This is a genomic window from Chromobacterium sp. CCUG 30098, from assembly GCF_059916605.1.
Window position 1 is genome coordinate 57,672 of the sequence record NZ_JAUCGS010000010.1, and the last position, 56,059, is coordinate 113,730.

Annotated in this window: 54 protein-coding genes (2 of these 54 only partly in view); 20 read left to right on the top strand and 34 right to left on the bottom strand. The window is 67.5% G+C overall.

The genetic code is table 11. The annotated features are described in order from the left end of the window. The 8 genes from QUG03_RS19575 to QUG03_RS19610 form a co-directional block, all read left to right on the top strand. Window positions 1–115, top strand: the end of a protein-coding gene (locus tag QUG03_RS19575) for a CPBP family intramembrane glutamic endopeptidase (protein WP_146176772.1). It extends 722 nt beyond the left edge of the window; only the last 115 of its 837 coding nucleotides appear in the window; its start codon lies off the left edge, out of view; it ends in the stop codon at window positions 113–115. A gap of 102 nt (window positions 116–217) precedes the next feature. Continuing rightward, a complete protein-coding gene (purE, locus tag QUG03_RS19580; protein ID WP_107801470.1) occupies window positions 218–706 on the top strand; it encodes a 5-(carboxyamino)imidazole ribonucleotide mutase in 489 nt (162 codons plus the stop codon). Further along, entirely contained in the window at window positions 706–1,836 is a 1,131-nt protein-coding gene (locus QUG03_RS19585; protein ID WP_500820729.1) for a 5-(carboxyamino)imidazole ribonucleotide synthase, read from the top strand. Before purE ends, QUG03_RS19585 begins: the two co-directional genes overlap by 1 nt. A 39-nt stretch (window positions 1,837–1,875) precedes the next feature. After that, complete coding sequence (gene fos / locus QUG03_RS19590) at window positions 1,876–2,295, top strand: fosfomycin resistance glutathione transferase (protein WP_500820730.1); 420 nt, start codon at window positions 1,876–1,878, stop codon at window positions 2,293–2,295. After that, window positions 2,292–2,978 (top strand): DNA alkylation repair protein, encoded by a 687-nt coding sequence (locus QUG03_RS19595; protein ID WP_500820731.1) that lies wholly within the window; start codon window positions 2,292–2,294, stop codon window positions 2,976–2,978. Before fos ends, QUG03_RS19595 begins: the two co-directional genes overlap by 4 nt. Next, window positions 2,975–3,853, top strand: coding sequence for a phosphoribosylaminoimidazolesuccinocarboxamide synthase (locus QUG03_RS19600; protein ID WP_235085181.1), 879 nt, complete (start codon window positions 2,975–2,977; stop codon window positions 3,851–3,853). The genes QUG03_RS19595 and QUG03_RS19600 overlap by 4 nt, the downstream gene beginning before the upstream one ends. 232 nt (window positions 3,854–4,085) lie before the next feature. After that, window positions 4,086–4,631, top strand: coding sequence for a cysteine hydrolase family protein (locus tag QUG03_RS19605; protein ID WP_500820732.1), 546 nt, complete (start codon window positions 4,086–4,088; stop codon window positions 4,629–4,631). Window positions 4,632–4,640: 9 nt separating this feature from the next. Continuing rightward, entirely contained in the window at window positions 4,641–5,222 is a 582-nt protein-coding gene (locus QUG03_RS19610; protein ID WP_107801464.1) for a GNAT family N-acetyltransferase, read from the top strand. A gap of 306 nt (window positions 5,223–5,528) precedes the next feature. Here QUG03_RS19610 and QUG03_RS19615 read toward each other — a convergent pair whose 3' ends face one another. After that, a complete protein-coding gene (locus tag QUG03_RS19615; protein WP_227106267.1) occupies window positions 5,529–5,900 on the bottom strand; it encodes a hypothetical protein in 372 nt (123 codons plus the stop codon). A 432-nt stretch (window positions 5,901–6,332) separates the two neighbouring features. On the opposite strand from QUG03_RS19615, the gene QUG03_RS19620 reads away from it, so the two are divergent. From QUG03_RS19620 to QUG03_RS19630, 3 genes are all read left to right on the top strand, one after another. Further along, window positions 6,333–7,259 carry an alpha/beta hydrolase gene (locus QUG03_RS19620; protein ID WP_488906462.1) on the top strand — a complete coding sequence of 309 codons (927 nt, stop codon included), beginning with the start codon at window positions 6,333–6,335 and terminating at the stop codon, window positions 7,257–7,259. Between the two features lie 83 nt (window positions 7,260–7,342). Continuing rightward, a complete protein-coding gene (locus tag QUG03_RS19625; RefSeq protein WP_107801461.1) occupies window positions 7,343–8,164 on the top strand; it encodes a class I SAM-dependent methyltransferase in 822 nt (273 codons plus the stop codon). 308 nt (window positions 8,165–8,472) lie between these two features. Next, window positions 8,473–8,907, top strand: coding sequence for a lysozyme (locus QUG03_RS19630; protein WP_500820733.1), 435 nt, complete (start codon window positions 8,473–8,475; stop codon window positions 8,905–8,907). A gap of 89 nt (window positions 8,908–8,996) precedes the next feature. Here QUG03_RS19630 and QUG03_RS19635 read toward each other — a convergent pair whose 3' ends face one another. The 14 genes from QUG03_RS19635 to QUG03_RS19700 all read right to left on the bottom strand — a co-directional run bounded on the left by QUG03_RS19635 (window position 8,997) and on the right by QUG03_RS19700 (window position 25,076). Beyond that, a complete protein-coding gene (locus tag QUG03_RS19635; protein WP_200123092.1) occupies window positions 8,997–9,434 on the bottom strand; it encodes a DUF2846 domain-containing protein in 438 nt (145 codons plus the stop codon). Between the two features lie 119 nt (window positions 9,435–9,553). Beyond that, the gene (locus QUG03_RS19640; protein WP_500820734.1) at window positions 9,554–10,651 is read right to left on the bottom strand and encodes an AAA family ATPase; all 1,098 of its coding nucleotides are present in this window, start codon (window positions 10,649–10,651) and stop codon (window positions 9,554–9,556) included. Between the two features lie 49 nt (window positions 10,652–10,700). Continuing rightward, entirely contained in the window at window positions 10,701–11,528 is an 828-nt protein-coding gene (locus QUG03_RS19645) for a S1/P1 nuclease (RefSeq protein WP_227106258.1), read from the bottom strand. A gap of 190 nt (window positions 11,529–11,718) precedes the next feature. Beyond that, entirely contained in the window at window positions 11,719–12,549 is an 831-nt protein-coding gene (tauD, locus tag QUG03_RS19650; RefSeq protein WP_500820735.1) for a taurine dioxygenase, read from the bottom strand. 55 nt (window positions 12,550–12,604) lie between these two features. Next, a complete protein-coding gene (gene tauC, locus QUG03_RS19655) occupies window positions 12,605–13,477 on the bottom strand; it encodes a taurine ABC transporter permease TauC (RefSeq protein WP_227106254.1) in 873 nt (290 codons plus the stop codon). Continuing rightward, window positions 13,464–14,258 (bottom strand): taurine ABC transporter ATP-binding protein, encoded by a 795-nt coding sequence (locus QUG03_RS19660; protein WP_500820736.1) that lies wholly within the window; start codon window positions 14,256–14,258, stop codon window positions 13,464–13,466. Before QUG03_RS19660 ends, tauC begins: the two co-directional genes overlap by 14 nt. A 16-nt stretch (window positions 14,259–14,274) precedes the next feature. Then, window positions 14,275–15,285, bottom strand: coding sequence for a taurine ABC transporter substrate-binding protein (gene tauA, locus QUG03_RS19665; protein WP_500820737.1), 1,011 nt, complete (start codon window positions 15,283–15,285; stop codon window positions 14,275–14,277). Window positions 15,286–15,678: 393 nt separating this feature from the next. Continuing rightward, window positions 15,679–18,288 carry a glycoside hydrolase family 15 protein gene (locus tag QUG03_RS19670; RefSeq protein WP_500820738.1) on the bottom strand — a complete coding sequence of 870 codons (2,610 nt, stop codon included), beginning with the start codon at window positions 18,286–18,288 and terminating at the stop codon, window positions 15,679–15,681. 197 nt (window positions 18,289–18,485) lie between these two features. Next, complete coding sequence (locus QUG03_RS19675) at window positions 18,486–19,736, bottom strand: alanine racemase (protein WP_500820739.1); 1,251 nt, start codon at window positions 19,734–19,736, stop codon at window positions 18,486–18,488. A 175-nt stretch (window positions 19,737–19,911) separates the two neighbouring features. Further along, window positions 19,912–21,354, bottom strand: coding sequence for a sodium:solute symporter family protein (locus QUG03_RS19680; protein WP_500820740.1), 1,443 nt, complete (start codon window positions 21,352–21,354; stop codon window positions 19,912–19,914). 48 nt (window positions 21,355–21,402) lie between these two features. Beyond that, window positions 21,403–21,795, bottom strand: coding sequence for a RidA family protein (locus QUG03_RS19685; protein WP_486636306.1), 393 nt, complete (start codon window positions 21,793–21,795; stop codon window positions 21,403–21,405). Window positions 21,796–21,960: 165 nt separating this feature from the next. Beyond that, a complete protein-coding gene (locus QUG03_RS19690) occupies window positions 21,961–23,406 on the bottom strand; it encodes an N-acyl-D-amino-acid deacylase family protein (protein ID WP_500820741.1) in 1,446 nt (481 codons plus the stop codon). 9 nt (window positions 23,407–23,415) lie between these two features. Then, window positions 23,416–24,030: a 2-dehydro-3-deoxy-6-phosphogalactonate aldolase gene (locus tag QUG03_RS19695; RefSeq protein ID WP_107801448.1), complete on the bottom strand. Its 615-nt coding sequence runs from the start codon at window positions 24,028–24,030 to the stop codon at window positions 23,416–23,418. Window positions 24,031–24,083: 53 nt separating this feature from the next. After that, window positions 24,084–25,076 carry a 2-dehydro-3-deoxygalactonokinase gene (locus QUG03_RS19700; protein ID WP_253315361.1) on the bottom strand — a complete coding sequence of 331 codons (993 nt, stop codon included), beginning with the start codon at window positions 25,074–25,076 and terminating at the stop codon, window positions 24,084–24,086. A 16-nt stretch (window positions 25,077–25,092) separates the two neighbouring features. On the opposite strand from QUG03_RS19700, the gene gcvA reads away from it, so the two are divergent. The 4 genes from gcvA to QUG03_RS19720 all read left to right on the top strand — a co-directional run bounded on the left by gcvA (window position 25,093) and on the right by QUG03_RS19720 (window position 31,195). Next, the gene (gcvA, locus tag QUG03_RS19705) at window positions 25,093–26,109 is read left to right on the top strand and encodes a transcriptional regulator GcvA (RefSeq protein ID WP_500820742.1); all 1,017 of its coding nucleotides are present in this window, start codon (window positions 25,093–25,095) and stop codon (window positions 26,107–26,109) included. A gap of 187 nt (window positions 26,110–26,296) precedes the next feature. Further along, window positions 26,297–27,901 carry an FAD-binding oxidoreductase gene (locus QUG03_RS19710; RefSeq protein ID WP_500820743.1) on the top strand — a complete coding sequence of 535 codons (1,605 nt, stop codon included), beginning with the start codon at window positions 26,297–26,299 and terminating at the stop codon, window positions 27,899–27,901. Window positions 27,902–28,092: 191 nt separating this feature from the next. Further along, a complete protein-coding gene (locus QUG03_RS19715) occupies window positions 28,093–30,048 on the top strand; it encodes a hypothetical protein (RefSeq protein ID WP_488906472.1) in 1,956 nt (651 codons plus the stop codon). Window positions 30,049–30,097: 49 nt separating this feature from the next. Further along, window positions 30,098–31,195 (top strand): ferritin-like domain-containing protein, encoded by a 1,098-nt coding sequence (locus QUG03_RS19720; RefSeq protein ID WP_227106244.1) that lies wholly within the window; start codon window positions 30,098–30,100, stop codon window positions 31,193–31,195. Between the two features lie 120 nt (window positions 31,196–31,315). Here QUG03_RS19720 and QUG03_RS19725 read toward each other — a convergent pair whose 3' ends face one another. Together QUG03_RS19725 and QUG03_RS19730 are read right to left on the bottom strand one after the other, a co-directional pair. Continuing rightward, a complete protein-coding gene (locus tag QUG03_RS19725) occupies window positions 31,316–32,623 on the bottom strand; it encodes an ATP-binding protein (RefSeq protein WP_500820744.1) in 1,308 nt (435 codons plus the stop codon). Further along, window positions 32,620–33,285, bottom strand: a complete 666-nt coding sequence (locus tag QUG03_RS19730) for a response regulator (protein ID WP_500820745.1) — start codon at window positions 33,283–33,285, stop codon at window positions 32,620–32,622. Before QUG03_RS19730 ends, QUG03_RS19725 begins: the two co-directional genes overlap by 4 nt. Window positions 33,286–33,394: 109 nt before the next feature. On the opposite strand from QUG03_RS19730, the gene dsbD reads away from it, so the two are divergent. The 3 genes from dsbD (at window position 33,395) to dsbG (ending at window position 36,821) form a co-directional block, all read left to right on the top strand. Next, window positions 33,395–35,164 (top strand): protein-disulfide reductase DsbD, encoded by a 1,770-nt coding sequence (gene dsbD, locus QUG03_RS19735; protein ID WP_500820746.1) that lies wholly within the window; start codon window positions 33,395–33,397, stop codon window positions 35,162–35,164. 83 nt (window positions 35,165–35,247) lie between these two features. Beyond that, window positions 35,248–36,069 (top strand): TlpA family protein disulfide reductase, encoded by an 822-nt coding sequence (locus tag QUG03_RS19740; RefSeq protein ID WP_500820748.1) that lies wholly within the window; start codon window positions 35,248–35,250, stop codon window positions 36,067–36,069. Between the two features lie 2 nt (window positions 36,070–36,071). Continuing rightward, window positions 36,072–36,821 (top strand): thiol:disulfide interchange protein DsbG, encoded by a 750-nt coding sequence (gene dsbG, locus QUG03_RS19745; RefSeq protein ID WP_500820749.1) that lies wholly within the window; start codon window positions 36,072–36,074, stop codon window positions 36,819–36,821. Between the two features lie 7 nt (window positions 36,822–36,828). On the opposite strand, the gene QUG03_RS19750 is transcribed toward dsbG, so the two are convergent. Then, window positions 36,829–37,446 (bottom strand): VTT domain-containing protein, encoded by a 618-nt coding sequence (locus QUG03_RS19750; protein WP_227108502.1) that lies wholly within the window; start codon window positions 37,444–37,446, stop codon window positions 36,829–36,831. A gap of 272 nt (window positions 37,447–37,718) precedes the next feature. Between QUG03_RS19750 and pdxR the strand changes: the two genes are divergently transcribed. Then, the gene (gene pdxR / locus QUG03_RS19755; RefSeq protein ID WP_199225968.1) at window positions 37,719–39,176 is read left to right on the top strand and encodes a MocR-like pyridoxine biosynthesis transcription factor PdxR; all 1,458 of its coding nucleotides are present in this window, start codon (window positions 37,719–37,721) and stop codon (window positions 39,174–39,176) included. Between the two features lie 97 nt (window positions 39,177–39,273). On the opposite strand, the gene QUG03_RS19760 is transcribed toward pdxR, so the two are convergent. The 15 genes from QUG03_RS19760 to QUG03_RS19830 all read right to left on the bottom strand — a co-directional run bounded on the left by QUG03_RS19760 (window position 39,274) and on the right by QUG03_RS19830 (window position 53,998). After that, window positions 39,274–39,666 (bottom strand): RidA family protein, encoded by a 393-nt coding sequence (locus QUG03_RS19760; RefSeq protein WP_500820750.1) that lies wholly within the window; start codon window positions 39,664–39,666, stop codon window positions 39,274–39,276. After that, window positions 39,663–40,091: an acyl-CoA thioesterase gene (locus QUG03_RS19765; protein WP_107801437.1), complete on the bottom strand. Its 429-nt coding sequence runs from the start codon at window positions 40,089–40,091 to the stop codon at window positions 39,663–39,665. The genes QUG03_RS19760 and QUG03_RS19765 overlap by 4 nt, the downstream gene beginning before the upstream one ends. A 47-nt stretch (window positions 40,092–40,138) precedes the next feature. Continuing rightward, window positions 40,139–40,747, bottom strand: a complete 609-nt coding sequence (locus QUG03_RS19770; protein WP_227106229.1) for an anthranilate synthase component II — start codon at window positions 40,745–40,747, stop codon at window positions 40,139–40,141. Then, complete coding sequence (locus QUG03_RS19775) at window positions 40,738–42,255, bottom strand: anthranilate synthase component I family protein (RefSeq protein ID WP_500820751.1); 1,518 nt, start codon at window positions 42,253–42,255, stop codon at window positions 40,738–40,740. The genes QUG03_RS19770 and QUG03_RS19775 overlap by 10 nt, the downstream gene beginning before the upstream one ends. Beyond that, the gene (locus tag QUG03_RS19780) at window positions 42,249–45,014 is read right to left on the bottom strand and encodes a 3-deoxy-7-phosphoheptulonate synthase (RefSeq protein ID WP_500820752.1); all 2,766 of its coding nucleotides are present in this window, start codon (window positions 45,012–45,014) and stop codon (window positions 42,249–42,251) included. Before QUG03_RS19780 ends, QUG03_RS19775 begins: the two co-directional genes overlap by 7 nt. Before the next feature lie 113 nt (window positions 45,015–45,127). Then, window positions 45,128–46,327 (bottom strand): iron-containing redox enzyme family protein, encoded by a 1,200-nt coding sequence (locus QUG03_RS19785; protein ID WP_199225966.1) that lies wholly within the window; start codon window positions 46,325–46,327, stop codon window positions 45,128–45,130. A 76-nt stretch (window positions 46,328–46,403) separates the two neighbouring features. Then, entirely contained in the window at window positions 46,404–47,585 is a 1,182-nt protein-coding gene (locus QUG03_RS19790) for an MFS transporter (RefSeq protein WP_500820753.1), read from the bottom strand. A gap of 22 nt (window positions 47,586–47,607) precedes the next feature. Next, entirely contained in the window at window positions 47,608–48,675 is a 1,068-nt protein-coding gene (locus QUG03_RS19795) for a 2Fe-2S iron-sulfur cluster-binding protein (RefSeq protein ID WP_500820754.1), read from the bottom strand. A gap of 10 nt (window positions 48,676–48,685) precedes the next feature. Next, on the bottom strand, window positions 48,686–49,207 hold the full coding sequence (paaD, locus tag QUG03_RS19800; RefSeq protein ID WP_199225965.1) for a 1,2-phenylacetyl-CoA epoxidase subunit PaaD: 522 nt from the start codon (window positions 49,205–49,207) through the stop codon (window positions 48,686–48,688). Continuing rightward, entirely contained in the window at window positions 49,204–49,974 is a 771-nt protein-coding gene (paaC, locus tag QUG03_RS19805; RefSeq protein ID WP_166451508.1) for a 1,2-phenylacetyl-CoA epoxidase subunit PaaC, read from the bottom strand. Before paaC ends, paaD begins: the two co-directional genes overlap by 4 nt. Then, window positions 49,971–50,252: a 1,2-phenylacetyl-CoA epoxidase subunit PaaB gene (gene paaB, locus QUG03_RS19810; protein ID WP_019104274.1), complete on the bottom strand. Its 282-nt coding sequence runs from the start codon at window positions 50,250–50,252 to the stop codon at window positions 49,971–49,973. The genes paaC and paaB overlap by 4 nt, the downstream gene beginning before the upstream one ends. After that, window positions 50,245–51,207 (bottom strand): 1,2-phenylacetyl-CoA epoxidase subunit PaaA, encoded by a 963-nt coding sequence (gene paaA, locus QUG03_RS19815; protein WP_474455283.1) that lies wholly within the window; start codon window positions 51,205–51,207, stop codon window positions 50,245–50,247. The genes paaB and paaA overlap by 8 nt, the downstream gene beginning before the upstream one ends. A 3-nt stretch (window positions 51,208–51,210) precedes the next feature. Then, window positions 51,211–52,953, bottom strand: a complete 1,743-nt coding sequence (locus tag QUG03_RS19820; protein WP_474455282.1) for a class I adenylate-forming enzyme family protein — start codon at window positions 52,951–52,953, stop codon at window positions 51,211–51,213. Window positions 52,954–53,061: 108 nt separating this feature from the next. Beyond that, the gene (locus QUG03_RS19825) at window positions 53,062–53,493 is read right to left on the bottom strand and encodes a carboxymuconolactone decarboxylase family protein (RefSeq protein ID WP_019104277.1); all 432 of its coding nucleotides are present in this window, start codon (window positions 53,491–53,493) and stop codon (window positions 53,062–53,064) included. A 64-nt stretch (window positions 53,494–53,557) separates the two neighbouring features. Then, the gene (locus QUG03_RS19830; RefSeq protein ID WP_500820755.1) at window positions 53,558–53,998 is read right to left on the bottom strand and encodes a MauE/DoxX family redox-associated membrane protein; all 441 of its coding nucleotides are present in this window, start codon (window positions 53,996–53,998) and stop codon (window positions 53,558–53,560) included. Window positions 53,999–54,558: 560 nt separating this feature from the next. Between QUG03_RS19830 and QUG03_RS19835 the strand changes: the two genes are divergently transcribed. Further along, complete coding sequence (locus QUG03_RS19835) at window positions 54,559–55,293, top strand: glycoside hydrolase family 16 protein (RefSeq protein WP_500820756.1); 735 nt, start codon at window positions 54,559–54,561, stop codon at window positions 55,291–55,293. Between the two features lie 78 nt (window positions 55,294–55,371). Here QUG03_RS19835 and QUG03_RS19840 read toward each other — a convergent pair whose 3' ends face one another. Next, window positions 55,372–56,059 carry the 3' portion of an N-acetylmuramoyl-L-alanine amidase gene (locus QUG03_RS19840; protein ID WP_500820757.1) on the bottom strand. Its footprint extends 107 nt past the window's final position, so the window shows 688 of its 795 coding nt (coding positions 108–795); its start codon lies beyond the right edge, outside the window — the gene reads right to left on this strand; the stop codon is at window positions 55,372–55,374.

Consider the following 56,059-nt stretch of genomic DNA (forward strand, 5'->3'; position numbering starts at 1 on the left):
CCTGGGTTACGGCCTGGTCTACGCCGCCACCCGCCAGGTCTTGTGGGCGGTGCTGGCCCATGTCGCCTTCAACGCTGTGCACCTGATTCTGTTCACTTATCCGCGGCTGATGTGATATGCCCTAAGTACCTTGATGTCAAAATAAAAAACCATAACGGCAGCAGGCCCCAATCGGGTAAAATCCCGGCTTTAGCCTCAACCAGCGAGCTTCTCCGCCATGATTGAAGTCGGCATCGTGATGGGTAGCAACAGCGATTGGGAAGTCATGCAGAACGCCGCCCGCGTGCTCAAAGACTTCGGCATCGCCTGTGAAACCCGCGTCGTCTCCGCCCACCGTACTCCCGACCTGCTGTTCCAATACGCAGAAACCGCTGCCGAGCGCGGCCTGAAGGCCATCATCGCCGGCGCCGGCGGCGCCGCCCACCTGCCGGGCATGCTGGCCGCCAAGACCCATGTGCCGGTGCTGGGCGTGCCGGTGCCGTCCAAATACCTGCGCGGCGAGGATTCCCTGCTCTCCATCGTGCAAATGCCCAAGGGCATCCCGGTGGCCACCTTCGCCATCGGCGAGGCCGGCGCCGCCAACGCCGCGCTGTTCGCCGTGGCCATGCTGGCCGCCACCCGCCCGGAACTGGCGGAACAACTGGTCGCCTTCCGCCGCAAGCAAGAAGAAACCGTGCTGGCGATGACCCTGCCGGAGATCGAATAATGGCCGCCATCCTGCCCCCGGCGATGCTGGGCATCCTGGGCGGCGGCCAGTTGGGCCGCATGTTCGCCGTCGCCGCCAAGACCATGGGCTACCGCGTCACCGTGCTGGACCCGGACGAAGCCGCGCCGGCGGCGGACTTCGCCGACCGCCACCTGTGCGCGCCGTTCAACGATCCGGCCGCGCTGGAAGACTTGGCCAAAAGCTGCGCCGCCGTCACCACTGAATTCGAGAACGTCAACGCCGACGCGATGCGCCTGCTGGCCAAGACCACCCGCGTGTCCCCGTCCGGCGACTGCGTCGCCATCGCCCAGGACCGCATCGTGGAAAAAGCCTGGATCGCCAAGGCCGGCCTGCCCACCGCGCCCTATCTGGCCATCCAGAGCGTGGAAGACATCCAGGTCGAACTCTCGCCCTATCTGCCCGGCATCCTGAAAACCGCACGTCTGGGCTACGACGGCAAAGGTCAGGTGCGGGTGAGCACCGCGGCCGAGGCGCGCGCCGCCTACGCCAATCTGGGCGGACAGGCCTGCGTGCTGGAAAAAATGCTGGACCTGCAGCTGGAAGTATCCGCCATCGTCACCCGGGTCAGCGCCACTCAGAGCGCGGTGTTCCCGGTGGCCGAGAACATCCACGCCGACGGCATCCTGGACGAATCCATCGTGCCGGCGCGCATCAAGCCGGCGCTGGCGGCCGAAGCGCAAGCCATGGCGATGCGGCTGGCCGAGGCGCTGGACTACGTTGGCGTGCTGGCGGTGGAATTCTTCGTGCTGGCCGACGACAGCCTGGTGGTCAACGAGATCGCGCCGCGGCCGCACAACTCCGGCCATTACACGCTCACCGCCTGCCTGACCGACCAGTTCCAGCAACAGGTGCGCGCAATGTGCGGCCTGCTGCCGGGCCGCACCGAGCTGCTCAGCCCGGTGGTGATGGTCAATCTGCTGGGCGATGTGTGGAAGGACAACGGCGCCCAGCCCAATTGGGACGTGCTGGCGGAAGCGCCCAACGCCCAACTGCATCTGTACGGCAAGAAAAGCGCGCGCCCCGGCCGCAAGATGGGCCACTTCAATGTGATGGCGGCTACGGCCGACGAAGCCTTGGATCAAGCCCGGGCCTTGAAGGACACTTTGTAAGCGCATGGCGAAACCTCAGGGTTTCGCCATTTTTCCGCCATGAAGCTGAACGGACTGAATCACCTGACCCTGGCGGTGCGCGATCTGGAGCGCGCCTGGGACTTCTACGCCCTCACCCTGGGTTGCCAGCCCCATGCGCGCTGGGACGGCGGCGGCTATCTGAGCCTGGACAGCCTGTGGCTGTGCCTGTCCTTGGACCCGGCCGCCGCGCCAGCCCCCGGCTACACCCATTACGCCTTCGGCGTGGACACCGCCGACTTCCCGGCCTGGCGCGAACGCCTGGCCGCCGCCGGCGTCCGCCAATGGCGGGACAACCGCAGCGAAGGCGACTCGCTCTACTTCCTGGACCCGGACGGCCATCAACTGGAACTGCACGTCGGCAGCCTGGCCTCGCGGCTGGCCGCCTGCCGCGCCCGCCCTTACGCCGGCATGCGCTTCTTCGACGAGGCGCCGGAATGAACGCCGACATCGCCGCGCTGCGCGCCGGACTGAGCGCCGTCGCCGTCCCGGAACAGGCCGCGCCGATGCGCGCCTATATGCGCGAGCAGTTCAACTTTCTCGGCGTGCCCACGCCGGCGCGCCGCAAGGTGTCCACGCCCTGGATCCGCGCGCTCAAGACCCAAACCGCGGAATACTGCCTGGACCTGGCCGAACAACTGTGGCGGCAGCCGGAACGCGAATTCCAATACGCGGCGGTGGACCTGCTGACCGCGCGCGCCGAGGCACTGCCGGCCGCCAGCCTGCCGCGGCTGCTGACCTTGGCCGCCGCCAAGCCCTGGTGGGACTGCGTGGACGGCTTGGCCGCCTGGGTGGTCGGCACGCTCGCGCGCCAACACCGCGATCTGCAACACGATATGGACGCGCTCAGCGGCGACGCCGACTTCTGGCTGCGCCGCGTCGCCATCCTGCACCAGCTGCGCTGGAAAACCGACACCGACGCCGAACGCCTGTTCCGCTACTGCGCCGCCAATGCCGGCGACGCCGAATTCTTCATTCGCAAGGCCATAGGCTGGGCCTTGCGCGAATACGCTTACACCGACGCCGACGCCGTGCGCGCCTTTGTCGCGGCCACGCCGCTATCCGGGCTCAGCCGGCGCGAAGCCTTGAAACACATTGCCCGCTCCACCGAGGATTTCCGATGACCGGACTCAACACCACCCAACTGACCAGCTTGAAGAAAATCTACTCCGGCAAGGTCCGCGACCTGTACGAGATCGACGACCAGCGCATGCTGATGATCGCCACCGACCGGCTGTCCGCCTTCGACGTGATCCTGGACGATCCCATTCCCGGCAAGGGCCAGATCCTCACCGCCATCTCCAACTTCTGGTTCGACAAGCTCAAGGAACTGGTGCCCTGCCACCTGACCGGCGACGCGCCGGAAGACGTGGTTTCCGCCGCCGACCTGCCGCAAGTGACCGGCCGCGCCGTGGTGGCCAAGCGCCTGAAACCGGTGCCGATCGAAGCCGTGGTGCGCGGCTACCTGGCCGGCTCCGGCTGGAAGGAATACCGCCAGAGCGGCACCGTCTGCGGCCTGGCGCTGCCGGCCGGCCTGCGCGAGGCCGACAAGCTGCCCGAGCCCATCTTCACCCCGTCCACCAAGGCGGCGGTGGGCGACCACGACGAAAACATCAGCTACCAGCGCTGCGAGGAAATCGTCGGCGCCGAGCTGGCCGCCCAGGTGCGCGACACCGCGATCAAGCTCTACCGCGCCGCCGCCGAATTCGCCGCCAGCCGCGGCATCATCATCTGCGACACCAAGTTCGAGTTCGGCCTGGACGAGAACGGCGTGCTGACGCTGATGGACGAGGCGCTGACCCCGGACTCCAGCCGCTTCTGGCCGGCGGACAGCTACGCGCCGGGCGGCAACCCGCCGTCCTTCGACAAGCAGTTCGTCCGCGACTGGCTGGAAGCCTCCGGCTGGAACAAGCAGGCGCCGGCGCCGACGGTGCCGCTGGAAGTGCGCGAGAAGACCGCGGCCAAGTATAAGGAAGCGCTGGACAGGCTGACCGCCTGAGAACCTGCTTACGATCTGCTGCGCGTCGGCGATACGGCGTTGAAAACCGTTTCGAAATGCTCATGTACCGTATGTACACTCCGCTTCTTCAGCCATTTTCGCCTTGTCTCGCCTTAGCTCGCGAGATCGTAAACAGATTCCAAGTTTCCACCCAAGCCCCGCCCCGGCGGGGCTTGCTTTTTGCCGCGTTTCATATGACATTGGCGACTCAATCCCGCGACAGGAAACCCCGATGAAAACCGCCCTGCTGATCATCGATGTGCAAAGCGGCATGTTCGACCACGAACCCCGCGCCGACCACGCCGACGCCGTCATCGCCCGCCTCAATCAACTGGCCGCCGCCGCGCGCGCGGCCGGAACGCCGGTGGTCTGGGTTCAACACGAACGCGCCAGCGCGCCGCTGATCCACGGCTCGCCGGAATGGCAGCTGGCCCGCGGCCTGGACGCCCAGCCGGACGACCACTACCTGCGCAAGACCACGCCGGACTCCTTCCTGCGCACCGGCCTGCATCAGCAACTGCAACAATGGGGCGTCGGCCAACTGGTCATCGCCGGCTACGCCAGCGAATTCTGCATCGACACCACCACCCGCAGCGCGGCGGCCCACGGCTACGCCATCATCCTGGCCAGCGACGCGCACACCACCCACGACAAGGACCACGCCAGCGCCGCCCAAATCCGCGCCCATGAAAACGCCACCCTGCCCAAGCTGGGCAGCTTCGGCGTGCCCATCCTGCTGCGCGCGGCGGCCGAGATCGCCTTCCCCGCCAGCGCCTGACCGCCCCGCATGCCCATCGCCCAGCCCACCCTCAACACGCCGCGCCTGCTGCTGTTGCCGGCTCAGCCGGCGCAGGCGCGCGCGATGCTGGATTTCCACGTCCGCAACCGCCAGCACTTCGAACCCTGGGACCCCAAGCCCGGCGACATGTTCTTCACCGAGCTGTACTGGACCATGCAGCTGCGCCAGCGCGCGCGCGACTGGGAAGAAGGCCGCGGCGGCCGCTTCCTGCTGGCCCTGCACGCCGAGCCGGAACGGGTGATCGGCAGCGTCGGCCTCAGCAATATCAGCCGCGGCGCCTTCCAATCCTGTCACCTGGGCTATGGGCTGGACCAGCACTGCCAAGGCCAAGGCCTGATGCGCGAAGCGCTGGAAGCGGTGATACGCTGCGCCTTCGACACCCTCAAGCTGCACCGGGTCCAGGCCAACTACCAGCCGCACAATCTGCGCAGCGCCGGCCTGCTCAAGCGGCTGGGCTTCGAGATCGAAGGCCACGCCAAGAACTACCTCTATCTGAACGGCGCCTGGCGCGACCACGTGCTGAGCTCGCGGCTGAATCCGGACTTCGACCCGGAACACATGCTGGCCTGAGCGCCTGTCCACCATCCGCTGCGCATCAGTAGGGCTGAGTAGCCACGCTAAAAGCCTGTGCACGACCTGTTCAGTGTTTTGGCCCTGGCTTGGCGCACAGGAAACCGCCTATCCGAAGCGCCCCAAACCTCTTCAAGACCGCCGCGTGGGTATCGCTGCGCTCCACCCACCCTACCCCTGGCCAACGACCGCACGTAGGGTGGGTGGAGCCGTAGGCGATACCCACCAGCACCCGCGGTTGAGGATCACGCCAACCAAAACGAAACAAGACCTTGCTCGCGACACGCAACGGATCGTAAACAGGTTCTAAGACGTCACCGTCTCCAGCCTCTCCATCGCCCCCTGCAAACGCTGCTGCAAAGGCTCCAGCAAGGCCCACAGCGCCTTGCCGCGCACTTGCGCGTTTTCGGTGTGACGCAGCATCAACAGCACCGCGCCCAAGGCCTCATTGCATTGACGCAACTCTTCGGCGATATCGTCGTAATGCTCGCAGCAACGAGCTAAATGAATCAGAACGGGATCGATGGCGGCAAGCGCGGTATTTTCCGAACGCAGACCTTGCAGATGTTTGACGGTCTTGATCAGACGGCTGGCCGCTGGGAGAGCGGCTGGAGATTGAGCGGCCTCCTTGGGCGGAGGCGGTTTGGAAAGCAGGGATAGAACTGACAATAGAGGCATGACGGGCTCCGATCCAAAATGAGCCTGCCATCCCGCTTCCAATCACGATGGGCAGGCATATGACAGGGTTGGAAGGCAGGCGAATCGGAGCCAGCAGGCCAAAGGCCTCCCTGCCATAACCTGCCCTGATGGGCGCAGCTATAGCGTGGCATTGGGATGATATCCCCCGATTCTATTCAGGCTTCCATTCCTGATGCCGCGCTGTATGAAACGGCACGCGGCTCATGGTGCCCACCCAGCTTGGTCTGGTCAAGCGCGGCGCGTCCGGGAAGGCCTAGCAAAACGGCCCCCACCCCATGGCGGCGTACAGGCCAGGACATTTGGATAGCGCTTGCCAGCATCCTTGCGCCATGTTCTGCTGTGAAGCCGCCGCTTCGCCGCAACCCTGATGCCGCGGCGCAGTCAAAACAGGCCATAAAAGGGCTCAACACCATGCAAACCTTCCATCTGAACGCCGACGACGGGGAAATCCTGCACGCCGCCTGCTGGCTGCCGGACGGCGCGCCGCGCGCCGTGGTGCTGATCTCCCACGGCATGAGCGAATACGCGGTGCGCTACCACCGCTTCGCCCAAACGCTGAGCGCCGCCGGCTACGCCGTCTACGCCCACGACCATCGCGGCCACGGCGCCGCGCCGCGGCTGCGCGGCCATTTCGCCGCCGACAGCGGCTGGGACAAGGTGGTGGCCGACGTGGACACCCTGCGCCGCCACGCCGCGGAACGCCATCCCGGCCTGCCGGTGGCGCTGTTCGGCCACAGCATGGGCTCCTTCATCGCCCGCGCCTATTTCCTGCGCCACGGCGCGGCGCTGTCCGGCCTGATCCTGTCCGCCACCGGCTACCGCCAGCGGCCGCTGGCCTGGCTGCTGCGCGGCCTGGCGCGGCTGGTGGCCCGCTTCGGCAGCCCGGAACGCCCCAGCCGGCTGCTGGCGCGGCTGGTCTTCGGCAGCTTCAACCTGGGCTTTCTGCCCGCCCGCACCGGCATGGACTGGCTGAGCCGCGACCCGGCGGAAGTGGACAAATACCTGGCGGACCCGCTATGCGGTTTCGACCCCTGCCCCGGCCTGTGGATAGATTTGTTCGGCGGCATCATCGCCATGGAACGCGGCGAGGCGAGCGGCGACAGCCTGCCGCGCCGCTGTCCGGTCTGGCTGCTGGCCGGCAGCCGCGACCCGGTCAGCCTGGGCAAGCTGGGCCTGGGCCAACTGGAAATCCGCTACCGCGAGGCCGGCCTGCTCGACGTGCAGACCACGGTCTACCCCGGCGGCCGCCACGAAATGCTGAACGAAACCAACCGCGTGGAAGTGGAGCAGGACATGCTGCGCTGGCTGGAGCGGATCAGCGCGCAGCCGGCCAGTTAGACAGGAGCATTGAAACCAGCGCCCAAGCGCGCCGGCGCGAATTGGACTAAAATCCGGCGATTCGTTTTTCGCAGGAGGCCGCCATGAGCCTGATTCCCGAGATCAAACCGCAGCAATCGCTGGAACTGCTCAAAGAGCTGCACATCCTGACCCGCGACGGCAAGATCAACCAGGACACCCGCCGCAAGCTGAAACAGGTTTACCACCTGTACCAGTTCATCGAGCCGCTGATGGCCGACGTGCTGGCGGAAAAAGGCGAGATGAGCCTGGCCGACCACGGCGCCGGCAAATCCTATCTGGGCTTCATCCTTTACGACCTGTTCCTGAAGGACAAGGCCGCCGGCAGCGTCTACGGCATCGAAACCCGGCCGGAACTGGTCAGCCGCTCGCAAGAGTTGGCCGCCCGCCTCGGCTTCGAACGCATGGGCTTCTTGAACCTGAGCGTGGAGCAGTCGATCACCTCGGAGCAATTGCCGGAGCAGGTGGACATCATCACCGCGCTGCACGCCTGCAACACCGCCACCGACGACGCCATCCGCTTCGCGCTGGCCAAGAACGCGCGCTACATCGTGCTGGTGCCCTGCTGCCAGGCGGAAGTGGCCGGCGTGCTGCGCCAGAAGAAAAACCAGAGCTTCGGCCTGACCCCGCTGTCCGAAATGTGGCGCCACCCCATCCACACCCGCGAGTTCGGCAGCCATCTGACCAATGTGCTGCGCTGCCTGCAACTGGAAGCGCGCGGCTATCAGCTCACCGTCACCGAGCTGGTGGGCTGGGAACACTCGATGAAGAACGAGCTGATCATCGCCAAGTACACCGGCCAGCGCAAAAACAGCGCGCGCGAACGCCAGGAGGCGATTCTGAAAGAGCTGAACCTGGAAGACCTGCGCGAGCGCTTTGTGTACTAAAAGCCGCTTCAAAGTCCGCTGCGCTCCGCGAAGCCATCCCCCGATGGGATTTCCGCGTGGGTATCGCTACGCTCCTCCCACCCTACCTATAACGAGCAATCGCTCCTAGGGTGGGGGAGCCGCAGTCGGCCCCCTTCCCGCCACTGACGCCTGTCGCCTCGGCCCGTTTCCGGGCCCTGAGCATAATGGGAACGACGCACCCGAACCGCCCCGCGCGGCCGGTCCCGCCCCCGCCCGCTTCTCCTCCCGCCTCAGATTCTTCCGAGCGTTTCTCCGCGTCCGCCGGGGGCCCTTCCCAGGAGCCCGACATGAATATCAGCGCCAACGGCGTCAAACTGATCCAGCAATTCGAAGGCCTGCGCCTCAAGGCCTACCAGGACGCGGTGGGCGTCTGGACCATAGGCTACGGCCACACCGGTCCGGACGTGACGCCGGGTCTGGTCATCAGCCAGGCCCAGGCCGACGCGCTGCTGGCGCGCGATTTGAACCGCTTCGAAACCGGCGTCTCCCGGCTGGTCCAGGTGCCGCTGAACCAGAACCAGTTCGACGCGCTGCTCAGCTTCAGCTACAACCTGGGCCTGGGTTCGCTGCAGAACTCCACCCTGCTGCGCCTGCTCAATCAGCGCGACTACGCCGGCGCCGCCGCCCAGTTTCCGCGCTGGAACAAGGCCGGCGGCAAAGTGCTGCCCGGCCTCGCCCGCCGCCGTGCGGCGGAGCAGGCGCTGTTTCTGCAACCGGTCTGAGCACGTGGTCTGAGCCATGAAAAAAGCCCAAGCGTTTGCTTGGGCTTTTTTTGGGAACGCGGCGGGCTCCGCCGCGCCGCCGCCGTGTCTTATTGCGGCGACTGCACCAGTTGGGACTCTTTCACCCCTTTTTGACCTTCAGCCTCGTCAACGCTCTGCAGCTTGTTGCGAGCGTACAGCACGCCCATCTTCACTTCCTGCCAAACGTAGTAAATCTTGCCCGCCACCATGTCCAGGGTCAGGCTGGAATCGTTCTCGGCCTTGCCCACCAGCGTGTGCGAACCCGGCTCCAGATCGGCCATGATGTAGGTTTTGGCCACGGTGTCGCCCAAGGCCTTGTTGTCGGCCAGAACATTCATTTTCACGGCGGCGCCCATCGCCTCGTTGCGATAGATGTAGACGCGAGCCTTGGCCGGCTGGGCGTTGAACTGCTTGGCTTGAGCGTCCGCCTCGGGCGTGGCCAGCGTGGTGGAAGCGCAGCCGGACAGCAGGGCCAACAGAGAAGCAGCGGCAAATAGTTTTTTCACGGAAAGTTCTTTCTTATATTTAAATGGTATGGCGGCGGGGATTCTACATGCAAATATTCCGCCTCGCATCCATCCATTTTCACTTTCCGAAAATACCGAACCGGCCTCGCAGCCCCGGCTCAATCCCCGTCCGCCAACACCGTCTCGCCGTCGCGCTGCGCCAGCATGAAACGGCGCAGCGGCCGGTGCCGCGCGATCAGCTCCGCCAAGCGCGGCGAATGGCTGGTCACCCACAGCTGGCTGTGGCGGCCGGCCTCGGCGATCAGCCGCGCCAAGGCCGGCAACAAGTCCGGGTGCAGGCTGTTTTCCGGCTCGTTCAAGGCCATGAAGGCCGGCGGACGCGGGCTGAGCAAGGCCACCGCCAGGCATAGGAAACGCAAGGTGCCGTCGGACAATTCGGCCGCCTCCAGCGGCCGCAGAATGCCGTCGCGCTGCATCAGCATCTGGAAACGGCCATGCAGCGCCTCCGTCTGGAAGCGGCTGTCCGGAAACGCGTCGGCCAGCACGCTGTGCAGCAGTTCGACGTCGCCGATCTCCACAATGGTCTGGAAGGCCGCCGCCAGGTTGCCGCCGTCGTGCGCCAGCACCGGCGAGCGGATGCCCACTTGCGGCGCGCGCGGCGGCGAGCCGGGCCACACCGCGAACTCATGGTAGAAACGCCAGCGCCGCAGCGTCTCCCGCACTTGCGACACCTCGGGATAAAGATGCGGCTCAGCCAATTGGCCGAACACCGACTCCTCGGCCTGCAGGCCCAAGGGATAGGTGGTCCTGACCCCGTCCACGCTGGTGAGAAAGGCGCTCTGATTGCGCCGCTCCAGCACCTGGGCCGAGGGGCGGCGGCCCTGGCCGGCCAGCCACAGCGTTTCCTCCTTCACCAATGGGTCCAGCGAGAACAGGCTGCGGCTGGGCTCGGGGTAGCCCAGTTGCAATTCGTAGTCGTAGTCGGCCAGCCGCGCCGCCAGCGCCATGCGCTTGGGCTCGCCCTTGCGGTCGCCGCGGCGCAGGCCGCCGGCCCACATCGCCTTTTGAATGCCGCCCTCTTCCGCCAGCGCCGCGGACAGGCGGCCGCAGGCGGCCTCGTGCAGCAGGCGCACCGCTTTGTAGAGATTGGATTTGCCGCAGCCGTTGGGCCCGACGACGACGTTGAGCGGCTCCAGCTCCAGCCGCAGCTGACGGATGGAACGGAAACCCTTGAGGCTGAGCTCGTGAATGGACATGGCGGCTCCGGTGACGACGGAGCCGCCATTCTAGCGCGGACGCGCCGTTTTACTGCAGCGCCTGGTTGATCACCATGGCGATGCGCGCGCCGGCCTTGACCAGCTGCTGTTTGACCAGCTGAGCGCCGGCGGTCTGGTAGGTGCGGTCCAGGTAGGCCACGTCGCTGGGCGCTTGGCCGCAGCTGAAGTTGGACAGCGGGCCGTAGACCTCGCTGCGCGCGTACTGATTGGATTCCTTGATCCAGTCATTGACCTGCCCGCTCTGCCAGCCGGCGATATTGCGCGCGTAGTACTTGAGGTTCTGCGTCGCCCAGCTCTGCTCGTTGGCGCCGCTCAAGGCCTGCTGCACCAGGGCGGTGTCCCACACCGAATGCAGATTGCCGGTCTTGTTGCTGCCGGCCAGCCGCGTCTTGACGTCGTTGCCCCCGCGGTCGTGGTTGTCGGCCGCGTGCAGCGGCTGGTGGATGTCGCCGATCATGTGGAGCAGGAAGGTCAGCGCCTGGGCGCGGGCGGACTTGCTCGCGGTTTTGTCGGCCAGCACCTTGCTGTAGCGCCCAATCTGATTGGACGCGCAGTTGCCGCTGGGACAATCGTCCTCTTCCACGCCGTCGCACACCGGTTCGTCGTTGTAATGCCATTGATCCGAGCCCGGCAGCTGCTGTTTCAATTCCTGCTTGTGCTGGTCCATGTACAAGGCCAGCTGGGCGAAGTCCGCGTTGGGGATCAATTGATTGACCGCGGCCTTGGCCTGGGGGCTCAACAATTGCTGAGCGACGTAGCCGGTGACGCGGTGGCCTTCCTGGCCCCAGGCCAGCGCTTGGGCGCTGGGCAGCGCGAAAGCGGCGGACAACAGCAGGGCAAGCGTAAATTTCTTCATGACGGTTTCTCTTGTGATTGTGATATGCCGAGACGGGCGCGCCGCCCGCCTTTTTATGGCGAACGGATATTACCCGAAAACCGTTAAATTAAGATGCCAATATCATTTCATTTGAAGATATACGCTGTACGACCCCGTAAAAAAAAACCCGGCATTGCCGGGTTTCCTTTTCCTGCTCATTCCGCCGCGCTCAACGCGGCCGGTCGCCCAGGATGGTGGCGCGGTGCATCACCCGCCGCTGCGGCAGGTAATCCGCCACCGCGTAATGCTGGGTCACGCGGTTGTCCCAGAACGCCAGGTCGTGTTCCTTCCAGCGCCAGCGCACGGTGAATTCCGGCCGCGCGGCGTGGGCGAACAGCAGGGCCAGCAGGGCATCGCTCTCGCGCGGCGCCAGTTCCAGGATGCGGGTGGTGAAGCCTTCGTTGACGAACAGGCCCTTGCGGCCGGTAACCGGATGGGTGCGCACCACCGGATGCACCACCGGCGGATGGTCGCGGCTGGCCTGTTGCCAGCGCGCGTATTGCGGCGTGTCCTTGAAGCGGCTTTCCGGGAAGGAATGAATAAAGCTGTGCTCGGCGCTGAGGCCGTCCAGCAGCGCGCGCAAGGCCGGCGACAGCGCGTCGTAAGCGGCGCTGTTGCTGCTCCACAGCGTGTCCCCGCCCACGTCCGGCAGCTGCCGCGCCGCCAGCACCGCGCCCAGCGGCGGGGCGGCGATGAAGGTGACGTCGGTATGCCAGTTGTCGTTGTCCGGCAGATTGTCGACATGGGTGTCCAGCACGATGATTTCCGGCTGCTCCGCCACCGTCGGGTAGACCGGATGCAGGTGCAGATCGCCGAAGCGGGCGGCGAAGTCGCGCTGCTGGCGCGGCGTCAGCGGCTGGTTCTCGAAGAACAATACCTGATGGCGCAACAGCGCCGCCTCGATCGCGTCGCGCTCGGCGCCGGACAGCGGCGCGCTCAGATCGACGCCGGAAACAATGGCCCCCAGGGCCGGGCTGATGGCTTGCAGTTGCAGGCTCATGAATGTGCTCCTTATCCGCGCGGCGGAAACCAAATCCAAAAAGTCGAAAACTCGCTCAAAAACGTTCCGGCGCGGCCCAGCCGGCGAAGCGCCGCTCCGCCCAACGCAGCCCCAATTCCAGCGCCAGCGCGATCCAGGCGATGATCAGGATGCCGGCGATCACCGCGTCGGTGACCAGGAACTGGGCGGCGGACTGCACCATGAAACCCAGGCCGCGGGTGGCGGCCACCAGCTCCGCCGCCACCAGGGTGGACCAGCCCACGCCCAGGCCGATGCGCAGCCCGGTCAGAATCTCCGGCAGCGCGCTGGGCAGCACCACCAGCCGCAGCAGCTGGCCGCGGCTGGCGCCCAGCGAGCGCGCCGCCTGCAGCCGCGCCGGGTCCGCGCGGCGCACGCCGGCGGCGGTGGCGATGGCCAGCGGCGCGAAGATGGCGAGATAAATCAGCAGCACCTTGCTGGCCTCGCCAATACCGAACCAGATCACGATCAAGGGCAGATAGGCCAGGGGCGGCACCGGCCGGTAGAACTCGATCAGCGGGTCCAGCGCCGCATGCGCGCGCCGGCTCAGGCCCATCAGCATGCCCAGCGGCACCGCGGTGGCCGCGGCCAGCAATAGCGCCAGGCCCACCCGGCCCAGGCTGGCGGCGGCGTGACGCCACAGGCTGGCGTCCATGAAGCCGTTGACGGCCAGGTCCGCCAGCCGCGCCGCCACCTGGGCCGGGCCGGGCAGGAATAACGGCGACACCAGCCCGCCGGCGCTGGCCGCCCACCACAGCAGCAGCAGGCCGCCCACGGACAGCGCGCTGGGCCAGCGCCGACGCCAAGCGGCGAAGCGGCCGGAGAGCGGTGCGGGGGCATGGGCCGGCGGCGGCGCGCTCAGCTCGGCCTGCGCGGCCGGGCCCAATTCAGTCAGTTCAAGCGGCGGCATGGTCGGCCTCCTCGGCGCGGAAAATCCAGTCCAGCAAATGCTCGCGCATGGCGATGAAGGCGGGATCGGCCTTGATCGAGCGCGCCGATTCGCCGGCGGCGTAGCGGTGGGCGAAGCCCAGTTTCTGCCGTAGCGCGATGCGGCCGGGGCGCGGCGTCAGCACCAAGAGCTCGGTGCCGAGGAACAGCGCTTCCTCGATGCTGTGGGTGATCAGGAAGATGCCCTTGCCGCTGCGCTGCCACAGGCTAAGGATCAGCGACTGCATCTTTTCCCGGGTCAGCGCGTCCAGCGCGCCCAAGGGCTCGTCCAGCAGCAGGAAGTCGGGATCGGCCGCCAGCGCGCGCGCCAGGCCCAGGCGCTGACGCATGCCGCCGGACATCTGGCTAAGCGCGTGGCCGGCGAAGGCTTCCAGCCCCACCCAGCCCAGCATGCGGCGCGCCTCGAGTCGCCGCTGTTCGCGCGGCATCCCGCGCAGGCGCAGGCCGAAGGCGACATTGTCCTCGGCGTTGAGCCAGGGCATCAGCGCGTCGTCCTGGAACACCACGCCGCGATCCGCGCCCGGCCCGCGCACCGGCCGGCCATTGGCCAGCACCCGGCCCTGACTGGGCGTCTGGAAGCCGGCCATCAGCCCCAGCAAGGTGGACTTGCCGCAGCCGGACGGCCCCAAGGCCACCACGATCTCGCCGGAACGCAGCTCCAGCGACACCCGGTCCAGCGCCTGCACCGGGCCGGACGGGCCGGCGTAGCTGACGCCGGCGTTTTCCACGATCAAGCTCGCCATCGCGGCCTCCTCGCGCTCAGCGCGGCTGCGCCAGCCGCACGAAGCGCGGCTCGACATAGGCTTGATAATCCGGCAGCACCGCTTCCACCTTCTTCTGTTCCTTCAGGAACAAGGCGGTGTCGCGCAGCGCCTTGGCGGTGCCGCCGCCCAGCAAGCGCGGCGACAGCTGCTCCTGCGCCAGCGGGAAGCGGCTGCCGGCCAGCAGGCCGGGAATCTGCGCCGGATCGGCCCCGGTCAGCCGCGCGATCTTGGCCACCTGCGGCGAGCCGGCGCTCCAGGCCGCCGGCTTGGCGCGGTAATCGGCGAAGGCCTGCAAGGTCACCTTGGCGAAGGCGGCCAGCGCCTGCGGCTGGGCGGCGGCGAAATCCTTGCGCGCCACCCAGGCTTCGAAAGTGGGCGCGCCCCACTGCCCCACTTGTTCGGAATTGACCAACACCGAGCCGGTTTTCAGCGCCTGGCTCAAGGCCGGGTCCCAGACATAGGCGGCGTCGATGTCGCCGCGCTGCCAGGCGGCGCTGATCTCGGACGGTCGCAGATTGACGATGGACAGCTTGGCCGGGTCCAGCTTCCAGTGCTTGAGCGCGGCCAGCAGGCTGTAATGGGTGGTGGAGACATAGGGCACCGCCACCTTTTTGCCGATCAGGTCCTGCGGGGTCTTGATGCCGCTGCCCTTGCGCGCCACCAACGCTTCGGAGTTGCCGATCTCGGCGACGATCAGAAAGGTCTGGATCGGCAGTTGGCGGGTGGCGGCGGCGCTGAGCGGGCTGGAGCCCAGATCGGCGATATGCACATCGCCGGAGGCCAGCGCGGCCAGCACTTCCGCGCCGCTCTCGAACTTGCGCCACTGCAGCGGCCGGCCGATGGCTTTTTCATACAAGCCGTCGGCCTGGGCCACTTTGGAGGGATCGACCCCGGTCTGGTAGCCGATGACGATGGGCGCCTCGGCGGCGTGTGCCGCCAAGGCGAGGAAGGACAGGCTGGCGAGGCTGAGCGCCAGCAGGGAACGGCGGGAGATGAACATGGACATGGCGAGTTCCTGAACAAGGGGGACTCAGCACACTATAAAAGCCATGTTTAATATCAAAAAGTAATTAAATTTGCTTTCAATATTCCAAATAAATCAATAGCGTATTGGAGCCTGTTCAAAGTCTCGCGAGCAAGAGCGAGACAAGGCGAAAACGAGCGAAAAAGCGGAATGTACGAGGGGTACATGAGCATTTTGAGCTCGTACTCACCGTGCAACGCTTCACGACGCGCAGCAGGCTTTGAACAGGCTCTTAGAACCTGTTTACGATCTCGCGAGCTAGGGCGAGACAAGGCGAAAACGAGCGAAAAAGCGGAATGTACACGTGGTACATGAGCATTTTGAGTTCGTTTTCAACGCCGTATCGCCGACGCGCAGCAGATCGTAAACAGGTTCTTACCAGTTCACCTGATCACTCAGCGTCAGCCCGCCGGCCGGCGCCTGCAACACCCGGTTGCCGGCGCGCTGCTCCCAGCTCACGCTGCCGTCAGGGTTCTTGCGGTAGTACTTGTACTCGATGCGCTGGCCGGCCGGCAGATTGACCCGGGTCTTCCACAGCGGGTAGGCCGCCGCGTCCGCCGGCAGTCCCAGATCGGTGTTCCAATTGCCCAGCGCGCGCGCCGCGCCGGTCACATACAGCTGCTGCCCCCAGCTGGTATCGGCGGCGGCCTGGATCTCCACCGTCGCCTCTCCAGCCTTGGGTTCCACCCGGCAGGCGTAATAACGCGCGCAGGCGGCTTCCGGCAGATCGACGACGCGTCCGGCGCGGATGGAGGCCAGCAGGCTGATGTACTCGCCCATCGCCCAACTCAGCGGCGCGATCGAGCGGGTGGGCGTGCCGGCACGGTTGCCGGCCGGCGTCTCCACCGCCCAGCCGTCCGGCAGCACCGCGCTGTGCGGCCACACCTGTTCCGGCAGCATGCCCTCCGGCGTGGCCAGTTGCTTCAAGGCGGCCAGATAGGGCTGGCCGGCCGCGCCGCCGCCCTGGCGCGCAATCTCGTAGACGCCGCGCTCGGCGGTGAAGATGGGCCACAGCCGGCCCACGCCGCTGCCGGCGAAATCGCCGCCGTCGTTGCGTTCGCCGTAGCCGTCGAAGTTGTAGCGGAACCAGGCGTTGACCGGCAGCACCGGCGCGCCGGGCAGGTCCAAGCGCTGGCCCAACACCGCGTCGTAAATGCCCAGCGTGGCGAGCACCGCCGGATCGTCGGCGCGCTTCACGCCCATGCGCACCAGTTCCAGGAAGCCGCCGTCCACCACCCGGCGCGCGTCGCGGCTGCCGCCGCCGTTCTTCACTTCCAGCGCCTGCGGCGTGTCCGGGCCCAGCGTCGGCGCCTGGCCGGCGCGACCGGCCCCGCCGGCGCGCGCGGACGGATTGAGGCGCAGATAATAACGGCCGTCGCCAAAGCCGCCGCTGCGGGTGAAGGTCCAGGCGTCCACGTTCTGCTGCCAGTAATCGGCGGCGGACAGATAGCGCGCGGCGCTGGCGTCGTCGCCGTTGGCGCGGGCGATGTCGGCGGCGGCGGCCAGGCCGGCGATCTGCGCCGCCAGCGTGGACGGCGAATAGCCGCTGTTTTCCTCCCAGCGCTCCTGGTAGGTCCACGGCCCGGCGCTCAGGATGTAGTCGGCGGCCAGCTTGATGCGCGGCCACAGCGGCGAATACACCGCCGGCCCCTGGCGCCAGGCCAGCAGGATGGGCATGGCCTGCTCGTCCATCTGGGTGCCCTGCCAATACTGCGCGCCGCTGACCCAGGCGTTTTGCGGAAAGCGGCCGTTGCGGCTGAAGCCGTCCGGGCAGCCGGCGGCGTCGTATTCCGCCGCGCCGCAGTCGCGGCGCTGCTGCAGGGTGTTGAACAGATAATCCGTCACCCGCGCGGCGGTGGCGCGGTCGCCGGCGGTGAGCAGGGCGTTGGCGAACTTGAACAGGTCGCGCGGCCACACCAGGTGGTAGCCGCCGGCGTTGGCGTCGCCCTGGCTGGCGCCCCACGGCGTGCCCAGGCCGGCCACCATCGCGCCGCTGGCCTTGTCCTGCATGGTTTTCAGCGTCATCGCCGCCAGGTAGTAGCCGTCGTCGGCGCTGCCGCCCTGATCGGACAGGCCGGCGGCGTAAGCCTGCCAGCCGGCGTCGTAGCGCCGCTGCGCCGCGCCCAGGTCACCGCTCAGCGCCGCCTCGGCCGCGTCCAGCGCTTGCCCCTGGCTGGCGCCGAAGCCCAGCACCACGTCGAAGGACACGCTGGCCGCGCGCGGGTCGCCCAGTTCCAGCCAGCCCATCTGCGCCACATTGCCGTTGCCGGCGGAATCGAAAGTCCAATCCATGCGCTTGTCCGCGCCGCCACCCAGCAGATCGGTCCAGCCGTCGCTGAGGCCGACAAAACCGTTGGACAGCATGCGGCGGCCGTTCTGCGTCTTCCACGGCAGGCTGCTCAGCAGCGCCGAGGCGCGCTGATTGCGGCTGGCCGCCAAGGCCGCGCCGCCGCCGGCGCGCGCCAGGGTGGCGGCGCTATTGCCGGCGCCGGCGTTGTCCAGATAGGGTTTGAACAGCAGATAAAGCCGGAAATCGCCAACGCGGCGGCCGTCCAGCGCGCTGAAGGTGACGCGCTGGATTAGCGCGTCGCGCGCCGGATCGGTGAAGATGCGCTTGCTGATGCGCCAGTGATGGGCCGGGTTGCCGGTCTGCGCCTGCCAGCTCATGCTGCGCGGATGCAGCCGCTGCACGCGGTAGTCCTGCCGCTTTTCCTCGTCGACAAAGCCGCCGCCGGCGTCGCCCACCAGGAATTGCAGATCCACCGCCGCCTGGGTGTCCACCGCCGGGTAGAACACCTCGGACACCACGCCGCGATAGCCGGTGAAATACACCCGCGACGGCCCCTCCGTCGCCACGCCCACGAAAGACTTGGCCGCCGGGCCGCGCACCGCCGTCAGTCCCGGCGCGCCAAACGCCTCGCCGGCCTGCGCCGCGCCGCCCAAGCCACCCAACAGCAGGGCCAGGCCCATCCATTGCTTGATCATGTCCGCTCGCTCCTGATTTTGGCAGGGAGCGTAGCAAAACAAAATCCAAATGTCATTTATAATGAAAAGAATTTCCAGCCTATCCAAGCCTTAGGGTCAGGCGCTGAAATTTTCCTACCCGTCGCTTAGCCGCGGTTCAAAGTCTCGCGAGCCAGGGCGGGACAAGGCGTTTTCCGCTCAGCAGCACATAAACCGCTTCAGAACACCGTCTCCCATTCCTCCCTCACCCGGTACTCCTCGTCCACCAGGAGCACGCGCTTCCATTTGTCGAAGCTCAGGCAAGGGTGGGAGCTGCCGAACACCAGCAAATCGCCTATCCGCAGGTCCAGGCCGGGGCCGCGGTCCAGCAAGGCGTGCTGATCCATCAAGGCGCGGGTGCGCAGGCCGCCGGGCGCGAATTCCACGCGCCGCCCCTGGCGGTACTGCGCGAACGGCTGCGGCAGGCCGGCGTCGAAGGCCACGTCGCGCTTGCCCAAGCCCGCGACGGCCAGGCCCGGCTCCGGCAGCGACTGCACCAGCGCGCACAGCTCCAATGTCGGGGACAGCCCGCCGTCCAGCCGCGCCGCCAGCGGCTCGCGCGCTTGCAGCGCGGCGTAAGCCTGCCGATAGATGCCGTGGTCCTGCGTCACGTAGCAGCCGGGGCGGATCACATGACGCACCCCGGACAGGCCGGCGTCCCGCAGCTGCCGGCTGACGATGTCGAACCAGACCGAGCCGGCCCCGGTCAGCAGCGCTTCCGGCGCGCCGGCGAAGTCGCCGTTGCGCAGCAGCGTGCCGCACACCGCGACCGCGCGCTGAATCAGCGCCTGTATCGCCGCGATGTCCGCCTGCTCGTCGTCGCCATGGATTACGCCCTCGTAGAAGGCCACGCCGGCCAGCGCCAGGCCCGGCAGCTTGGCGATGTGTTCCGCCAGTTCATAAGCCTGCCGCTCGGTGCGGCAGCCGCAACGCCCGCCGGGCGCGCCCATTTCCAGCAAGACCGACATCCGCAGTTGCCGGGCGGTGAAAAAGTCCGACAGCCGCCGCGCATTGTCCACGCTGTCCACGCAGCAATGGAGGGCGGCGCGCCCTTGCCGCAGCAGCGCGGCAAGCAGCTCCATATTCGCCCGGCCCAGCAATTGATTGGCGATGATCACGTTCTCGGCCCCGGCCGCCACCGCCGCCTGGGCCTGAAATGGGCTGGCCACGCCCAGCCCCCAGGCGCCGGCAGCCAATTGCCGCCGGAAAATCGCCGGCGTCATCGTGGTCTTGCCGTGCGGGGCCAGCGAAACCCCCATCGCGTCCGCGAAACCTTGCATCCAGCGGATATTGCCGTCCAGCGCGGCCTCCTTGATCACCAGCGCCGGCAGGCAGGCGTCCTCATGCAGGATATTGGCCCCGCCCTCTCCGCGGAACATCAGCGCCGCCTTGTGCCGCGCGGGCTCCGCTCCAAATTCGCTCAGCATCATCCTGTTCTCCTTGGTATCCCTATCCGCCAGTCGTAGAGCCTGTTCAAAGTCTCGCGAGCTAGAGCGAGACAAGGCGAAAACAGCTGAGAAAGCGGAATGTACAAGTGGTACATGAGCATTTCGAAGTTGTTTTCAACGCCGTACCGCCGACGCGCAGCAGACATTGAACAGGTTCTCAGCCATGGCTTTCACGCTCAGTCGTAATCATCTCCAGCACCTCCTCCCGGGAACGCGCGCTCGCCGGCGTCAGCCAGGTGACGACAACGGCCAGCAGCAGGCTGAGCAGCACCGCGGGAATCACCGGATTGCCCAGCCGCGCCAGCCACGACGGCGACAGAATGACGGCCAGCGAGGCGAGGCTGCCGCCCAGCAGCGCGGCGATGCAGCCCTGCCAATTGAAGCGCGGCCAGAAACGGCCCAGCAGCACGGTGACGAACATGCCGGACATCACCATGGAGATCATCTTGGTGATGTAGCCGATGATGTCGTTGGAAGTCAGCGCGAAGAGATAGGCCAGCAGGATCACCAGCAGCAGGAACAGCCAGGACAGCGCAATCGCCCGCTCCGGCGGCGGCATCCGGCCACGCATCCAGACGTAGAGATCGCGCAGGATGATGGAGACCCCGGCAATCGCGTCCGAGCTGCCGGAGGACATATTGGCCGACATGCCGGCGATCAGCACCACCACGGCCAGCGCCTGCGGCAAGGCGGTGGTGGCGTGCAGGAAGGCGAAGCTGCTATTGGCCAGATTGGGCTCCATCGCATGCGTGGCCATGCCGATGATGGCCGGCAGGAAGGAAAAGCCCATATACAGCAGGCCGGTGATGATGAAGGACTGGCGGATCACGCTGGCGGATTCGGCGGCGTAGATGCGCTGGCGGTAGGAGGGCGTGGCCAGCACGCCCACGCCGATCACCGCGGCCAGCGACAAGGCCGGCAGCAGGCCCAGCTTGCCGATGCCGAAGGGCGTGAACGCGGCCGGATCGGTCCGGCTCACCACCGTCTCCCAGCCGCCGACATGGCGCACCGATAGGACCGCCAGCACGATGAAGCCGAGGAAGAGCACGATGGACTGCAAGGTGTCGATCCAGGACACCGCCTTATAGCCGCCAATGCCGACATAGAACACGAAGCCGACGGCGACGATGGTCTTGGCCGCCCGGATATCGATGCCGGAAGCCCAGGCCAGGTACAGGCCGCCGCCCAGGATGTGCGCGCCCAACCAGCCCAGGGAGGCGCAGAAAATGATGACGGCCACCAGGTTTTTGACCAGCTTGCTGCCGCCGGTGTAGTAGCAGACCTCCTCGCTCATGGTCATGAAGCGGAGGTTTCGGACCGGCGCGAACCACCAGGCCGTCAACAGGATGCCGGTGGCGCCGCCAACGCCATACAACATGCCGGCCCAGCCGTTGGCGTAACCGAAGCTGACCGCGCCGATGCTGGAGCCGGTGCCCACCATGGTGCCCACCGTCGAGCCCAGCGTCAGCAACATCGGCATCTTGCGGCCGCCCAGGATGAAGTCCTCGCCGGTCTTCTGATGCCGGGTCACATACCAGCCCAACGTCATCATGCCGGCGGCGTAGATCAGAAACCACGTCAGAAAATCGCTATTCGCCATCGCCCTCTCCTTTTCATCGGCCGCGCTGCCGCGCCTGGCGCAAAATACTTAATATTTGAACTTGGCGTTAAAACACCTCATGTCCACCTCAACCATGCAATCCACCACCAGCTCCGCCACGCAGCACACCCGCGCCGGTGGATGCTCGGCGAAGAAAGAACGGAACACCCGGTTGAAGGAGGGGAAATAACGGGCGTCGCTGAGAAAGACCTGCATATGCACGATGTCCGCCGGCGCGAAGCCGGCCTCGGCCACAATGTCCAGGCAGTTCTGTATCGCCAGCCGCGACTGTTCCACGATGCCGCCGGCGATGATTTCGCCGTCCCGCATCGGGGTTTGTCCGGACACGTACAACCAGCCGTCCGCCGCCGCCGCCGCGGCGAAAGGCAGCGCTTGCCCGCCGGTGCCGGCGCTGCCGCTTACTCCATAACGTTTAATCATGCTGCCTCCCCCTAAGAGCCTGTTTACGATCTGCTGCGCGTCGGCGGAATAGTTAGACAAGGGCGTTGAAAACCGCTTCGAAATGCTCATGTACCGTATGCACATTCCGCTTTCTCAGCCGTTTTCGCCTTGCCTCGCTCTTGCTCGCTAGAGCGTAAACACGCTCTAAGCAGCCTGACGGCTTCTGCTCAAGAACCGCCCGGCGCGGACTCCGCTCAGCCGCTGCTGGGCATAGGTTTGCACCCCGTTGACGAAGACCCGCTCAATGCCCGCCGCCGACTGCCGCGGCTGCTGGAAGCTGGCGACGTCGTCGATCCGCTGGTAGTCAAACAGCACCAGATCGGCGAAATAGCCGGCACGGATCAAGCCCCGGTCGCGCAGCGCGAAGCGCCGCGCCGGCAGGCCGGTCATTTTGTGGACGGCGGTGGACAGCGGGAACAGTTGCAAGTCCCGGCTGTAATGGCCCAGCACCCGGGGGAAAGTCCCCCACAGCCGCGGATGCGGATTGGGATCGCAGGGCAGGCCGTCCGAGCCCACCATCGCCGCCGGGTGGCTCAGGATGCGCCGCACATCGTCCTCATCCATCTGGAAGTAAATGGCGCCGGCGGGCAGCAGGCGGCCGGCCGCCTGGTGGATGTCGCACGCCCAGAGGCCGGCGATCTGTTGCAGGGTTTTCCCCGCCATCTCCGGATGCGGCGCGGACCAGGTGATCAGGATGTCGTAGTCGGCGGTGACCTGGCCGGGGTCGAGATTGGAGGAGCCGGCGCGGTAGGGGTAGCAATCGAGGCTGATGTCCTGCCCCAGGCGCCGGATGTCGATCAGCGCCAGCGTCTCCGCCGAGCGTCCCCAGTTTTTCAGCCCGGCGCATTTGTGGTGCGAGATCTGCACCGGCACCTTGGCGCTGCGGCCGATGAGGAAGGCTTCCTCCATCGCCTCCAGCACTCCGTCGTACTCGGTGCGCATATGGGTGGCGTAGACGCCCTGGTATTCGGCCAGCGGCGCGGCCAGCCGGCAGACTTCCTCGGTGGACGCCTGCGCCGCGCTGTCATAGGACAGGCCGGTGCTCAAGCCCAGCGCGCCCTGCTCCAGCGCCAGGATCAAATGCTCGCGCATCGCGGCGATGCCGGCCTCGTCCGCCGGCCCCTGCTGCGACGCCAGGCAGCGGTGCCGCAAGGTGGTGTGGCCGATCAAGGTGGCGACGTTGACCGAGGGCCGCGCCGCTTCGATGGCGGCGCGGTAGCTGGCCAGGTCCGGATAGCGGAAATCCTCCAATTCGCCCAGCAGATTGATCGGCGCCGGCACCTCGTCGCCCAGCACCGCGCCCACCGCGCTGAGTCCGCAGTTCCCGACGATGATGCTGGTCACGCCCTGCGAGGTTTTTTCCAGGTAGTCCGGGCGCCGGATCACCGCCAGGTCGTCATGGGTGTGAACGTCGATGAAGCCCGGCGCCAATACCAGGCCGGCGCAGTCGATGCGCTGCCCGGCGTCGCCGTCGAGCTCGGCGGCCACCGCCGCGATGCGTTCGCCTATCACCCCGACATCCGCCCGCCGCTCCGGCGCGCCGCTGCCGTCCGTCACCAAGGCGCCCTTGAACAAGTAGTCGTATCGCATATTGCTCTCCTATCCCGCCATTGCCTCCCGATAAGCGCGGGCGAAAGCCCGCGCCTGCGCCCGCGTCCTCTCCGGCGGCTGGCCGGCGCGATACAACTCGCCGCCCAGCCCCGCCCCCCGGCAGCCGGCGCGTAGATAATCCGCCAGCGTCTCCGGTCTCACTCCGCCCACCGCGTAGATGTCCACCGCTTCCGGCAGCACCGTCCGCAAGGCGGCCACATAAGCCGGCCCCAGCGCGCCGGCGGGGAACAGCTTGATCCGGCGCGCGCCGGCCGCGATGGCGTCGAAAGCCTCGGTGGCCGTGGCGCAGCCCGGCAGCAATTGCATGCCCGCGGCCAGGCCCTGCCGGATCACCTCGGCATCGACGTTGGGCGTAACGATCAAGCGGCAGCCCAGCTCGGCCAAGCGCCGCACCTGTTCCGGCCGCAGCACGGTGCCGGCGCCGATCAACGCCTGATCGCCATAGCGCTGCGCCGCCAGCTGAATGCCGGCCTCCCAGCGCTCCGAATTCAGCGGTATCTCCACCGCCTCGAAGCCCGCCTCGATCAAGGCCGGCACGTGCAGCTCCAGCTCCTCCGGCCGGATGCCCCGTAAAATCGCCACCAGCGGCAGCTTGCTGTCCATTTCTTGCTCCCTGTTGAATCCACCGCCCCGCCCGCGAGACTTTGAACAAGCTCTCAGAGCAAGCCCCGAGTCCGCGCCAGCAAAATCGCTCCATGACCGGCCAGATCCGCCTGCGTCGCCTCGTCCACCATCGCCACATTGCCGGAGAAGAACTCATCGCCGGCCACCAGGCAGCCCAGCGCCGCGCGCAGCAGCGGCCGGCCGGTGGCGATGAATTGCGTGCCCGGACTCATATTCAGCGCGCGGCTGTTTTTCAAGGTCAGCAAGTCCGCGCCCAGCACCGCGCCCAACAGGAAATTGGCTCTGGCGTTGTGGTCGTACACCGTGAACTGGTCCAGCGTGCGCACCATGAAACAGGCCCGGCCCAGGCCGATGCGGCTGGCCTGCTCGGCCCCGGCCAACAACATCTCCACATCCAGCTCCGCGGCGAACGAGCCGCCCAGCGCATCCGCCAGCAAGGTGTTGTGGGTAATCACGTGCAAGAGCTCGCCGGCCAGCGTGGTCACGCAGCCGGCGATCCGCTGCCGCGCGTCCAGATGGATGAATTTGGAATGCGAGCCGGGAATGGCCAGAATGGCCGGCTGGCGGATGGACAGCCTGTCGATCAAGGCCATCGCCTCGACCTCTTCGCCGCGCATCATGTCCATGCGCTCGCAGTTGTGCAGGCCGATGTCCTCGGACAGATTCTTCACCCCGGGCACAAACCAGATCGGCCGCGCGCACACCTCAGGCACCACGCAGGCCCTCATCCCGGCGGCCAGGGCCTCGCGGCCGGCGGGCGCCAGCAGGTGGGGAATCTCCAACAGGCCCATATTCGAACTGATCATTCCCGTCGCCAGCAGCAGGCTTGGCTCGTCGATGTCGGCATTGGCCTGGCTCAACGCCTGCGCCAGCGTTTCCCTCACCGCCCGCCGCAATGCGTTCCGGCTGCCCGTCATCGCCGTATCCCGGCTCCCCACCCGCTGCGCCGCGCGCGCAATCGGCACTGAATCGCGCCATAAGGTGGCGCGGGTATTCGTGGTGCCGGCATCAATGGTCAATATCATTTCCACGCTTTAAATAATGGACTTGTGTGATATTGTTAATGAGCTAATTTTTTATCGCAAGACAGTTATATTTGACATCGGTTTAGTTTTATTAAACGAATGGATCTGGCGGATTTTATTTGCACGAGGGGAAATCATGTACCAACGCCTGCCACCGCTGCATGCCTTGAGAGTTTTTGAATCCGCCGCGCGACATATGAGTTTTACCCGAGCCGCGGAAGAATTATTCGTCACCAAGGCGGCCGTCAGCCATCAAATAAAACAGCTGGAGCAATTTCTGAATCAGCCCTTATTCGAACGCCAAAACAATCGTTTAAAACTCACCACGGCGGGCGAGCATTATTTACCCAGAATCAGAGAATCATTCCGCACGCTGCAACAAGCCACGGACGGATTGATGCTGCAGACGGTGCCGGCTTTGAATATCCATGTGCCGCGCCTGTTTGGCAGCAAATGGCTGATTCCCCGGCTGTACCGGTTTTTGAAACGGCACCCCGGCCTGCCGGTGGAAATCCATACCGAGCCGGCGGCCGAATATTCCGCCGCCGATATCGTCATCAGCACGGGACCGCCGTGGCCGGCCCGCTTCAACACCGAGCCCTTCGCCTCCTCCGCCTTCTTTCCGGTCTGCAGCCCCGACTTGGCCCGGCGCCTGCGGCGGCCGCGGGATTTGGCGCAATGCACGCTGTTGCACGAGCGGCAGTTCGCCGGCTGGCGGCAATGGCTGGATCACGTCCAGATCGATCTGGATCTCAAGGCGCAGCCGAGCTTGAGCTTTTCGGATGAATCCATGTTGTTGCAGGCGGCGATAGACGGACAGGGCGTCGCCCTGGGACAGGCGCTGTGCGTGGAATACGATTTGCTGGCCGGACGTCTGGCGCGGCCGCTGCGCGGCGAAGCGCCATTCCGCCAGGCCTATTACCTGAGCGTCGCGCAACGCGACGCCAACCAGCCGGCGGCGCGGGCCTTGCGCGACTGGCTGTTTGAAGAAGCCGCCGAGGGCTTGCCCGCGCCCCAAGCCGACATCGGCTAGCGCCAGTCCGTCATTGTCGACGCGCGACGCGGCCAAGACAGCCGCGACGGCCGTCGAAGCCAGGCGACTCCCCCGCCCCAAGGCCAAGCTCAGCATTTGCCAGCCTCGCCCTCTCACCGCTCGTCTATAAAACAATGTCATTCAAAACGCATAGCCGCCGTCGCGGCCGCACAAGGAGAAGAGCGCCATGGGCCTGAATGCCATCACCCCGGACGACCCCCGTTACGAAACGCTGAAAAAAGGCTTCAATCTGCGCTGGCCGGAGGCCGGCCAGGCCGCCGGCGGCATCGTCGTCTGCAGCGACGAGAACGAAGCCGCCGCCGCCTTGCAATACGCGCTGGACCACCGTCTCAAACCCACCATCCGCAGCGGCGGCCATTGCTACGAGGGCTTCGTCAGCAACAACCCCGGCGGCCTGATCATAGACATCGGCCAGCTCTCCGGCCTGCGCCGCGACGTGACGGCGGATGGCCGCCGTTACGGCTTTCAGCTCTTGGCCGGCAATCAGAACTGGGACGGCTATGTCGGCCTGTACAAGCTCACCGGCAAGACCGTGCCCGGCGGCTCTTGCTACTCGGTGGGCGCCGGCGGCCATATCAGCGGCGGCGGCTACGGCCTGCTGTCGCGGCTGCAAGGCCTGACCGTGGATTGGCTGAGCGCGGTGGACATTCTGCTGGCGGACGGCGGCAAGGCGCGCAAGGTCCACGCCCGCGCCGACAATGAATTCGCCGACCTGCTCAAGCTGTGCAAAGGCGCCGGCGGCGGCAACGTCGGCCTGATCACCAGCTATTACTTCGACGATCTGCCGCCGGCGCCGCAGCAGGTGGGCGTGCAATTCCTGCAATTCGACTGGAACGATTTCAAAGACCTGGGCCGCTTCACCGACTTGTTGCAAACCTACGGCCAATACTGGCGGGAGGCGGACAGCGAACCCGAAGGCTACGGACTGTTCAGCCTGCTCAAACTCACCCATGTCAGCGCCAAAAAACTGGGGCTGGTGGTGCAGTACACGGACCGGAACGGCAAGCTGAACGACACCGCGCCGTTCAATGATTTTTACCAACGCATCGCGCAAGTGGCCTCGCCGCAATTGCTGAACACCTATCTGCCCGGCGGCGGCCATCTGCCCCACATCCCGCACCGCTCGCCGCCCAGAAACAGCGCGCCCTTGCCGGAACACGCGCAGGCGATGGACTGGCTGTACGCCACCCAGACGCTGAACGGCTCCGGCAACAATCAGCGCGGCAAGTACAAATCCGCCTATATGAAACAGAACTTCAGCCAGGCCGAGTGCCAGGCGATCCACCGGCATCTGAACATCCATCCCCACGATCTGGACTTCTCCCAATCGCTGCTGCAAGTGGACTCCTACGGCGGCGGGATCAACCACCGCGGCGCCGGCAACAACGGCTTCGATCCGGCCGACAACCAGACCGCTGTGCCGCAGCGCGCCTCGGTGATGAAGCTGCAATACCAGAGCTACTGGACCGACCCGGCCAACGACGCCAAGCATGTGCGCTGGATGCGCGAGTTCTTCGACGCCGTCTACGCCGCCGGCGGCTTCAACGGCACGCCCTACCCGGCCTCGGCGGCCTTGCCGGATTCGCCCTACGAAGGCTGCTACATCAACTACCCGGACGTGGACATGCTGAACGGCGCTCAGCCGGGCACGCCCGGCTATAGCTGGGGCGAGCTGTATTACGGCGCGCTGTATCCGGAGCTGACGGCGATCAAGCGCAAATACGACCCGGGCAATGTCTTCAATCACGCGATGTCGCTGGGCGCGGAATAAGCGCCCGGCTCCGGCCGGCGCGGGACACGCGCCGGCCTCCTGTCCTTTCCCTCCGGCCCCCGGCCCGGCCCCCCTCCTGGCCTAAAGAACATTGCCCTTATGGCCAGCGCCGCCTATACCCGCGCTATGCCGATGGAATTAAATCGCCTACAAAAGCCGTCAGCGGATTTTCCTGCCGGCAAGGAGCCCATATGAGCTATCTGCAGTTCCCCCGCTTGGCCTTTTCCGGCCAGTTCCAGTCCGACGTCTCCACCGTCAACAACGATCCGCGCCATTACGACAACGCCACTTTCGAACCGCGCTTTCAGGAATATCAGCAGGCGGGGGACAACGGGCGCACCAAAACCTACAACGGCTGGTGGCACCCCACCGGCACCGCCATCATGCGCTTCGCCAACTGCCAGGTGAGCAGCTTGCGCGGCCCCAGCGGCATTCTGATCACCGATCCGGCGCAAGACCCGCTGCTGTCCTGCAGCGTGGGCAACGCCATCGGCAAGCCGTCCGGCAAAATGGTGGACCTGGACCCGGACTGGCAGCTGGCCTCCAGCATCTACGGCCTGGCGGTGTCCTTGCTCAAACCGGACGGCACGCCGCTGATGACCGCCGACTACCAGAGCAACCCTTTCCGCGATCTGTGGTTCTCCCGCGCCGCCAGCCAGGGCGACAGCGCCGCCTCCGCCGTCTTTCAGTCCGTGCTCACCAATATCCAGTGGCATCTGGACGGCTTCGACAGCCCGCTGCTGGCCCGCCTGATCGAGTTGAGCGAGCAGAACCGGCTATCCATCCGGCTGACCACCTACGGCTACAGCACCACCTACAGCGACCCCGGCTTCGGCTACGGCACCGTGCTCGGCGCCATCGGCCCGGCCTATCTCGGCCAGCCGCGCTCCTTCATCCTGGGCCGCCGCTTCATGCCCACCACGCAACAGGGCAGCGATCTTGCCAGCCAGAACGGCATCGGCTGTTTCTCCTCCTGGCTGGATCAGGATACCGCCAGCCTGCAAGTGGACCTGAGCAACGCGCTGCCGCTGAACAGCCGTTATCAGGTGACGGCGCTGCCGTCGCTGCAATACGCGATCCTGCACAATGAGTGGACGGCGCAGGACGCGGAGATAGGGCCGGGCGACTACACCGCCATCGCCGGCGTGGACACCTCGCAGACGCTGCAAGACCAGCAGGCCGGCATCCAGTCCGTGCCGCTGAACGAGGCGCAGCTGCGGCTGGCCAATCAGCCCTTGCCGCTGGCCATCGTCCAGCCGGTGGGCGCGGCGGGACGCGCCGTGGTCTGCGTGCGCGAAGCGCTGCTGGGCAACGAGGTCCGCGCCGAGGACTTCGCCATCCGCCTGGACCCCAACCACCCGGACAAGAACCACCTGCACACCCATCTCTACGCGGCGCGCTACGGCCAGCCGCTGGCCGGCGCGGCGCTGGCCTTCTGGGCCGGCGCGCCCATGCTGGACTACGGCGACACCCCCACCGACAAGACTCAGGGCACCACCCCGCGCGCGCTGTTGCCGGTCAACAACGTGCCCAACGCCGCCGTCCGCTTCAGCCCGGCGGAACCGGTCACCGATCAGGCCGGCCGGGTCGCCGTCACCCTGCACGGGCCGGAAAGTTTCGGCACCCCGCGCGAATACATGGACGGCCAGCTGTTCACCATCAACTACAATCTGGCCGGCTCCGATCCGGCGCTGCAACAGCCCTTCGACAACTTCGCCGTCGTGGTTTTCAGCAGCTTCCCGCAGCCGGGCCAGGACATCGACCTGGACAACCCGCGCTGGGAGGACGTGCAGCCCATCCTGCAGCAATACGCCAACCTCTACCCGGTGATGAGCCAGGGCCTGTTCGACTTTTCCAAGCAAGCGGTGGCCGACGCCAGCGCCTTCATCATGCGCTTCGTGTTCGACAAGCCCATAGAAGACCCGGACCAGATGCCGGTGACGCGCGACCTGTCCGCCAGCAAGCGGCGCATGCTGATCAACTATTTCCAGAACGTGATAGACCGCACCGGCAAAACCTTCGACCGCCAGCTGATGTACGGCAAGCGCTGCCCGCTGCGCCAGAGCGCGGCTCCCAGCGAGGCCGACATCGCCGCCACCCGCGGCTCTCTGAGCACGAGCAAGAGCCGCAAGGGCAACGACGCCTGAGCGCCCAGACCGCCCCTCTTTCAAGGAAACCAAGCCAGGAAACCAAGCCATGCTGAAGATACGTCAAGAACTGATGGCCGAACTGCTTCAGGCCGAGCACATCAACGATGTGCGGACCATGCTGGCCGGCGCGGTGCGGCTGGAGCTGTCCACCATTCCCACTTATCTGACCGCGCTGTTCTCCATCAAGCCCGGCCAGAACCAGGAAGCGCGCGCGCTGGTGCAATCCGTGGTGGTGGAGGAAATGCTGCACATGACCCTGGCCGCCAACACCCTGATCGCCATCGGCGGCAACCCGCGCGTCATCGAAGACGGCCGGGCACTCAGCTACCCGGGGCCGCTGCCGATGTGCGTGGACACCGGCCTGATCGTCACCCTCAAGGCGCTGAGCCGGCAGCAGGCTCAGGAAGTGTTCATGGAGATTGAACGCCCGGACACCCAGGCCGTCCTGCCCGGAGAGACCCAGGCCTCGGTCGACAACCAGCCCGGCTTCGACTCCATCGGCCGCTTTTACCAGGCCATCCTGGAGCGGCTGCAATATTTGGAAAACCACGGTCACGACTGCTTCGCCCAGCCGCGGCTGGACGAGCAGGTGGACGTCAGCCAGTGGTTCCCGCAGGAGGTGCCGGGCTGTCCGGACGGCAAGGTCTACGACATGGCCAGCGCCCGCGCGGTGATAGACACCATTGTGCGCCAGGGCGAAGGCGTGCAGGTGGAGGACGACTGGATCAACCCCAAGGAAGAAGCCGGCGGCGGCTACGCCCATTATTTCAAGTTTGGCGAGATCTACTACGGCAAGCGCCTGGTTCGCGACGACTCCAGCCCCTCCGGCTGGTCCTATACCGGCGAGCCGGTGCCGCTGGACGAAACCGGGGTGTTCAATCTGCTGCCCAACGCCGCGCTGTCAGACTATCCGGCGGGCAGCGGCGCGGCCGTCAGCGGCGCCCAGTTCTACCAGGCCTACCAGAACCTGCTGGCCGCGCTGGACCGCACCTTCAACGGCCAGCCGCGGGAGTTGGACGCCGCCATCGGCATCATGTACGAGCTGAAGCTGGTGGCGCAAAAAGTGATGCGGAACCCGGTCAACAGCAGCGTGCCGGACGTGGTGGCCGCGCCGCCGTTCATGCTCCGGCATTCGTCGTCCTGAGAGCCTGTTCAAGGTCTAGCGCGCCAGGGCGGGAACCGCAAAGACAGCGGGATGCGCAAGGAGCGCATGCGCATTTTTAAAGGGGCGCTCGCCGCGCCGCGTCCGGCGAAGCGCGGCAGGCTATGAAGAACTTCTGAGCACCGGCAGCGTCAGGGCGGCGCATAGCCCGCCCTCCTCGCCGGCCAGCAGTTCCAGACGGCCGCCAAAGCGCCCGGCGATCGCGGTGACGATGGACAGGCCCAGGCCGCTGCCGGCGCCGGCATGCCGCCCGCGCCAAAAGCGCTGCGCGGCCTGTTCGCGCTGGTCCGCCGTCAGCCCCGGCCCCTGATCGCGGATTTCAAAGCGCAAGCCCTTCTCGCACAGCGCAGCCTCCAAACGCACCGGTGCGTCCGGCGGCGAATACCGCAAGGCGTTGTCCAGCAGATTGCGCAGCGCGGTGGCCGCCAGCGCCTGGGGCAAGGCCAGCGCGGCCTCCGGCAGCGGAGCGCAGACAATGCGCCGCGGCGGCGCGGGCTCCGCGTCGCGCATCGCCAGCCGCGCCACCTCGTCGGCGCAGGCCGGAGGGCCTTCCTCCCAGTCGAAAGCCCCTTCCAGCCGCGCCAGCATCAACAACTGCCCCAGGGTGTTCTGCAAGCGTTCAGCCCCCTCGGCGGCGTGGGCCAGCGCCTGCGCCGCGTCCGGCCCCTGGGTGATGCGCGCCACTTGCAGATGCGTCTTGATCGCCGTCAGCGGGGTGCGCAACTCATGGGCGGCGTCGCTGGTCAGACGCCGCTCGCGTTGCAGCGCTTCGCCAACGCGCTGCAAGAGCTGATTCAGGCTGTCCGCCAGCGGCAGCACATCGCGCGGCAAACCCTGAGTGGCCACCGGCTCCAGCGCTTCCGGCGCGCGGCGCGCCAAGGCGCGGCGCAGCCGCTCCAGCGGCCGCAGCCCCCGGCTCACGCCCAGCCACAAGGCCACCAGGCTGCCGGCCAGGGCCGCGATGAAGGGCACGGCGGCGGCCCAGCGGATATCCGTCAACATCGCCTCGCGTTCGGTCAGCCGGTCCGCCGTGGTCACCCGCAAGCCGTTGGCCACCACCGTATAGCTGCGCCAGCGCTCGCCGCGCAGGGTTTGCTCGGCATAGCCCGGCGCCGGGTCCGCGCGGGTATCCGGCGCGCCCGGCGTGCGCGCCAGCACCTCGCCGCGCACGGAAACAATCTGGCACGCGATGCCGGCGCCTATGCCCTCGAAACGCGGCATGGCGCGCGGCGGCGGCGCCGGCAATTGTTCCATCAGGCCGGCCACCATCTGCGCCGACATCGCCAGCCGCCGGTCCAGCGTCAGCCGCATCTGCCGGTCCAGATCATGCAGCGTCCAGGCCGCCACGCCGCCCCACAGCAGGCACAGCGACACCCCTATCCATAACAGCAGGCGCAGACGCAAGCTCATTCGCCGGCCCTGCCGTAGCGGTAGCCCAGGCCGCGCACCGTCTCCACCACCGCCGGCCCCAGCTTGCGCCGCAAATGGTGGATGTGCACGTTCAGGGCGTTGCTTTCGATTTCCTCGCTGTAATCGTAGAGCCGGTCTTTTAACTGCTCGGCGCTGAGAATCCGCTCCCGCGCCTGCATCAAGGCCGCCAACAGCGCCAGTTCGCGGCGCGCCAGCGCCACCGGCCGGCAGTGCAGCCAGACTTCGCCTCGCATCGGGTCCAGCCGCAGCGGGCCGTCCTCGATCACGTCCACGCAACGCCCGGCGGCGCGCCGGCGCAAGGCGTGCAGCCTCGCCACCAGTTCGTCCAGATCAAAGGGCTTGAGCAGATAATCGTCCGCGCCGGCGCGCAGGCCGGCCACCCGGTCTTCCACCGCGTCGCGCGCGGTCAACACCAGCACCGGCAACGCCGCGCCGCGCGCGCGCAAGCGCGCCAGCAAGCGCATGCCGTCCTCGTCCGGCAGCCCCAGGTCCAGAATCATCAAATCGGCGTCCAGCGTCGCCAGCGCCGCCTCGGCCTGGGCCGCGCTGCCCACCGCGTCCACCGTCAGGCCGTGGGCGCGCAGCCCGGCGACGATGCCCAGCGCGATCAACTCATTGTCTTCCACCAATAACACCCGCATTCCCGCCTCCTTGTCGCCGCCAGCTTGCCGGCAACGGATTATCCCATTGTTAACGGCGGCTTAATCCCCGGCGCCCAGGCTGTGGGCATTCATCGCCATGGAGACCGCAATGCCGCTTATTTTCCGCAGCCTGTTGCTGCTGCTTTTCCTCTGGATGCCCGCCGTCCAGGCGCAAACCGGCTTTCTGCCGCCGGAACAGGCCTTCCGCCTCAGCGTCAGCGAGCTGGGCGACGGCCAGGTCCGCCTGCGCTGGGACATCCGCGACGGCTATTATTTGTATCGCAAAAATATCAAGATCGCGGCCGAACCCGCCGGCAGCGTCCCGCCGCCGGCGATGCCGGCCGGCAAAACCATCCATGATGAATTCTTTGGCGAATCCGAGGTGTATTACCAGCGGCTGGAACTGCTGGTGCGGGCCGGCCAGGCGCGCCGCCTCGCGCTGAGCTGGCAGGGCTGCGCCGAAGCAGGGCTGTGCTATCCGCCGCAGCATCGCGTCGTCGAACTGTCCGGCGGCGGCCAGGCCGTTAAAACCGCCACGGCGGGGCTTGCCGGCACGGCCCCCGCCGCGCCGGCCCTGGGCGAAGACCAGGCGCTGGCGGCGCGGCTGGCGCAATCCGGCGTCGGCTGGGTCTTGCTGGCCTTCTTCGGCCTGGGCCTGCTGATGACCTTCACCCCCTGCGTGCTGCCCATGGTGCCCATTCTCAGCAGCCTGATCGTCGGCAGCGGCGCCACGCCGCGACGCGGCCTGGTCCTGGCGCTGGCCTTTGTGCTGCCGATGGCGCTGACCTACGCGGCGCTGGGCGCGCTGGCCGCCAGCATGGGCGCCAATCTTCAGGCCGCGCTGCAAACGCCGTGGGCGCTGGGCCTGTTCGCCGCGCTGTTCATCCTGCTGGCGCTGGCCATGTTCGGCGTTTACGAGCTGCAATTGCCGGCTGCGCTGCGCGACCGGCTGGCCATGGCCAGCCAGCGCCAGCGCGGCGGCACCCTGGGCGGCGCGGCGGCGATGGGCGTGCTGTCCGCCTTGCTGGTGGGCCCCTGCATGACCGCGCCGCTGGCCGGCGCCCTGCTCTACATCAGCGACAGCGGCGACGTGCTCAAAGGCGGCCTGGCCTTGCTGGCCATGGGCCTGGGCATGGGCGTGCCGCTCTTGCTGGTGGGCGCGCTGGGGGCCAAACTGCTGCCGCGTCCCGGCCTGTGGATGAACCGGGTCAAAGCGGTGTTCGGCTTCCTGCTGCTGGGCATGGCCATCTGGTTCCTCGACCGCGTGCTGCCCCCGGCGGCCAGCCTGGCCTTGTGGGGCGCGTGGCTGTTCGCCGTCGCCGTCGGCCTGCTGACGCTGAGCCGGCCCTGGCGCGCCAGCCCCGGCCAATGGACGCTGCGCGGCGCGGCGGCGCTGCTGGGCCTGTGGGCGGCGGCGATGCTGATCGGCGCGGCCGCCGGGCAAAGCGATCCGCTGCGGCCGCTCGCCTTCGTCTCCTCCGCGGCCGCGCCCGCCACCGACATGGAACAACTCGGCTTCGTCACCGTGCGCGATGTCCGCGCGCTGCAACAGGGCCTGGACGAGGCCGCGCGCCAAGGCCGCTGGGTGCTGGTGGACTACTACGCCGACTGGTGCGTGGCCTGCAAGGAAATCGAGCACAAGGTGTTTGGCGATCCCCTCGTGCGACAAGCGCTGGCCGGCATGACGCTGCTGCGGCCCGATGTGACCGAATCCGGCCCGGACAGCGCCGCGCTGCTGGCCTCGCGCCAGGTGATAGGACCGCCCACGCTGTTGCTGATCGGCCCGGACGGCCAGGAGCGCCGCGCCCAGCGCATCGTCGGCGCGCTGGGCCCGGACGCCTTTCTCGAACGCCTGAGCCAGGCGCGGCGGGCCCGCTGAATCTTTTGGAAAGGACCCAGTCTATTCAAACGTTTAAAAAAATAGCCTCCGCCACCCCGCTCCGCGCGGCACAGGACTGAACCATGCTTGCTTTCAACCTTGGCCCGCTGGCCATTCCGGTCAGCCTGGCCATCATCGCCGCCGCCTGGCTCGCCGCCCACGGCGTCGGCCTGCTCGCCGGCCGCGGCCGCCGCGTCAGCGTGGCGGCCCACCTCAACGACATGCTGCTGTGGGGCTTCGTCGCCGCGCGCGTCGGCTTCGTGCTGTACTGGTTTTCGCTGTACTCGCAGCGGCCGCTGGCGGTGCTGGATCTGCGCGACGGCGGCTTCCTGCCCTGGGCCGGCGTCGCCGCCGCGCTCGCCCTGGCCGCGTGGCGCGGCTGGCGTCGGCCGGAGCTGCGCCGGCCGCTGGCCGTCGCCATCCTGAGCGGCGCGCTGGTCTGGGCCGGCGGCGCGGCGCTGCAAGAAGGGCGAACCAAGGCCTCGCTGTCCGCCCGCGTGCTGCCGCAACTGGACGGCGCCCCGGCCTCGCTGCCGGCGCTGGCCGGCGGCAAGCCCATGGTGCTCAATCTCTGGGCCAGCTGGTGCCCGCCCTGCCTGCGGGAAATGCCGCTGCTGCAAGACGCCCAGCGGCAAAGGACCGACGTGCGCTTCGTCTTCGCCAATCAGGGCGAGGACGAAGTCGCGGTGCGCGAGTTCTTCCACAAGCAGCCGCTTCGGCTCCGGCATGTGCTGCTGGACCCGGCCGGCGCCCTGGGCCGGGAGTACGGCTCGGCGGCGCTGCCCACCACGCTGTTTTTCGACGCCCGCGGCCAATTGCAAACCATACATCTGGGCGAACTGTCCGAAGCCACTCTGGCCAGCAAGCTGCAATTGCTGGGCGGCGCGCCCGCTTCCAAGGAATAAACATGAACGCACCGCTGATCCGCGGCCTGGCGCCGCTGGCGCTCTGGCTGAGCCTGAGCGCCCACGCCGCGCCGCCCCAAGCCTGGCCGGCGCCCATTCAGGCGCTGGAAGCCCAGGGCTATGAAGTCCTGAGCAGCTTTCCCGGCCCCTCCGGCCTGACCGGCTACGCCGCGCTCTACCTGGGCCGGCCGCAGGCCGTCTACCTGACCCCGGACGGCCGACAGGCCATCGTCGGCAACGTCACCGACGCCCGCGGCGACAAATGGAAGCCCGAGCTGCTGGACCGGCAGTTCGGCGCCGCGCTGTGGCGACAGTTGGAAAGCAGCCACTGGATCGCCGACGGCAAGGACGGGGCCCCGCGCGTGGTCTACACCTTCACCGATCCCAACTGCCCGTATTGCCGGCAGCTCTGGCGGGACGCCCGGCCCTGGGTCCAGGCCGGCAAGGTCCAGATCCGCCACATCCTGGTGGGCCTGCTGGCCGAGGACAGCCCGGCCAAGGCCGCCGCCCTCCTGGCCGCGCCGGACCCGGCCGCCGCGCTGGCGCGCCACGAAGCCGGCGATTCGGTGCGGCCGCTGGCCAAGCCGCCGGCCGCCGTCGGCGCCAAACTGGCGGTCAACCAGCGGCTGATGGAGCGCTTCGGCGTGTTCGCCACCCCGGCCTCCTTCTACCGCGACGCCCAGGGCCGGCTGCAAAAAGTCCAGGGCGCGCCCGCGGCGGCCGCGCTGCAGCAGCTGCTCGGACCGCGCTGAGCCGGAATCAGCCGTTCCGGCGGCTGCGCCGCCACTGCCACAAGGGCGGCAGCAAGAGCAGCGCGACCATGCCCAGCACCAGCCACAGCATATTGTCCTGCACCCACGGAATCGCTCCCAGCCAGTAGCCCATGGACACCAGCCCGCCGCACCAGATCACCGCGCCCAACACGTTGTAGCAGGCGAAGCGGCGCGGACACATGCCGGACAAGCCGGCCAGAAACGGCGCCACCGTGCGCACGATGGGCACGAAACGGCCGATGGTGATGGTGGGCGCGCCGTAGCGGTCGAAAAAAGCCTGGGTCTTGGCCAGATGCTGGGGCTTGACCCAGCCGCGCCGGATCAGCGTCTGCCCCAGGGCGGAACGGCCGATGCTGTAATTCAGCAAATCCCCCAGGATGGCCGCCAGCGTGATCAGCCCCATCGGCCACCACGGCGACACGCCCTGCGCGCCCAGCAAGGCGCCGGTGGCGAACAGGAGTCCGTCGCCGGGCAGGAAGGGCAAGACCACCAGGCCGGTTTCGCAAAACACGATGGCGGCCACGATCCACACCCCCAGCGCCCAGTTCTGCGCCAGCAGGGACATCAGATTCTCATCGCCGAACAACCAGCTCAGAAACCCCATGGTCAACACACTGCTCTCCTTGCCTCAATGAATTCGTCGCGTCTAATGCTTGACCGCCGCGCCGGGCGGATGTTTCCCCGGTCTGAGGGCGCGGCCGCGGAATCTTAATTTGACATAGGCATATTGTTTTGTTTTTAATGATGACAGCAAATGTCAGAATTGATTCTGCAACGGCTATCGACTTTCAAACTAAACCGCTTTCAGGAAGCCGCCATGCCTCAGTTGCCGCAAGCCCCCTTCTTATCCCCCTGTCCGCGCGCGGGAGCGCCGACGTGAGCGCCGGCCTTGCCGCCCCGGAGCTATCCAGTCAGGACGACGCGCTGCCGCTGTACCGCCAAGTGTATCAACGCTTCATCCAGGCCATCAGCCAGGGCAGCCTGACGCCGGGACAACGGGTGCCGTCCATACGCGCGCTGGCCGGCGAGCTGCAAGTGTCGCGCAATACCGTGGAATTGGCTTACGAATTATTGATAGGCGAAGGTTATCTGGAGGCGCGCGGCCAGGCCGGCACCGTGGTGTCGCCGCGGCTGGCGGAAGTGCGCATGCAGCAGCCCCGCCCGGCGGACGCGCCGGCGCCGCGTCCGGCCAGCCTGTCCTTGTTCGATTCCGCCTCCGACTGGCAGCCCCTGCCCTATCAACTGGGCTTGCCGGCGCTGGACCTGTTCCCGCGCAAGCTTTGGGCCAGCCTGAACACCCGCCAGCTGCGGCTGCAAAACCGTTTTCTGTCCTACCCTCAGCCGGCCGGCTACGGGCCGCTGCGCGAGGCCATCGCCGCCTATCTGCACCTGTCGCGCGGGCTGGACTGCTCGCCGCAACAGGTCTTCATCACCGCCGGCTACCGCGGCGCGCTGAATTTGATCGGCCGCACCTTGTTGCGGCCGCTGGACCAGGTGTGGATTGAAGATCCCTGCTTCCCGCCCAGCCGCCACCTGATGGCGGAAATGGGCGCTGAGCTGGTGCCGGTGCCGGTGGACCGGGACGGCATGCAGGTGGCCGTCGCCAAGGAGAGGGCGCCGCACGCCCGTTTCGCGCTGGTGACCCCGGCGCATCAAAGCCCGCTGGGAGTGTCGCTGTCCCTGGTGCGGCGTCTGGAACTGCTGGCCTGGGCCGAGCACAACAACGCCTTCATCATCGAAGACGATTACGACAGCGAATACCGCTACGACGGCCGGCCGCAGCCGGCGCTGGCCAGCCTGGGAGCCAACGACAACGTGCTCTACGTCGGCAGCTTCAGCAAGGTGTTGAGCCCGGCGCTGCGCCTGGCCTATCTGGTGGTGCCCAAGCCCCTGCTGACGCGCTTCAACGCCGCCTGCCACACCTGGCACGACGGCTGCCCGCTGTTGAATCAGGGGGTGGTGGTGGATTTCATGCAGGAGGGCCACTTCATCCGCCATCTGCGCAAGATGCGCTCCGCCTACGCGCAGCGCCGCGAGCTGGTGATCGCCAGTCTGCGGCAGGCGTTCGGCGAGCGGATGAGTTTCGACGTGCCGGCCTGCGGCCTGCATTTGCTGGCGCGGCTGGATCGCTCGGAGGACGACATCGCCTTGGCGCAGCGCGCCAAGCGCGAACGCTTCGGCATCGCCGCGCTGTCGGCGCGGGCGCTGGAGGCGGATTGCGGCAAGGGGCTGTTGTTCGGTTTCGCCAACGTGGCCACGCCGGAGCAGGCCGCGCAACAGGCGCGGAATCTGCGCCTATGCCTGGAAGGCCGGTCCTTGCCGTCGGGCGGCTGAGAACCTGTTTACGATCCGCCGCGCGTCGTCGATACGGCGTTGAAAACGGCGGGGCTTGGCGGGCGTCGCCCAAGGGCCCCATCCGGCCCAGCAAGCCTCAATCCGGAATCACCGCCGTCGCCTCGATCTGCACCTTGGCCCCCGGCACCATCAAGGACGCCACCTGGAACGCGCTCATCACCGGAAAATGGCCGATCAGCTCCCGGTAGGCGCGGCCCACTTCCCGGGCCTCGGCGAAATAGGCGTCGCGGTCGGACACATACCAGGTCAGCCGCACCAGGTGCTCCGGCCGCGCGCCGGCCTCGGCCAGGACCGCCACGATGTTCTTCAGGATCTGGGTCGCCTGCTCGGCGTAGCCCGGCCCCACCAGCTTTTCTTCCGCGTCCCAGCCCAGTTGGCCGGAGGTGAACACCAGGGTGCCGCGCGCGGCGATGCCGTTGGCGTAGCCGCGCGGGCGCGCCCATTCCGGCGGTTGCAGGATTTGCATCATGCCGCCGCCTCCTCCAGCAAGCCGCTCAAGGCGGCGCGCACGTCGGCCGGGGCGTCGATGGCGGCGCCGCTGTCCAGCGAGATGTGCACCAGCACCTGGCGGCAGCGCAGCCGCAGTTCGCCGTTGGCGTGGCCTTCGATGTCCAGGGTCAGCGAGCTGCCGCCCAGCCGCGCCACGCGCAGCTGCAGCGTCAGTTGGTCGCCCTGGCGGGACGGGCGCAGGAATTCGCAGTCCAGCTTGACGATGGGCAGACCCAGCCGGCGCGGGCCGATGAAGTCGGCGAAGCTGATGCCCAGCCCTTCGGTGAACCAGTCTTCCACCAGCCAGTTGCTCAGCACCAGGTATTGCGGGAAGTAAACGATGCCGGCCGGATCGCAGTGGGAGAAGCGTATCGGGTAGGCCTTGGAAAAATGGGGGTCTTGCATCTTGTCGCTTTCTTGGCGTGGGCGGCCCTCGCCGCCCCTTGTGTGGGTCAGACGGCTTCGGTTTCCGCTTGCGCGGCGCGCTCCGCCAGCCGCAGATAATTGCCCAGCATGCTGAGCCCCTGTTCGGTCAGCACCGATTCCGGATGGAACTGCAGGCCGTGGATGGGCAGGCTGCGGTGGCGCAGCGCCATGATCTCGCCCCGGCCGCCGTCGGCGCGCAGCGCCCAGGCGGTGGCGACCAGTTCCTCCGGCAGCGCGTCCGCCACCAGCGAGTGGTAGCGCGCCACCTTAAGGCCGTCGGCCAGGCCTTCGAACAGGCCCTCGCCGTCGTGATGGATGCGCGACACTTTGCCGTGCAGCACTTCGTCGGCGCGGCGCACTTGCGCGCCGAAGGCGGCGGCGATGCACTGGTGGCCCAGGCAGATGCCGAGGATGGGCAGGCGGCCGGCGAAGCGGCGGATCGCCGCCAGCGACACCCCGGCCTCGGCGGGCGAACAGGGTCCGGGCGAGACGATCAGCGAGCGCGGCCGCAGCGCTTCCATCTCCTCCAGGCTGATCTCGTCGTTGCGCCTCACCATGATGTCGGCGCCCAGCATGCCCAGGTACTGCACCACGTTGTAGGTGAAGGAATCGTAGTTATCGATCATCAAATGCATATCGCCTCCTCTTGCCGCGCCGCCGCCGTGGCCAGCTTGGCCGCCAGCAGCATCAACCGGCTTTTTTCCAGGGTTTCCTGCCATTCGCGCTCGGCCAGCGAGTCCTGCACCACGCCGGCACCGGCCTGCACGTGCAGCCGGCCGTCTTGCAGCACGCCGGTGCGTATGGTGATGGCCTGATCGGCGTTGCCGCGCCAGCCGATATAGCCGATGGAGCCGCCGTAGACGCCGCGCGAATGCGGCTCCAGCTCGGCGATCACTTCCAGCGCCCGCACCTTGGACGCGCCGCTGAGGGTGCCGGCCGGGAAGGTGCTCTTGAGCACGTCCAGCGCCTGCGCCTGTTGCGGCAGCTTGCCGGACACGGTGGAAACGATGTGCATGACGTGGGAGAAGGGCTCCACGGTCAGCAGTTCGTCCACTTGCACGCTGCCCAGCTCGGCCAGCCGGCCCAGGTCGTTGCGCGCCAGGTCCACCAGCATCATGTGTTCGGCGATTTCCTTGGGATCGGCCAGCAGTTCGCGGCGCAAGTCCTGGTCTTCCGCCGCGTCCGCGCCGCGCCGGCGGGTGCCGGCCATGGGCCGGCTGGTGATCCGCTCGTCTTGCTGGCGGAACAGCATTTCCGGCGAGGCGCCGACGATCTGGGCGTCGCCCAGATTGAGCAGATAGCGGTAGGGGGTTTCGCCCAGGCCGGACAAGGCCCGGTACAGCGTGGGCGCGTCGGCGGCGAAGGGCTGGCTCATGCGCTGGGACAACACCACCTGCATCACGTCGCCGGCGGCGATGTAGTCCTTGATCCGGCCCACCGCCTGCTGGAAGTCCTCGCGCGCAAAGGCGTAATCCAAGGCGGGGTCCGCCGTCGCGTCCGCGGCGAAAGCCGGCGGCGGCGCGGACGGCTCCGCCAGCAGCGCGCGGGTTTGCTCGCACAACCGCAGCAAGCGCTGTTGGCCGCGGGCGTAACCGGCCGCCTCGGTGGATTCGTGGACGATGCAGTAGACGCTGGCCTGCTGGTGGTCCAACACCAGCAAGTCCAGGCTCAGCCATTGCAAGGCGTCCGGCAGCGCCAGCCCGGAGGGTTTGCGCGGCTGGCGGCGCAGCCGCGGCTCGATCAAACGGGTGGTTTCGAAGCCGAAATAGCCGAACAGACCGCCGGAAAACGGCGGCAAGGCGCTGAAATGCGGCGCGGTCCAGCCCTGCCGCAGCTTGGCCAGCTCCGCCAGCGGATCCTCGCACTCCAGTTCGCGCAGCAGTTGGCCGTCGCGCCAATGGCGCAGCCGGCCTTCGTCCAGTTCCACCCGCTCGCGGCAGGGCAGGCCGATCACCGAATAAGCGCGCTGAAACGCGCCGTCGCGCCAGTGGCCGGTTTCAAACAGATAGTCCTGGCCCTGGTTGGCCAGCGCCTGGTACAGCGCCAGCGGGTCCGCGCCCGCCGGCAGCGGCAGGGTCCGCCACAGCGGCGCCAGGCAGAAGCCGTGGTCGCCGTAACGCAGAAACGCCTCTTCGCTCAGCATACTTTTTCCTCCTTGCGCTCCGCCTGCTCCCGGGCGGCCAACTGCGCCATCGCGCGCCGGTCCGGCTTGCCGTTCTTGTTCAGCGGAATCTCCTCCAGCGCCAGCACCAACGCCGGGCGCTTATAGCTTTCTAGATGGGCTTCCAGCGTGGCGTGCACCAGGCGCGCCAGCGCCTCGCTGTCGTCGCCGGCGCGCAGGATCAGCGCCGGGCGGGCTTCGCCGTCGCGGTCCGGCGCGGCCACCACGTAGGCGTCGCCCAATTCCGGCAGCAACGCGGCCAGCAGGTTTTCGATTTCCACCGGCACCACCCAGCGGCCGAACACCTTGAAGCGGTCGTCCTCGCGGCCGTGGAAGCTCAGATAGCCGTGCTCGTCGCGGCTGAACAGGTCGCCGGTGCGATACCAGCCGTCCTGGAAGCGCTCTTGCTCCTCCTGCGGACGCCGCCAGTAGCCCAGCGCGCGGCTGGGCGCCTTGACCAGCAGCACCCCGCATTCGCCGGCCGGCGCGTCCCGGCCGTCGGCGTCGACGATGCGCGCCTCCCAGCCCGGCAACATGCGGCCGACGCTGCCGGCGCGCAGCGCGTCCGGATAGCTGGTGGCGAACACATGGCACATTTCGGTGGCGCCGATGCCGTCGTGCAGATCAAAGCCGAAACGCTGACGCCAGCGCCGCGCCAAAGGCGCGGACAGCGGGGCGCCGGCGGAGAAGGCCAGCCGGATCGCCACGTCGGACGGCTCCAGGCCGTGTTCCAGCAGCAGCCGGTACAGGGTGGGCACGGCGAACAATACGGTGGGGCGGAACTGGCGCAGCACGCCGGCCACGCGTTCGGCCGACGGCCAGGCGCCGTCCAGCACGCCGCAAGCGCCCAGATACAGCGGGAAGAACAGGCTGTTGCCCATGCCGTAGCCAAAGAAGGATTTGGGCACCGAGTACAACACGTCGTCCGCGCCCAGCCGCAGCTGGCCGGCGGCGAAGTGCGAGCACACCGCCAGCATGGAGCGGGCGCTGTGCACCACGCCCTTGGCCTGGCCGGTGCTGCCGGAGGTGTATTGGATCAGCGCCGGCGCGTCTTCCGGCTGGCGCGCGAAATCGTCCCAATCGTCGTCGGGGCTGTCGCCGGCCAGCCATTCCAGATGAGCGCCGGCGTCCAGCAGCCGCAGCTTGGCCGCGGCCGGCCACACCGCGATCTGCGAGGACTGGCCCAGGCACAGCGCCGGAGCGGCGTCGGCCAGCAGGTGGTGGAGCGAGGCGGCGTCCAGCCGCGGATTGGCCACCACCGGCAGCGCGCCCACCGCCAGCGCGGCGTAAAAGGCCACCGCCAGCTCCGGGCCGTCGTCCAGCGCGATCAGCACGCGCTCGCCGGCGGCCACGCCTTCGGTTTGCAGCCAGGCGGCCTGACGGCGCAGCGCGCGGTTGAGCTGGCGGTAGCTGAGGCTGAAGCCGGGGCCGACGAAGCAGAGCCGGTCGCTGTCCGGCCGGCTGGCGGCCAGGCGCTCGGCCAGATTGATCAGCGGTTCCGGCGCGGCGACGTCTTGCGCCGGCCGCGCCGCCGCGCCCGAGGGCTGGGTCAGCGCGGCGATCAAGCGGTCTGTCAGCGCCAGCGCCTGACGCGGATTGAGCCGCGGGTCGCAGCTGCTGTGGTAGGCGCGGCCCAGGTCTTCCTCGGCCAGCGCCTCCGGTCCGCCCAGGCATTCGGTCACGTCCAGGGCGCTCAATTCCAGGTGCACGCCGCCGGCGTGGCTGCCGCATTCGCGGTGGGCGGCGAGGAAGGCCTCCACCTCGGCCAAGATGTCTTCATAGCGCCGGGTCTTCACGCCGTTGGCCGCTTGCACGCCGTTGCCGTGCATCGGGTCGCACAGCCACAGCACTTGGCGGCCTTCGGCGCGCACCGCGTCCAGCAGCGTCGGCAGGCGCTGGATCTGCGCCGCGCCGAAGCGGGTGATCAGGGTCAGCCGGCCGGCCTCGTTGTCCGGGTTCAGCGCGTCGATCAGGCGCAGCAGTTCCTCGCGCTCCATGCCGGGGCCCACTTTGACGCCAACGGGATTGTTCACGCCGCGCAGGAATTCCAAATGCGCGCCGTCCAGCTGGCGGGTGCGTTCGCCCACCCACAGGAAATGGCCGGAGCCGCAATACCAGTCGCCGCGCTCGTCCTGCTGCAGCTGGGCCTGTTCATAGGGCAGCAGCAGCGCTTCGTGGCTGACGTAGTAGCCGCTGTCGCGCGGCGCGGCCTCGCGGTCCAGGCCGCGCAGATAGTTGAGGCTGGCGGCGGCGTGGAAATAGGCGGATTCCAGCCGCTGCGGGTCGTGGGCGCGCGCGGCGGCGGCGAATTCCACGCCGTTGATGATGTCGCCGCGATAGCTGGGCAGGCTCAATCCGCCCAGCGCTTCCTGCGGCTGGCTGCGCGGCTTGGCGTACTGGCCGGCGATGCGGCCGATGCGCAGCACCGGGCGTTGCAGCGCCTGGCCCAGGTCCGCGGCCATGCGTTCCAGCAGGCGGTAGTGGCCGCCCAGCACGTCCGGCCGCAAGCCGGCGAAGCGCTCGGCGCAGTCTCCGGCCTGGATGACGAAGCCCTCTCCCCGCGCCACGCCGGCCAGCGCGGCGCGCAGCCGGCGGATTTCGGCGGAGGGCACCAGATTGGGATAGGCGCTCAGACGCGACAGCACGGCATGCAGCGCGGCGCCGTCGTCGTAATCGGGCATTTGTGTGTGCGGTTTCGCCTGCCAGCTGCTTGGGCTCCAGGCTTTGGATAGTGTCAGCATCGTGATCTCGTTTATCGGGTGCTGATTGGGAAAAGCCCGCCCGGCAAGAGCCGCTTGCGCCGGGCAAGGCTGGCGGGCCGCGCCGCCCGGGGGGCGGGAGACGCGGCCGGGCTTCAGGCGCTCAGTTCTTCGCGCAGCGCGATGCCGCCCAGGTTCTGCAACAAGGGCGCGTTCTCGCAGGCCAGGTAGACGCACTCCTCCGCGCCGGTGTTGACGTGCTGGTGCTCGGCCCAGACCGGCACGTAGATGGCGTCGCCGGCGCGCCACGGCACCTGGCGGTCGCCGATGCGGGAATAGCCCTGGCCCTGGGTGACGTAGATCACCGTCTCGTAGTTGTGGCGGTGCAGGCGGGTGGACTCGCCCTCTTCCAGCCGGCCTATGGTCAGGCTGATGGTGCGGCTGGGCAGATCGACGATGTGCACCTTGTGCTTGCGCTCGGAGGAGAAGGCCTGGTCGCCGCCCTGGCTGGCCGCCATCACCTGCTCGTGGCTCAGCCGCGCCGGCAGCTGGGCCTGCAACTGGCTGGGCACGCGCCAGAAATCGGCGGAGGAGAAATGGCCGGCCGGGGCCGCGGCGGGCGCGGCGGCCGGCTGCGCCTGGCAATGCGCCCAGATAGCGTCGAACATCGCCACGCGGCGGGCGATCAGCTCGCGGCCCACGGCGATGGCCTGCTCGCGGCGCGCGTCCTGGTCCAGGGTCAGGCGCTGCATGATGGCCAGCATGGTCAGCGCGTGGTCTTCGTCTTCCTCGATGTGCAGGCTGAAGAACTCGGTGGCGTCCTCGCCGAAGCCGTGGTGTTGCAGCGCTTGCAGGATGGGGCGGTAGATCAGCGGCACGATGGCTTCCGCGCCCAGGCACATCGCGGCCAGGCCGGCCAGCGCGTCCGAGGACTGGCAGTGGCCCATCATGGTGTCCACCATCGCCAGGGTCTGCGGCAGCGGCGCGTGCGAGGCCGGCGCCGCGCCCACTACGCGCAAGGTGCGTTGGAACATTTCCGCGTGGGTGATGGCGCTGCCGCCGTCCACGCCCATTTCCTCGCGCATGTTTTCCATCAGCGCCATCACGTCGGCCGGGTCGCTCAGCTGGCCCATCAGCGCGCACAGATAGCGGGTGAAGTGGCGCGAGTAATGGCTGTGCTGAACCAGCAGGGTGCGCACGGTGGCCAGGCTGGCCTCATTGCGTTCCAGCGCTTGCAGCAGCGGGTGTTCCACCAGGCCCTGCAGGTCTTCCTCTTTCAGCCAATCGGCCCAGATCAGGCTCATGCCTGCGATCAACGGGGTCTTGCTGCCGCTTTTTTCCAACAATGCTTCCATGTCCATCTCCCAATCGAAGTGTGCGGTTCGCGGCGCGGAAAGCGCCGCGGCGTCCAGGTGTTGCGGTGTTGCGAAATCAGGCCCGGGCAAAGCGCAGCGCCGGGTTGCGCCAGCTCAGGAACAGCAGCCCGGCGGCGGCGCAGGCCGCCGGGAACAGATACATGCCGGCCCAGCCCAGCCGGTGGATGGCGACGCCGCCCAACCAGGAACCGAGCGCGGCGCCGAAGAAGAAAACCGTCATGAACAGGCTGTTCAGCCGCGAGGCGGCGGCGGGGTCTATGCCCAGCACCCGGCCCTGGGCGATGGTCTGCACCGAGCGCACGCCCAGATCGGTCACCATCAGGAAGATCACGATCATCAGCACCTGGCTGCCCAGCCAGACGCCGGCCAGCGAGGTGGCGGCGATGCCGACGCCCAGCAGCGCGATCACGCCGTGCCAGTCCAGCCGGCGCTGCAGCCATTGCGCCAGCCACGGCGCGCGCAGCGCGGCGATGGAGGTGAAGGCCAGCAGGCCGGTCTGGCCGGCGTTCCAGTTCAGGGTGGCATGGGTCAGCGAGGACAGATTGGCCCAGATGCCGTTGGAGGCGGCGAAGAAGCAGGCGGCCACCAGCGCCAGCCGGCGCAGCTCCGGCAGCTTCAGCCACAAAGCGCCCTGCTGGCTCAGCATGCGGCCGTAGCGCAGCTGGCCGGCCAGCGGCACCTCGCCGATGCAGCCGCGCAGCGCCAGGCCGATGACGAAGGTCAGGGCGCCCACCGTCAGATAGATGCCGCGCCAGCCGATGTGCTCGCCGCCCCAGCCGGCCAGCACCCGCGCCAGCAGCAGGCCGGCGAACAAGGAAGTGAGCAGGCTGCCCACCACCCGCCCGCGCTGCTCCGCCGCCAGCGCCTTGGCGCTGTAGGCCAGCAACAGCTGGCCAGCGATGGACAGCAGGCCGGCCAGACCGCACAGCAGCACCATCAGCCAAGGCGACGGGGCGATGCCCACCAGCAGCAGCACCGCGCCCAGCGCCAGCATGGTGGCGGGGATCAGCCGGCGCGGCGCGATCATGTCGCCCAGCGGCAAGCCCAGGATCAGGCCGGCGCCGTAGCCGAACTGCGTGGCCACCGACAGCCCCCACAGCGAGTCCGCGGACAGGCCGAAGGAGACGGCGATCAGCTGCGTCATCGATTGGTGGTAGACCACCGCCGCCACGGAAAACCCGGTGGCCAGGCAATAGAGGGTCAGCGCCCAGCGGGACAGGGCGTTTTGAGAGGTCATGATGTGTGTCCTTAGGCGCGGATCAGTCGAATGACAGCGCCAGTGTTGAAGTCAGCGGGCGGCTGCGGCAGCTGAGCACATAGCCGGCGGCCACCTCCTCGGGCGCCAATGCGTGCGGCGCCTCCATGTCCACTTCGCCGGCCAGCACCTGGCAGCGGCAGGTGGCGCAAACGCCGGCCTTGCAGGAGTAGCGCGGCGTGACGCCGGCTTGCAGCAGCGCGTCCAAAAGGTTGTCCACCGGCGCGCCCAGTTCCACCTGGCGCTGCATGCCGTCCATCCTCACCGTCACCCGCACCCGCTCCGGGCTGTCCGCCAGCGCGCGCTCGGCGCGGGCCGGGCCGGCGGCCGGGGCCGCGGCGTAGTGTTCGCTGCGGACGCGTTCCGGCGGCAGGCCGCTCTCGCTCAGCGCCTGGCTCACCGCCGCCATCATGCCGGCCGGACCGCAAACGTAAGCGTGGTCGATGGAGGCCGCCGGCAGGCAGCCGCGCAACAGCGCCAGGCAGCGCTCGCGGTCCAGCCGGCCGTTGAACAGCTCGATCTCCTGCTCTTCCGCGCTGAACAGATAGACCAGGGACAGCCGCGCCGGGTAGCGGTCCTTCAGCGTCGCCAGCGTTTCGCGGAACTGCAGCGAGGCCAGATTGCGGTTGCAATAAACCAGGGTGAAGCGGCTGAGCGGTTCGCGCAGCAGCGTGGCCTGCAAGATGGACAAGACCGGGGTGATGCCGCTGCCGGCGGCGAAACCGGCGTAATGGCGGGCCGCTTCCGGCGCCGCCGGCAGGCCGAAGCGGCCGGACGGCGGCAAGGCTTCCAGCATCGCGCCCGGCCCCAAACTATCGTGCGCCCATTGCGAGAAGCGGCCGCCGGCCACCCGCTTGATCGCCAGCTGCAGCTTGGGCGCGTCCGGCGCGTTGCACAGCGAATAACTGCGGCGCACTTCCTCGCCGTCCAGCCAGGCGCGCAGGGTCAGATGCTGGCCCGGCTCGTGGCGGAAGCGGTCGCGGTGTTCTTCCGACGGCTCCAGCGTCAACAGCAGACTGTCCGGCGTGTCGCGCTGGATCTCGGTCAGCTGCAAAGGGTAAAACTGCGGCATGACGGCTTCCTCATAAACTCTTGAAGTGCTCGAACGGATTGCGGCAGGCCTCGCACTGGTACAGCGATTTGCAGGCGGTGCCGCCGAATTCGCCCTGCGGGCGGGTGGCGTCGGAACCGCAGCGCGGACAGGACACCCGCGGCGCGGCGACGGCGACGAAGCTCAAGCGCTGCCAGCCCGGCTCCGCCGGCAAGGGCGGGGCGATGCCGGCGGCGCGCAGCTTGGACCGGCCGCTTTCGCTGAGCCAGTCCGTGCTCCAGGCCGGGTGCAGCCGCGTTTCCAGCCGCACCGCCTCCACGCCCCGGTCTTGCAGGGTCTGACGGATATTGCTGTCTATCTGCGCCTTGGCCGGGCAGCCGCTATAGGTGGGCGTCACCACCACGCGCAGCGCGTCGTCCTCCCAGCGCACGTCGCGCACGATGCCCAGGTCCACGATGGAGACATAGGGCATCTCCGGGTCCGGAATGCCGGCCAGCCATTCCCAGACGCGCTCGGTGCCGCTTTGCACCTCCAGCCCGTGCACCCGGCTCACCAGCCGGCTCCCGGATGGGCGCGGGTCAGGAACTGCATCTCCATCAGCAGGGCCACCAGCGCTTCGCCGTGCGCGCCGCGCTTGCCGCCGCTGACCGCCGGCGCCGCGCGCGGCGGCTCCAGCGTGGCCGCGGCCAGCACTTCGTTGACGTAGGCCAGCCATTCCGGGTACAGCGCGGCCAGATCGCAACCCACGCCCTGGGCCAGCATCGCCTGCTCCAGTTCGTCCATCTCGAACAATTCGCCCACGTAATGCCAGCAGCGCTCCAGCGCCAACCGGCAGAACTCGCGGCTTTGCCGGCTGCCGTCGCCCAGCCTCACCACCCAGCCGCTGCTGCGGCGCAGGTGGTAAGTGGCCTCTTTCAACGCCTTGGCGGCGATGGCGGCCACTTCCGCGTCCGCCGAATCCGACAGCTCGCGCAGCAGCAGGCAATGCCAGCTGTCGAACAGGAACTGGCGCATCTGGGTGTCGGCGAAATTGCCGCGGGTCAGCTCCGCCAGCAGCACGTTGCGGAAGGCTTGGGCGTCGCGGCCGTAGGCCAGATCGTCCTCGCTCTGCGGCGGGGTCAGCCCGCGGCCGGCGGCGTCCAGCCACAGCCGCGCCTGGCCCAGCAGGTCCAGCGCCACATTGCTCAGCGCCAGGTCTTCTTCCAGCGTGGGCGCGTGGCCGCACCATTCGCACAAGCGCTGCGACAGGATCAGCGCGTTGTCGCCCAGGCGCAGCAGGTATTCCGCGCGCAGGTTTTTCAATTCCGGATGCAGGGTCACAGGTGTTGCACTCCCTCTGGCACCTCGTAATAGGTGGCGTGGCGGAAGCCCTTGTCCGCCGCGGTCTCGAACCACGGCGCGCGCTCCACCTCGCCGCTGCTCACCAGGTCTTCGGCGGCCACCAGCCACAGGCTGACGAACTCGCCGCGGCGGGTGAACACGTCGCGCGCGTGCTGCAGCGCCATCGCCGCGTCGCTGGCCTGCACGCTGCCCACGTGGCGGTGCGCCACGCCGTTCTGGCTGCGCGCGAACACTTCCCACAGCTTCCACTCATGCATCTCGTTCTCCTTGCGGCCCCGCCGCCAGCTTGGCGGCGTGGCAGGCGGCGGCTTCTCGCACCCAGGCGCCCTCGTCCCAGGACCGGCGACGGCTGGCGAGACGCTCGCGGTTGCACAGGCCCTGGCCCCGGATCACCCGGTTGAATTCATCCCAGTCGATGCGGCCGATCTCGTAATGCCCGGTGTCCGGGTTGAAACGCAGATCCGGGTCCGGCACCGTCAGGCCCAGATGCAGCACTTGCGGCACCGTCTGATCGACGAACTTCTGGCGCAGGGTGTCGTTGGAATACAGCTTGACGCCCCAGCGCATCGAGCGCTGCGAGTGCACCGAATCCTCGTCCGGCGGGCCGAACACCATCACCGTCGGCCACCACCAGCGGTTGAGCGCGTCCTGCGCCATCCGCCGCTGCGCCGGCGTGCCCTCCGCCAGCCGCCGCACCAGATCGAAACCCTGGCGGTGGTGGAAGCTCTCCTCCTGGCAGATGCGCACCATGGCGCGGGCGTACGGGCCGTAGGAACAGCGCGACAAGGGCACTTGGTTGACGATGGCGGCGCCGTCGGTCAGCCAGCCGATCATGCCGACGTCCGCCCAGCTCAAGGCCGGATAATTGAAAATATTCAGATACTTGGCCTCGCCGGCCAGCAGCTGCCCGTAAGCCTGCTCCCGGCTCAGGCCCAGGCTCTCCAGCGCGCTGTACAGATACTGGGCGTGGCCGGCCTCGTCCTGCACCTTGGCCAGCAGGATGCATTTGCGGCTGAGGCTGGGCGCGCGGGTGATCCAGGCGCCCTCCGGCAACATGCCCACGTATTCGGAATGGGCGTGCTGCGCCATCTGCCGCTGCAAGGTGCGGCGGTAGGCCTCCGGCATCCAGTCCTGCGGCTCTATCTTTTCGCCGTCGTCTATCCGCTGTTGAAACGCCTGCTCCAGCGCTTCCAGGTGCTCCGTCGTCGCCATCGGTCAGCCTCTCAGGTAATCCAGCAGGCTTTGCGGCTCCGCCGCCGCCTCCGGCTGGCGGTCCAGCGACTGGTTCCAGCGCAGCGCGCTGAACACCTCGCGCAGGCCGTCGTCGTAGTCGCGCTGCCAGCTCCAGAACTGCTCGCGCGCCACGCGCTTGAGCACCTTGCCGGTGGAGCCCACCGGCAGCGCGTAATCGTCGCCCAGCACGCCCACGCACACGGTGTAGTCCGGCAGCGCGCCGCGGCCCTTGAACGGGAAGCAGTCCAGCGCCTGGCGCAGCACCTCGTCCGCGTCCAGCGCCGCGCCGGCCTTGCCGCGCGCCAGCACCAGCACCGCCTCTTCGCGCGTCGGCCCGCGCGAAACGCCGATCACGCTGACGTCGAACAAATCCGCATGGCTCAGCAAATGCTCTTCCAGCAGCAAGGTATAGGCCGGCTCGCCCAGCGGCGTCGGCACCGCGTCCACGATGCGGTCCAGGTGCACGAACTCGCCGTTGTCCAGGCGCAGGCCGATGTCGCCGGTCAGCCAGTAGCCGTTCAGCGTGGTCAGCGCGGTCAGATGCGGCTGGCCGTAATAGCCCGGCGTCACCGTGGGGGAACGCACGCCGATATAGCCCGGCTGGCCGTCCGGCAACAGCTCGCCCTGCGGAGTGAGCACGTCGCAGCGCGCGTAGGACGCGGCCGCGCCCACGGTGCGCTTGCTGGCCACCTGCTCCGGCGTGGACACCTTGAAGAACTGCGACATGCCCAGCTCGGACGCGCCGAACATATCGGTGAAGCGGCCCCGCGGCGCCAGGCGCAGCAGTTGGCGGATATGCGCCTCGTGCGCGGTGTCGCCGGTGTTGTAATAACGGCGCACCGAGTCGAAATAGCCGTCCGGCAGGTTCAGCTCGGCGAAGGAAGCGTAAGTCTGCGAGAACGCGGTGACGATGGTGGGCTGGAAGCTGGCGATCAGATTGGCCGCCACCTGGCCGGTTTGCGTCGCCAGCGCCAGCGCCGGCAATTGCAGCATGGTGGCCGTCATCAGATAGCTGATGCCGGCCGCGTGGGTGGGCGGCATCGCCGTGGCCAGCTTGTCCTCGTCTTGCTCGACGAAGCCGCGCAGGCGCTCGCGCTTGCCGTTGAAGAACTGCGCGTGGCCGAACAGCACCGCCTTGGGAATGCCGGTGGTGCCGGAGCTGTGGCACACCATCACGATGTCCTCGTCCTTCACCGCCGCCGGCCAGCCGGAGGCCGGCAACGGCGCCAGCGCCACCGCCGCGCCGGCGTTGAAGCCCGCGTCCAGCGCGGTGAGGCCGCGCAGCGCGCCGGCCAGGTCCCAGCGCGCGTCGGTTTCCTTGTCGTAGACGAACACGTCGAAGCGGTTGCGCTGCGCGTACAGCGCCGCGATGTCGGCGCGCAGATGGCCGTTGATCAGCACCGGCACGCAGCCCAGGCTGCCCAGCGCCAGGAAGTGCAGGAAGGACGGAATGCCGTCGCCCAGGAACAAGCAGACATGCCGCCCGGCCTGGATGCCCTGCTGGCGGTACCAGGCCGCCAGATCGCTCACCAGATGGAACAGGCTGTCCAGGGAAAAGGACTGATAGGCGTTGCCGCGCGGGCCGATAAAAGGCTTTTCCAGGAACAGATAGTCTTCCCGGCTGCCGCCGTAGGCGGCGTGGGCCTTGAACAGGAAATTGCCGGCGCCCAGTTCCGGATCGTTGAACAGCGCGTCCCAGGCTTGCTTTTTAATCAGGTGGTCCATGTCGGTGTGTGTCTGCTGGCGTTGGTTAAGCCCGCCGCTTGCGGCCAGGCGGGTGGGTGGGTGGACTGTCCGCGAGCCCGCTCCGCGAGCGGGCCCTGGCTCAGGCGCTTACTGGCGCATGCCGACGGCGAGACGGTTCATGCCGTTCATCAGCGCGATGGCGAAGGTCAGATCGGAAATCTCCTGATCGCTGAAATGCGCTTTCAGCGGCAGATAGGCGGCGTCGTCGGCGTGGCTGTCCACGACATAGGTCAGCGCCTCGGCCCATTCCAGCGCGGCCTTCTCGCGCTCGCTGAACTGGGCGCTGACGCGCCAGCCGGCCAGCTCCGCCAGGCGGCGGTCGCTTTCCTCGCGCTCGCGCAGCGCCTTGGTGTGCATGTTCAGGCAGAAGGAACAACCGTTGATCTGCGACACGCGCAGATAGATCAGCTCGATCAGCGGCAGGCCCAGCACGCTCTTTTCCAGGCCCTGCTTCACCAGGCGGAAGCCCTGCAGCAGTTCCGGGGACAATTCGTAATAAGCAAGACGCAAGCTACTCATGATCAACACTCCTAAATTTGGATAAGGACAGGAAGCGGGCGCGGCCCGGCCGCGCCCGGAAACTTCAGACGCGGCGCGCGCCCGGCGTCGGCTCCAGCGAACTGGCCAGATACACCAGCGCGGCGCAAGCGGCGCAGGTGAGCACGCTGAAATTCAGCGACAGCTTCAGGCTCTGGAACGCGGCCATGCTCAAGGCGAACACCAGCAGCAGCGCCGCGCTGATCCAGGCGGAGGCGCGCAGTTGAACGCCCAGCAACAGGGTCACGCCCAGCACCGCCTCCAACGCGTTCACCGCCCAGGCCAAGACCGGAATCAGGCCGGCCGGCGCCCACGGGCACAGCTTGGCCACGTGGCGATAGAAGTTCTCCATCGTTCCCCAGGACACCCCCAGTTCGCCCATATGGCCCCAGAAGCCGAAGCGATCCGCCACCGCCGACAAGAACGCCGCCGCCAACGCGAACCGGGCCAACAGCAACACCGTCTTCCAGGCGCTTTCCTTTTGCATGCCTAAACCTCCCAATCGATATGGATGCCAACCAGCGGCGGCGCGCCGCCACGTTATGCAATATGGATTGCACTGTAATGGACATACTCGATACGCATAAGGGACAAGAATGAATTTTCCGACCATGACAAAGCGCATTACGGAATTTGGAAACCGGAAAGACGGCGCGCGGATCGCCAGGCGGCAAGATGCGCAAGCCATTGAAAAGAAAACGGGATTAACAGAAACAGGAACGCGCGGACCTGGGCCGCGCCAACGTCCAAGCCGCCGGGACATGACCCCGTCGCCGCCGCGCCGGCATGACCCCGTCCGCGCCGCAGCCTGTCCGGACGGACAGTCCTGCCTGGCAAAAACACCCTTTACCCGCCGCCGCCGCCGCGCTTAGAGTCTGTTTACGATCTAGCGAGCAAGAGCGAGACAAGGCGAAAACAGCTGAGGAAGCGGAATGTACAGATGGCACATGAGCATTTCGAAGCAGTTTTCAACGCGGTATCGCCGCAGCGCAGCAGATCGGAAACAGGCTCTTAAATGACAAGCTTATCCACAAGCAAAGGCAAACCATGCGCCGCCTCCTGCTCTCCCTCCTCGCCGCCGGCCTGACCCTGTCCGCCGCCGTCCAGGCCAAGACCCTGAATTTCTCCGGCTACGCCTGGGAAGTCCGCAATCAAAGCCAAAGCGGCCCCGGCCCCAACGACTGGGACGAAAACAACGCCTGGGTGGACGCCCAGGGCCGGCTCCACCTGAAGATCGCCCACCGCGGCGGCAAGTGGAGCAGCGCCGAGGTCTACCTGCCGCAGCGGCTGGGCTTTGGCCGCTACCAGTTCAAGCTGATAGGCCGGCCGGACCTGTTCGACGACAATATCGTGCTGGGCCTGTTCAACTACCCGACGCCGGACGTGGGCCCGGACGCCACCAATGAGATCGACATCGAATTCGCCCGCTGGGGCAATCGGCAAAACCCAATGGGCAACTACACCGTCTACCCGGCCGTGCCCGGCCCCAAGCCCACCTCCTACGCTTTCGAACCGAATCTCAACGGCGACTACAGCACCCACCGCTTCAATTGGGACGCCAGCCGGGTGCTCTACCAATCGCTGCACGGCCATCAGGACGGCGACCTGTATGAAATGGCGCGCTGGAACTTCGCCCCGGCGGACCCCACGCGCCTGGTGCCGCAGCAGCCGCTGCCGCCTCACATCAATCTGTGGCTGTTCCAGGGACGGCCGCCCAAGGACGGCAAGGAAGTGGAGATCGTGATCAAGGAGTTCTCCTTCATCCCGGCCGCCGCCAAATAAGCGCACGGCGGCGCTTTTCACGGTGAAAACAGCAAAACCCGGCCAGGCGGCCGGGTTTCGCGTTGCGGACAAACAGCGTCAAAGCTTGATCAGGGTCAAACGCTTGGGCCAATAACGCTCCAGCAAGGCAAACAGAATGGCCGCGGTCTCCACGTCCAGCGCGCCGCTGTAATCGCCGGCGCGGAAATGCATCTGGAAGGCGCGCACCAGTGCGGCGAAGCCAGCATCGCCGCCCGCCGCCGCCACCTCATAGCCGTAATGCTTGAACGCCTCCAGCATCTTCTCCCGGCCGGGCAAGCCCTGCTGCTGGAACTGCTGTGTGTATTTGCGCTGCGTCTCCGCCTCCGGCCAGGCGCCCACTCCGGCCTGGTGCAGCTCCCGCCACGGGAACATCGGGCCCGGATCGCTCTTGCGGCCCACGGCGACGTCGGAATGGCCCAGCACGTTCACCGGGCTGATGTCCGGATAGCGCGCCAGGATGTTCCGCGCCAATTCCGTCACCGCCGCCATCTGCTGCGGGTGATAAGGCGGAAACACCATGCCGCCCTTGTCCTCCCGCGCCAGATTGACGATTTCCACGCCTATGGACGAATCGTTCAGATTGCTGCGGCCATCCCAGGAACTGGCGCCGGCATGCCAGGCGCGGTCGTTCTCGTCCACCAGATTGAACAGATTCATCTGCTTGAAGCCGGCCTGCAGATAGCTGGGATCGCAAGGGTCCGGCGCCAGATAGTGCGCGCTCACCTGGCCGGAGCCGGTCAGGGCC

Coding starts and splice junctions, on each gene's coding strand:
- QUG03_RS19585 (WP_500820729.1), top strand. CDS start 706: ATGGCCGCCATCCTGCCCCCGGCGATGCTGGGCATCCTGGGCGGCGGC.
- QUG03_RS19615 (WP_227106267.1), bottom strand. CDS start 5,900: ATGCCTCTATTGTCAGTTCTATCCCTGCTTTCCAAACCGCCTCCGCCC.
- QUG03_RS19750 (WP_227108502.1), bottom strand. CDS start 37,446: ATGGGGTTTCTGAGCTGGTTGTTCGGCGATGAGAATCTGATGTCCCTG.
- QUG03_RS19720 (WP_227106244.1), top strand. CDS start 30,098: ATGCTGAAGATACGTCAAGAACTGATGGCCGAACTGCTTCAGGCCGAG.
- QUG03_RS19645 (WP_227106258.1), bottom strand. CDS start 11,528: ATGAAGAAATTTACGCTTGCCCTGCTGTTGTCCGCCGCTTTCGCGCTG.
- QUG03_RS19605 (WP_500820732.1), top strand. CDS start 4,086: ATGAAAACCGCCCTGCTGATCATCGATGTGCAAAGCGGCATGTTCGAC.
- QUG03_RS19630 (WP_500820733.1), top strand. CDS start 8,473: ATGAATATCAGCGCCAACGGCGTCAAACTGATCCAGCAATTCGAAGGC.
- QUG03_RS19660 (WP_500820736.1), bottom strand. CDS start 14,258: ATGGCGAGCTTGATCGTGGAAAACGCCGGCGTCAGCTACGCCGGCCCG.
- QUG03_RS19780 (WP_500820752.1), bottom strand. CDS start 45,014: ATGCTGACACTATCCAAAGCCTGGAGCCCAAGCAGCTGGCAGGCGAAA.
- QUG03_RS19680 (WP_500820740.1), bottom strand. CDS start 21,354: ATGGCGAATAGCGATTTTCTGACGTGGTTTCTGATCTACGCCGCCGGC.
- QUG03_RS19730 (WP_500820745.1), bottom strand. CDS start 33,285: ATGCGGGTGTTATTGGTGGAAGACAATGAGTTGATCGCGCTGGGCATC.
- dsbD (WP_500820746.1), top strand. CDS start 33,395: ATGCCGCTTATTTTCCGCAGCCTGTTGCTGCTGCTTTTCCTCTGGATG.
- dsbG (WP_500820749.1), top strand. CDS start 36,072: ATGAACGCACCGCTGATCCGCGGCCTGGCGCCGCTGGCGCTCTGGCTG.
- fos (WP_500820730.1), top strand. CDS start 1,876: ATGAAGCTGAACGGACTGAATCACCTGACCCTGGCGGTGCGCGATCTG.
- QUG03_RS19765 (WP_107801437.1), bottom strand. CDS start 40,091: ATGCAAGACCCCCATTTTTCCAAGGCCTACCCGATACGCTTCTCCCAC.
- QUG03_RS19760 (WP_500820750.1), bottom strand. CDS start 39,666: ATGATGCAAATCCTGCAACCGCCGGAATGGGCGCGCCCGCGCGGCTAC.
- QUG03_RS19625 (WP_107801461.1), top strand. CDS start 7,343: ATGAGCCTGATTCCCGAGATCAAACCGCAGCAATCGCTGGAACTGCTC.
- gcvA (WP_500820742.1), top strand. CDS start 25,093: ATGGACTTGTGTGATATTGTTAATGAGCTAATTTTTTATCGCAAGACA.
- QUG03_RS19790 (WP_500820753.1), bottom strand. CDS start 47,585: ATGACCTCTCAAAACGCCCTGTCCCGCTGGGCGCTGACCCTCTATTGC.
- QUG03_RS19690 (WP_500820741.1), bottom strand. CDS start 23,406: ATGCGATACGACTACTTGTTCAAGGGCGCCTTGGTGACGGACGGCAGC.
- QUG03_RS19710 (WP_500820743.1), top strand. CDS start 26,297: ATGGGCCTGAATGCCATCACCCCGGACGACCCCCGTTACGAAACGCTG.
- paaB (WP_019104274.1), bottom strand. CDS start 50,252: ATGCATGAGTGGAAGCTGTGGGAAGTGTTCGCGCGCAGCCAGAACGGC.
- QUG03_RS19830 (WP_500820755.1), bottom strand. CDS start 53,998: ATGCAAAAGGAAAGCGCCTGGAAGACGGTGTTGCTGTTGGCCCGGTTC.
- purE (WP_107801470.1), top strand. CDS start 218: ATGATTGAAGTCGGCATCGTGATGGGTAGCAACAGCGATTGGGAAGTC.
- QUG03_RS19785 (WP_199225966.1), bottom strand. CDS start 46,327: ATGGAAGCATTGTTGGAAAAAAGCGGCAGCAAGACCCCGTTGATCGCA.
- QUG03_RS19675 (WP_500820739.1), bottom strand. CDS start 19,736: ATGATGCTGAGCGAATTTGGAGCGGAGCCCGCGCGGCACAAGGCGGCG.
- tauD (WP_500820735.1), bottom strand. CDS start 12,549: ATGAGCCTGCAACTGCAAGCCATCAGCCCGGCCCTGGGGGCCATTGTT.
- QUG03_RS19670 (WP_500820738.1), bottom strand. CDS start 18,288: ATGATCAAGCAATGGATGGGCCTGGCCCTGCTGTTGGGTGGCTTGGGC.
- QUG03_RS19695 (WP_107801448.1), bottom strand. CDS start 24,030: ATGGACAGCAAGCTGCCGCTGGTGGCGATTTTACGGGGCATCCGGCCG.
- QUG03_RS19740 (WP_500820748.1), top strand. CDS start 35,248: ATGCTTGCTTTCAACCTTGGCCCGCTGGCCATTCCGGTCAGCCTGGCC.
- paaA (WP_474455283.1), bottom strand. CDS start 51,207: ATGGCGACGACGGAGCACCTGGAAGCGCTGGAGCAGGCGTTTCAACAG.
- QUG03_RS19795 (WP_500820754.1), bottom strand. CDS start 48,675: ATGCCGCAGTTTTACCCTTTGCAGCTGACCGAGATCCAGCGCGACACG.
- QUG03_RS19685 (WP_486636306.1), bottom strand. CDS start 21,795: ATGATTAAACGTTATGGAGTAAGCGGCAGCGCCGGCACCGGCGGGCAA.
- tauC (WP_227106254.1), bottom strand. CDS start 13,477: ATGCCGCCGCTTGAACTGACTGAATTGGGCCCGGCCGCGCAGGCCGAG.
- QUG03_RS19640 (WP_500820734.1), bottom strand. CDS start 10,651: ATGTCCATTCACGAGCTCAGCCTCAAGGGTTTCCGTTCCATCCGTCAG.
- QUG03_RS19600 (WP_235085181.1), top strand. CDS start 2,975: ATGACCGGACTCAACACCACCCAACTGACCAGCTTGAAGAAAATCTAC.
- tauA (WP_500820737.1), bottom strand. CDS start 15,285: ATGTCCATGTTCATCTCCCGCCGTTCCCTGCTGGCGCTCAGCCTCGCC.
- QUG03_RS19700 (WP_253315361.1), bottom strand. CDS start 25,076: ATGATATTGACCATTGATGCCGGCACCACGAATACCCGCGCCACCTTA.
- QUG03_RS19775 (WP_500820751.1), bottom strand. CDS start 42,255: ATGCTGAGCGAAGAGGCGTTTCTGCGTTACGGCGACCACGGCTTCTGC.
- QUG03_RS19825 (WP_019104277.1), bottom strand. CDS start 53,493: ATGAGTAGCTTGCGTCTTGCTTATTACGAATTGTCCCCGGAACTGCTG.
- QUG03_RS19620 (WP_488906462.1), top strand. CDS start 6,333: ATGCAAACCTTCCATCTGAACGCCGACGACGGGGAAATCCTGCACGCC.
- QUG03_RS19725 (WP_500820744.1), bottom strand. CDS start 32,623: ATGAGCTTGCGTCTGCGCCTGCTGTTATGGATAGGGGTGTCGCTGTGC.
- QUG03_RS19595 (WP_500820731.1), top strand. CDS start 2,292: ATGAACGCCGACATCGCCGCGCTGCGCGCCGGACTGAGCGCCGTCGCC.
- QUG03_RS19820 (WP_474455282.1), bottom strand. CDS start 52,953: ATGGACCACCTGATTAAAAAGCAAGCCTGGGACGCGCTGTTCAACGAT.
- QUG03_RS19835 (WP_500820756.1), top strand. CDS start 54,559: ATGCGCCGCCTCCTGCTCTCCCTCCTCGCCGCCGGCCTGACCCTGTCC.
- QUG03_RS19610 (WP_107801464.1), top strand. CDS start 4,641: ATGCCCATCGCCCAGCCCACCCTCAACACGCCGCGCCTGCTGCTGTTG.
- QUG03_RS19715 (WP_488906472.1), top strand. CDS start 28,093: ATGAGCTATCTGCAGTTCCCCCGCTTGGCCTTTTCCGGCCAGTTCCAG.
- QUG03_RS19770 (WP_227106229.1), bottom strand. CDS start 40,747: ATGCATTTGATGATCGATAACTACGATTCCTTCACCTACAACGTGGTG.